The organism is Halosimplex marinum (assembly GCF_051414075.1).
Taxonomy (GTDB): Archaea; Halobacteriota; Halobacteria; order Halobacteriales; family Haloarculaceae; genus Halosimplex; species Halosimplex marinum.
In genome coordinates this window covers 272,289-326,768 of the sequence record NZ_JBLKNY010000005.1, presented here as the reverse complement: position 1 = coordinate 326,768, position 54,480 = coordinate 272,289, and the positions used below count along the sequence as shown (strand labels likewise).

55 protein-coding genes and 1 tRNA gene (2 of these 56 running past the window's edge) are annotated in these 54,480 nt (G+C 70.5%); 33 read left to right on the top strand and 23 right to left on the bottom strand.

From position 1 onward, the window contains the following. The 4 genes from ACMGFI_RS14985 to ACMGFI_RS14970 all read left to right on the top strand — a co-directional run. Positions 1–610, top strand: partial view of a Gfo/Idh/MocA family protein gene (locus tag ACMGFI_RS14985; protein ID WP_436910623.1) — the 3' portion only. It extends 488 nt beyond the left edge of the window; 610 of the gene's 1,098 nt are visible here — the last part of the coding sequence; its start codon lies off the left edge, out of view; its stop codon occupies positions 608–610. A 78-nt stretch (positions 611–688) separates the two neighbouring features. Continuing rightward, positions 689–1,423 (top strand): DUF7547 family protein, encoded by a 735-nt coding sequence (locus ACMGFI_RS14980; RefSeq protein ID WP_436910622.1) that lies wholly within the window; start codon positions 689–691, stop codon positions 1,421–1,423. Between the two features lie 126 nt (positions 1,424–1,549). Next, positions 1,550–2,038, top strand: coding sequence for an HTH domain-containing protein (locus tag ACMGFI_RS14975; RefSeq protein WP_436910621.1), 489 nt, complete (start codon positions 1,550–1,552; stop codon positions 2,036–2,038). Between the two features lie 242 nt (positions 2,039–2,280). Beyond that, the gene (locus tag ACMGFI_RS14970) at positions 2,281–3,807 is read left to right on the top strand and encodes a S41 family peptidase (protein WP_436910620.1); all 1,527 of its coding nucleotides are present in this window, start codon (positions 2,281–2,283) and stop codon (positions 3,805–3,807) included. 32 nt (positions 3,808–3,839) lie between these two features. Here the strand turns inward: ACMGFI_RS14970 and ACMGFI_RS14965 are convergent, their stop codons facing one another. The 5 genes from ACMGFI_RS14965 to fabG all read right to left on the bottom strand — a co-directional run bounded on the left by ACMGFI_RS14965 (position 3,840) and on the right by fabG (position 8,216). Then, positions 3,840–4,217, bottom strand: coding sequence for a Zn-ribbon domain-containing OB-fold protein (locus tag ACMGFI_RS14965; protein WP_436910619.1), 378 nt, complete (start codon positions 4,215–4,217; stop codon positions 3,840–3,842). Further along, the gene (locus ACMGFI_RS14960) at positions 4,217–5,365 is read right to left on the bottom strand and encodes a thiolase family protein (protein WP_436910618.1); all 1,149 of its coding nucleotides are present in this window, start codon (positions 5,363–5,365) and stop codon (positions 4,217–4,219) included. Before ACMGFI_RS14960 ends, ACMGFI_RS14965 begins: the two co-directional genes overlap by 1 nt. A 130-nt stretch (positions 5,366–5,495) precedes the next feature. After that, the gene (locus ACMGFI_RS14955; RefSeq protein ID WP_436910617.1) at positions 5,496–5,852 is read right to left on the bottom strand and encodes a DUF8022 family protein; all 357 of its coding nucleotides are present in this window, start codon (positions 5,850–5,852) and stop codon (positions 5,496–5,498) included. Next, a complete protein-coding gene (locus ACMGFI_RS14950) occupies positions 5,852–7,471 on the bottom strand; it encodes an acyl-CoA carboxylase subunit beta (RefSeq protein WP_436910616.1) in 1,620 nt (539 codons plus the stop codon). The genes ACMGFI_RS14955 and ACMGFI_RS14950 overlap by 1 nt, the downstream gene beginning before the upstream one ends. Before the next feature lies 1 nt (position 7,472). Next, positions 7,473–8,216, bottom strand: a complete 744-nt coding sequence (fabG, locus tag ACMGFI_RS14945; RefSeq protein ID WP_436910614.1) for a 3-oxoacyl-[acyl-carrier-protein] reductase — start codon at positions 8,214–8,216, stop codon at positions 7,473–7,475. A gap of 296 nt (positions 8,217–8,512) precedes the next feature. Between fabG and ACMGFI_RS14940 the strand changes: the two genes are divergently transcribed. From ACMGFI_RS14940 to ACMGFI_RS14915, 6 genes are read left to right on the top strand one after another with little or no spacing between them, the layout of a single operon-like run. Further along, on the top strand, positions 8,513–9,727 hold the full coding sequence (locus ACMGFI_RS14940) for an alpha-1 4-glucan-protein synthase (RefSeq protein ID WP_436910613.1): 1,215 nt from the start codon (positions 8,513–8,515) through the stop codon (positions 9,725–9,727). A 49-nt stretch (positions 9,728–9,776) separates the two neighbouring features. Continuing rightward, a complete protein-coding gene (locus ACMGFI_RS14935) occupies positions 9,777–10,961 on the top strand; it encodes an extracellular solute-binding protein (RefSeq protein WP_436910612.1) in 1,185 nt (394 codons plus the stop codon). After that, positions 10,962–12,560: an ABC transporter permease gene (locus ACMGFI_RS14930; RefSeq protein ID WP_436910611.1), complete on the top strand. Its 1,599-nt coding sequence runs from the start codon at positions 10,962–10,964 to the stop codon at positions 12,558–12,560. Positions 12,561–12,572: 12 nt separating this feature from the next. Then, positions 12,573–13,754, top strand: a complete 1,182-nt coding sequence (locus tag ACMGFI_RS14925; RefSeq protein WP_436910610.1) for an ABC transporter ATP-binding protein — start codon at positions 12,573–12,575, stop codon at positions 13,752–13,754. Further along, positions 13,754–15,808 carry an ArnT family glycosyltransferase gene (locus ACMGFI_RS14920; RefSeq protein ID WP_436910920.1) on the top strand — a complete coding sequence of 685 codons (2,055 nt, stop codon included), beginning with the start codon at positions 13,754–13,756 and terminating at the stop codon, positions 15,806–15,808. The genes ACMGFI_RS14925 and ACMGFI_RS14920 overlap by 1 nt, the downstream gene beginning before the upstream one ends. A 6-nt stretch (positions 15,809–15,814) precedes the next feature. Further along, positions 15,815–16,387: a gluconate 2-dehydrogenase subunit 3 family protein gene (locus ACMGFI_RS14915; RefSeq protein ID WP_436910609.1), complete on the top strand. Its 573-nt coding sequence runs from the start codon at positions 15,815–15,817 to the stop codon at positions 16,385–16,387. 30 nt (positions 16,388–16,417) lie between these two features. Here the strand turns inward: ACMGFI_RS14915 and ACMGFI_RS14910 are convergent, their stop codons facing one another. From ACMGFI_RS14910 to ACMGFI_RS14885, 6 genes are all read right to left on the bottom strand, one after another. Further along, positions 16,418–17,218 (bottom strand): dolichyl-phosphate hexose transferase, encoded by an 801-nt coding sequence (locus ACMGFI_RS14910; protein WP_436910608.1) that lies wholly within the window; start codon positions 17,216–17,218, stop codon positions 16,418–16,420. 57 nt (positions 17,219–17,275) lie between these two features. Then, positions 17,276–18,064: a helix-turn-helix transcriptional regulator gene (locus ACMGFI_RS14905; RefSeq protein ID WP_436910607.1), complete on the bottom strand. Its 789-nt coding sequence runs from the start codon at positions 18,062–18,064 to the stop codon at positions 17,276–17,278. Between the two features lie 329 nt (positions 18,065–18,393). After that, the gene (gene trmB / locus ACMGFI_RS14900; RefSeq protein WP_436910606.1) at positions 18,394–19,452 is read right to left on the bottom strand and encodes an HTH-type sugar sensing transcriptional regulator TrmB; all 1,059 of its coding nucleotides are present in this window, start codon (positions 19,450–19,452) and stop codon (positions 18,394–18,396) included. A 164-nt stretch (positions 19,453–19,616) separates the two neighbouring features. Continuing rightward, positions 19,617–20,714, bottom strand: a complete 1,098-nt coding sequence (locus ACMGFI_RS14895) for a glucose 1-dehydrogenase (protein WP_436910605.1) — start codon at positions 20,712–20,714, stop codon at positions 19,617–19,619. A 161-nt stretch (positions 20,715–20,875) separates the two neighbouring features. After that, positions 20,876–21,940, bottom strand: a complete 1,065-nt coding sequence (locus ACMGFI_RS14890) for a Gfo/Idh/MocA family protein (RefSeq protein WP_436910604.1) — start codon at positions 21,938–21,940, stop codon at positions 20,876–20,878. A gap of 154 nt (positions 21,941–22,094) precedes the next feature. Then, positions 22,095–23,402, bottom strand: coding sequence for an HAD family hydrolase (locus ACMGFI_RS14885; protein WP_436910603.1), 1,308 nt, complete (start codon positions 23,400–23,402; stop codon positions 22,095–22,097). Between the two features lie 168 nt (positions 23,403–23,570). Here ACMGFI_RS14885 and gfcR point away from each other — a divergent pair, with 168 nt between their 5' ends. Further along, positions 23,571–24,206: a transcriptional regulator GfcR gene (gene gfcR, locus ACMGFI_RS14880; protein ID WP_436910602.1), complete on the top strand. Its 636-nt coding sequence runs from the start codon at positions 23,571–23,573 to the stop codon at positions 24,204–24,206. Between the two features lie 105 nt (positions 24,207–24,311). Here the strand turns inward: gfcR and ACMGFI_RS14875 are convergent, their stop codons facing one another. From ACMGFI_RS14875 to ACMGFI_RS14860, 4 genes are all read right to left on the bottom strand, one after another. Beyond that, entirely contained in the window at positions 24,312–24,764 is a 453-nt protein-coding gene (locus ACMGFI_RS14875; protein ID WP_436910601.1) for a hypothetical protein, read from the bottom strand. A gap of 137 nt (positions 24,765–24,901) precedes the next feature. Continuing rightward, positions 24,902–26,194, bottom strand: coding sequence for an MFS transporter (locus ACMGFI_RS14870; RefSeq protein WP_436910600.1), 1,293 nt, complete (start codon positions 26,192–26,194; stop codon positions 24,902–24,904). Between the two features lie 101 nt (positions 26,195–26,295). Beyond that, entirely contained in the window at positions 26,296–27,105 is an 810-nt protein-coding gene (locus tag ACMGFI_RS14865) for an HD domain-containing protein (protein WP_436910599.1), read from the bottom strand. 104 nt (positions 27,106–27,209) lie between these two features. Further along, positions 27,210–27,686: a redoxin domain-containing protein gene (locus tag ACMGFI_RS14860; RefSeq protein WP_436910598.1), complete on the bottom strand. Its 477-nt coding sequence runs from the start codon at positions 27,684–27,686 to the stop codon at positions 27,210–27,212. Positions 27,687–27,837: 151 nt separating this feature from the next. On the opposite strand from ACMGFI_RS14860, the gene ACMGFI_RS14855 reads away from it, so the two are divergent. The 4 genes from ACMGFI_RS14855 (at position 27,838) to ACMGFI_RS14840 (ending at position 29,377) form a co-directional block, all read left to right on the top strand. Further along, positions 27,838–28,173 (top strand): Sec-independent protein translocase subunit TatA/TatB, encoded by a 336-nt coding sequence (locus ACMGFI_RS14855; protein WP_436910597.1) that lies wholly within the window; start codon positions 27,838–27,840, stop codon positions 28,171–28,173. A 76-nt stretch (positions 28,174–28,249) separates the two neighbouring features. After that, positions 28,250–28,322: transfer RNA gene (locus ACMGFI_RS14850), tRNA-Arg, on the top strand. A gap of 523 nt (positions 28,323–28,845) precedes the next feature. Then, positions 28,846–29,121, top strand: a complete 276-nt coding sequence (locus ACMGFI_RS14845; protein ID WP_436910596.1) for a ribbon-helix-helix domain-containing protein — start codon at positions 28,846–28,848, stop codon at positions 29,119–29,121. Further along, a complete protein-coding gene (locus ACMGFI_RS14840) occupies positions 29,114–29,377 on the top strand; it encodes a type II toxin-antitoxin system RelE family toxin (RefSeq protein ID WP_436910595.1) in 264 nt (87 codons plus the stop codon). Before ACMGFI_RS14845 ends, ACMGFI_RS14840 begins: the two co-directional genes overlap by 8 nt. An 841-nt stretch (positions 29,378–30,218) precedes the next feature. Here the strand turns inward: ACMGFI_RS14840 and ACMGFI_RS14835 are convergent. Together ACMGFI_RS14835 and ACMGFI_RS14830 are read right to left on the bottom strand one after the other, a co-directional pair. Then, entirely contained in the window at positions 30,219–30,497 is a 279-nt protein-coding gene (locus tag ACMGFI_RS14835) for a UPF0058 family protein (protein ID WP_436910594.1), read from the bottom strand. A 67-nt stretch (positions 30,498–30,564) separates the two neighbouring features. After that, entirely contained in the window at positions 30,565–30,786 is a 222-nt protein-coding gene (locus ACMGFI_RS14830) for a ribbon-helix-helix domain-containing protein (RefSeq protein ID WP_436910593.1), read from the bottom strand. Positions 30,787–30,994: 208 nt separating this feature from the next. Here ACMGFI_RS14830 and ACMGFI_RS14825 point away from each other — a divergent pair, with 208 nt between their 5' ends. Further along, positions 30,995–32,341: an isochorismate synthase gene (locus tag ACMGFI_RS14825; protein ID WP_436910592.1), complete on the top strand. Its 1,347-nt coding sequence runs from the start codon at positions 30,995–30,997 to the stop codon at positions 32,339–32,341. Further along, entirely contained in the window at positions 32,338–34,167 is a 1,830-nt protein-coding gene (gene menD / locus ACMGFI_RS14820; protein WP_436910591.1) for a 2-succinyl-5-enolpyruvyl-6-hydroxy-3-cyclohexene-1-carboxylic-acid synthase, read from the top strand. The genes ACMGFI_RS14825 and menD overlap by 4 nt, the downstream gene beginning before the upstream one ends. A gap of 15 nt (positions 34,168–34,182) precedes the next feature. On the opposite strand, the gene ACMGFI_RS14815 is transcribed toward menD, so the two are convergent. Next, positions 34,183–35,280 (bottom strand): DnaJ domain-containing protein, encoded by a 1,098-nt coding sequence (locus ACMGFI_RS14815; protein WP_436910590.1) that lies wholly within the window; start codon positions 35,278–35,280, stop codon positions 34,183–34,185. 132 nt (positions 35,281–35,412) lie between these two features. Here ACMGFI_RS14815 and ACMGFI_RS14810 point away from each other — a divergent pair, with 132 nt between their 5' ends. The 10 genes from ACMGFI_RS14810 to ACMGFI_RS14765 all read left to right on the top strand — a co-directional run bounded on the left by ACMGFI_RS14810 (position 35,413) and on the right by ACMGFI_RS14765 (position 46,657). Beyond that, positions 35,413–36,309: a 1,4-dihydroxy-2-naphthoyl-CoA synthase gene (locus ACMGFI_RS14810; protein WP_436910589.1), complete on the top strand. Its 897-nt coding sequence runs from the start codon at positions 35,413–35,415 to the stop codon at positions 36,307–36,309. Between the two features lie 302 nt (positions 36,310–36,611). Then, a complete protein-coding gene (locus ACMGFI_RS14805; RefSeq protein WP_436910588.1) occupies positions 36,612–37,241 on the top strand; it encodes an HAD family hydrolase in 630 nt (209 codons plus the stop codon). A 186-nt stretch (positions 37,242–37,427) separates the two neighbouring features. Continuing rightward, positions 37,428–40,463, top strand: a complete 3,036-nt coding sequence (locus tag ACMGFI_RS14800; protein WP_436910587.1) for a 5'-nucleotidase C-terminal domain-containing protein — start codon at positions 37,428–37,430, stop codon at positions 40,461–40,463. A gap of 105 nt (positions 40,464–40,568) precedes the next feature. After that, the gene (locus ACMGFI_RS14795; RefSeq protein WP_436910586.1) at positions 40,569–41,096 is read left to right on the top strand and encodes a hypothetical protein; all 528 of its coding nucleotides are present in this window, start codon (positions 40,569–40,571) and stop codon (positions 41,094–41,096) included. A 256-nt stretch (positions 41,097–41,352) separates the two neighbouring features. Further along, positions 41,353–42,309, top strand: a complete 957-nt coding sequence (locus ACMGFI_RS14790; RefSeq protein ID WP_436910585.1) for a 1,4-dihydroxy-2-naphthoate polyprenyltransferase — start codon at positions 41,353–41,355, stop codon at positions 42,307–42,309. After that, on the top strand, positions 42,306–43,370 hold the full coding sequence (gene menC, locus ACMGFI_RS14785) for an o-succinylbenzoate synthase (protein WP_436910584.1): 1,065 nt from the start codon (positions 42,306–42,308) through the stop codon (positions 43,368–43,370). Before ACMGFI_RS14790 ends, menC begins: the two co-directional genes overlap by 4 nt. Further along, entirely contained in the window at positions 43,367–44,950 is a 1,584-nt protein-coding gene (locus ACMGFI_RS14780) for a class I adenylate-forming enzyme family protein (protein WP_436910583.1), read from the top strand. The genes menC and ACMGFI_RS14780 overlap by 4 nt, the downstream gene beginning before the upstream one ends. A gap of 57 nt (positions 44,951–45,007) precedes the next feature. Beyond that, complete coding sequence (locus tag ACMGFI_RS14775; protein ID WP_436910582.1) at positions 45,008–45,751, top strand: NRDE family protein; 744 nt, start codon at positions 45,008–45,010, stop codon at positions 45,749–45,751. 26 nt (positions 45,752–45,777) lie between these two features. After that, positions 45,778–46,122, top strand: a complete 345-nt coding sequence (locus ACMGFI_RS14770) for a helix-turn-helix transcriptional regulator (protein WP_436910581.1) — start codon at positions 45,778–45,780, stop codon at positions 46,120–46,122. A 43-nt stretch (positions 46,123–46,165) separates the two neighbouring features. Beyond that, a complete protein-coding gene (locus ACMGFI_RS14765; protein ID WP_436910580.1) occupies positions 46,166–46,657 on the top strand; it encodes a phosphatase in 492 nt (163 codons plus the stop codon). Between the two features lie 46 nt (positions 46,658–46,703). Here ACMGFI_RS14765 and ACMGFI_RS14760 read toward each other — a convergent pair whose 3' ends face one another. The 4 genes from ACMGFI_RS14760 to ACMGFI_RS14745 form a co-directional block, all read right to left on the bottom strand. After that, complete coding sequence (locus ACMGFI_RS14760) at positions 46,704–47,183, bottom strand: hypothetical protein (protein ID WP_436910579.1); 480 nt, start codon at positions 47,181–47,183, stop codon at positions 46,704–46,706. 65 nt (positions 47,184–47,248) lie between these two features. Continuing rightward, positions 47,249–47,695, bottom strand: coding sequence for a DUF8060 family membrane protein (locus tag ACMGFI_RS14755; protein WP_436910578.1), 447 nt, complete (start codon positions 47,693–47,695; stop codon positions 47,249–47,251). Continuing rightward, positions 47,692–48,714: a DUF7490 domain-containing protein gene (locus tag ACMGFI_RS14750; RefSeq protein ID WP_436910577.1), complete on the bottom strand. Its 1,023-nt coding sequence runs from the start codon at positions 48,712–48,714 to the stop codon at positions 47,692–47,694. The genes ACMGFI_RS14755 and ACMGFI_RS14750 overlap by 4 nt, the downstream gene beginning before the upstream one ends. Positions 48,715–48,811: 97 nt before the next feature. Next, the gene (locus ACMGFI_RS14745; RefSeq protein WP_436910576.1) at positions 48,812–49,567 is read right to left on the bottom strand and encodes a DUF2797 domain-containing protein; all 756 of its coding nucleotides are present in this window, start codon (positions 49,565–49,567) and stop codon (positions 48,812–48,814) included. A gap of 192 nt (positions 49,568–49,759) precedes the next feature. Between ACMGFI_RS14745 and ACMGFI_RS14740 the strand changes: the two genes are divergently transcribed. Next, entirely contained in the window at positions 49,760–50,221 is a 462-nt protein-coding gene (locus tag ACMGFI_RS14740; RefSeq protein ID WP_436910575.1) for a YbhB/YbcL family Raf kinase inhibitor-like protein, read from the top strand. A gap of 42 nt (positions 50,222–50,263) precedes the next feature. On the opposite strand, the gene ACMGFI_RS14735 is transcribed toward ACMGFI_RS14740, so the two are convergent. Continuing rightward, on the bottom strand, positions 50,264–51,232 hold the full coding sequence (locus tag ACMGFI_RS14735) for an NAD-dependent epimerase/dehydratase family protein (RefSeq protein WP_436910574.1): 969 nt from the start codon (positions 51,230–51,232) through the stop codon (positions 50,264–50,266). 118 nt (positions 51,233–51,350) lie between these two features. Here ACMGFI_RS14735 and ACMGFI_RS14730 point away from each other — a divergent pair, with 118 nt between their 5' ends. The 5 genes from ACMGFI_RS14730 to ACMGFI_RS14710 form a co-directional block, all read left to right on the top strand. Continuing rightward, positions 51,351–52,022 (top strand): DsbA family protein, encoded by a 672-nt coding sequence (locus ACMGFI_RS14730; protein WP_436910573.1) that lies wholly within the window; start codon positions 51,351–51,353, stop codon positions 52,020–52,022. 86 nt (positions 52,023–52,108) lie between these two features. After that, positions 52,109–52,720, top strand: a complete 612-nt coding sequence (locus ACMGFI_RS14725; protein WP_436910572.1) for a tRNA (cytidine(56)-2'-O)-methyltransferase — start codon at positions 52,109–52,111, stop codon at positions 52,718–52,720. A 94-nt stretch (positions 52,721–52,814) separates the two neighbouring features. Continuing rightward, entirely contained in the window at positions 52,815–53,342 is a 528-nt protein-coding gene (tfe, locus tag ACMGFI_RS14720; protein WP_436910571.1) for a transcription factor E, read from the top strand. Next, positions 53,342–54,028 (top strand): DUF2110 family protein, encoded by a 687-nt coding sequence (locus ACMGFI_RS14715; protein ID WP_436910570.1) that lies wholly within the window; start codon positions 53,342–53,344, stop codon positions 54,026–54,028. The genes tfe and ACMGFI_RS14715 overlap by 1 nt, the downstream gene beginning before the upstream one ends. Then, a protein-coding gene (locus ACMGFI_RS14710; protein WP_436910569.1) for a DUF5803 family protein crosses the window boundary here: on the top strand, positions 54,025–54,480 show its 5' portion. It continues 339 nt past the right edge of the window; the window shows 456 of its 795 coding nt (coding positions 1–456); its start codon is at positions 54,025–54,027; the stop codon falls past the right edge of the window. The genes ACMGFI_RS14715 and ACMGFI_RS14710 overlap by 4 nt, the downstream gene beginning before the upstream one ends.

Genomic DNA, 54,480 nt, shown 5'->3' with positions numbered 1-54,480 from the left:
GGACCTGTACTACCAGGAGGGCGGCGGGCCGCTGTTCGACATGGGGCCGTACTACGTGACCGCGCTCGTCTTCCTCCTGGGGAGCGCCGAGCGCGTCGCCGGGTCGGTCAGCCGACCCCACGCCACCAGAACTATCGAGAGCGACGCGCGGAAGGGCGAGGAGATCGACGTAGAGGTGCCGACCCACGAGGCCGGCATCGTCGACTTCGCCGGCGGCGCGACGGCGAACCTGCTGATGAGCTTCGACGTTGAGGCGTCGACGCTCCCCTTCCCCGCCTTCGAGATCTACGGGACCGAGGGGACGCTGGCGCTGCCCGACCCGAACCACTTCGAGGGCCCCGTCCGCGTCCGGAGCCACGAGGACGACGCCTGGGAGACGGTCCCGCTGACCCACGAGTACACGGCCGGCCGCGGCGCGGGCCTCGCGGACCTGGCCTTCGCCGTCCGCGGCGACTGGGAACACCGCACCAGCGGCGCCCTCGCCGGCCACGTCCTCGACGTGATGTCGGCGGTCCGCACGTCCTCGGAGGAGAGCGCGTTCGCGGCTATCGACTCCGACCCCGGCCGTCCCGCGCCGCTCCCGGCCGACTTCCCGGACGTGGACCCCTAGGGCCCGACCGTTCGGTCCTGTCGATCAGCTGTCGCGCGAGTGGTGACGTTTTTTCCGTCGGCCCGCGAAGGACGGGACATGACCGACGACTCCTCCGACGAGGACCTGGCGCGGCTGGTCGGCGACCTCGTCCGGACCCTGCGGGAACTCGAGGACGAACTGGAGCCGCCGCGGCCCGACGACGGGCCGCGGCTCCCGACGCCGCGGGACCTGCGGCGGTTCACCAGCGAAGTCGCCATCCCGGGGTTCATCCTGATCCTGGAGACGAACATCCGCGCGCTCCGGCTCCTCCAGCGTGCACTGCGGCTCGCCGACGGCGCCGACGAGGCCCGCCGCGAGACCGAACAGCTCCGCGAGCGCGCCAAGTCCGCCAGCGAGTCGACCCTCTCGCGGCTCGACGACGCGCTCGTCGACCTCCAGGACGCCGTCGAGGGGCGACCGAACGACGACGAGGCGGCGGAGCTGCTCGACGACGCCCGCGAACTGCGCGCGGAGATCCAGCGCCGTATCCGCGAGAGTACGCGGCCGGCCGACGGTTCGGCCCAGTCGTCGGACGAGGGATCCGGCGATTCGTCGGGCCAGGACGACCGGGCGGAGTCAGGTGGGGACGACGAGGGCGGCGACGACGCGGTCTCGGTGGATGTGGACGCCGAGCTGGAGTCGATCAAGCGCGACCTCGACGAACTCCCCGACGCCGACGACGTGCCGGCCGACGGTGACGGTGACGACCCCGGGAACGGCCCGCAGGACGGCGACGACGTCGGAGCGGACGGCTCCGGGGACGACGACGCCGGCGGTGCGGACCGCGAGTAGCTCGCCCGCAGTGAACCGCTTTTCTCCCGTCCGGAACCGCTGACCGATATCCCCGAACAACCGCCCAAACAATAATTTAGAAAACATAATGATTTATTATCCACCACGTGCAACCGTCGGGTACCCATGACGCCAACCGAGCGGAGGGGGGACCGCCGCGTCGCGCTGTGTCTCAGGGAGACGCTCCCGGAGCCGGCGGCGCGCCAGCGCGACCGGCTCACAGAGAGACTGCGCGAACTCGAGGCCGCCGGGCGGGTCGACTCGTTCGAGGTGACGACCTGTCCGAAGCGCATCCGCCGCGAGGACACCGAGGCGGTAGCGGCCCGTGACCGCTACCTGGCGTTCTCGCGGTGGGCGCGCGACCGCGGCGCGCGCTTGCGGCCGTTCTTCGCGACGCGCGAGTGTTACGCCGCGGACACCGGCGAACTGTGCGACTGGCTGGTCTTCCCCGCGATCACCCTCGCAGTCTACGACGGGGGCGACCTCGTCGCCGTCTACCCCCACGCGGACGGCGACGACTACCGCTCGGTAGCGGATGGGTTGTCTGCCCTCGCCGAGGACGCTCCTGATTCGGTCGATGACCGCGACCGCCCGCTGGTCGCGCCCGCCGACTGAACCCCTGCTGTCAGCCACCCGCAACCGCCACACCCCTGCCACCCCGGCGAGGGGGACCGGCCTCCCGCCGGTCCGGATTCTCCGCGGGCCGCCGCGAGACTACCGAACACCCGATATCGCGTTCCCGGTCGCCCGTTCCCGTTGCGACCGCTTCACTCGAAAGTGGGAACGGGATACTTATACGTTTGGATATTTCAACGTACCTACCATATTTTATCACTCGGCGGGGCGTCTCCGGTTCCATGAGTTCCGAAGCGGAACTGACCCACGACGAGGCCGTCGCGGACGTGCGGGCGTTCGTCGACGCGATAGAGGCGACGCATCCGGCGCCGTTCGTTCGGGCCGGCGGACGATTCGAGTACTACGAGCGGGTACAGTCGACGCTCGACGCCCTCCCGCCGGAGGGCCCCTCGAAGCGACGACTCCGGGAAGAACTCGCGGCGCTGGCGGCCGCGGTTCGGGACGCCCACACCTTCGTCGTCCACCCGATGGCCGACGGATCGATCCCCCTCCGTCTCGGCGCCGTCGACGGCGACATTCGGGTCAGGGCCGTCCGGTCCGACGAGCGCCGTTCCCTGGTGGGGGCACGTCTGCGGCGCGTCGCGGGCGTCGGCGTCGACGAACTCCTCGACCGACAGCGGCGCCTCCGGGGCAGTGAGACGCCCCACGGCGACCGCACCAACCTCCTGCTCTCGCTCCGCAACTGGCGTTCGATGGCCACGCTCCTCGCCGCCGACGACCGGCCGGCGCGAGCGACCTTCGAGTTCCGGGCGCCCGACGGGTCGGCCGTCCGCGAGACGTTCGAGCCGACGACGGACGGCGGGGAGTGGGTCGCGCCGTCGACGCTCGACCGACCGGCCTCGGAGGAGTGGCCGACCTATCGACTGCTCCCCGAGCGCGACGCGGCGTGGCTGCGGGTCCCGTCGATGGACGGCCACCGGGAGGCGTTCGAGTACCGACGCGACGGCCTCGACGAGCACTCCCGGACACGCGCGCGCTCGCTCTGCCGAGCGGCCACCGGCGAGCCGGCTCCCGAGGACTTCGACGACGCGCTCGGCGGAGTCCCCGCGGCGCTGGACGTGTTCAGGGACCTCGCCGGGGAGATGGCGGCGGCGGAGACGGAGACGCTGGTCGTCGACGTCCGGGACAACACCGGCGGGAATCGGATCCTCGTGGACCTCCTGGCCTACGTCCTGTACGGCTGGGACGCCGTCGTGACGGCCCGCGACCGTCCGGGCGCGCTCCGGTACTCCGACCGGCTGGTCGAGGAACGCGGAACCGACTCGTTCGAGCGCGCCGACGAAAACGGCGCGTGGGACCTCCGGCCCGGCGAGTACGCCGTCGACGACGGCGATCCCTCCGTGGAAGATGTCCGGAGCGACCTCCGCGACTCGCTGCCGACGTTCGAGCGGTCGGAGTCGCCGGACTGGCCCTTTGCCGGCAAATATGCGCCGCCGACCGTCGTCGTCGCGACGGCGGCGACCACCTTCAGCGCGGGGTTCTCGCTGCTCGCCGCGCTCCGGCGACTCGGGGCGAGCGTCGTCGGGACCGCACCGGTTCAGGCCCCGACGTACTTCGGGGACGTCGTCACGTTCGAACTCCCGAACTCGGGGCTCACCGCCATGACAGCCACGTCTCGGATCGAAACGCTCCCCGAGGGTCCCGACGAGGTGCTCGAACCGGACCGGCAACTGACGAGCGAGGACTTCGACCGCTACGACCACGACCGCGATGCGAGCGTACTGCTCGCGCTCGACGAGTACTGCTGAGGATCGAAACCCCCGAGATCGAGGTCGGAAACTCAGACCGGCTCGAACCGGTAGCCGTCCCACTCCTGGCTCTCGGGAACCTTGATGCCCGCCTCGGGGTCGCGCAGTTCCTCGGCGTAGACCGGCTCGACGGCGTCGCCGGTCTCGACCTCCTCCGTCGTGACCTGCCCGACCGCGCGGACGTAGTCGTCGGCCAGGTCCTCCCCGGAGAGGTCGAACTGGACGATGGCGATGGTGTTGGGCGCGCGGACGCCGGGCGGGGTCGCCGTCGACTTCGTCCAGGTGACGACCTCGCCGGTCCGCTCGGCGAGGTCGAGCCGTTCGGTCTGTTTCGCCCCGCACTCGGGGCAGAGCGTGTGCCCGGGGTAGGTGACGTGTCCGTTCTCGCAGACGTGGGCGTCGAACGACATTATCGTGCCTCCATGATCGTGGTGATGACGCAGTTCCCGAACCCGCCGACGTTGCAGGCGAGGCCGGTGTCGGCCTCGACCTGACGGGGGCCCGCCTCGTCGACGAGCTGTTCGTATATCTCGTAGCCCTGTGCGACCCCGCTGGCGCCCAGCGGGTGACCCTTCGACTTCAGGCCGCCCGAGGTGTTGATCGGGAGTTCGCCGTCCTTCTCGGTGCGGCCTTCCTCGACCTGCTTCCAGGCCTCGCCCTGCTCCGCGAAGCCACAGCCCTCCATCTGGAGGAACTCCAGGATGGTGAACATGTCGTGGAGTTCCGCCACGTCGATGTCGTCGGGGCCGATACCGGCCATCTCGTAGGCCATGTCGGACGAATCGACGACACCCCCCATGACGGTGGGGTCGTCGCGCTCGTGGACGACGTGGGTGTCCGTGGCGCCGGCGATGCCCGAGATCACAGCGTAGTCATCTGTGATCTCTTTGGCGCGCTCCTCGGTGGTGAACACGAGCCCCGAACTGCCGTCCGTGATCGGGCAGAAGTCGTACAGCCGGAGCGGGTCCGCGACGATGGGGCTCTCGAGGGCGGTCTCCTCGTCGATCTCCTTCTGGAACTGGGCGTGGGGGTTGTCCACGCCGTTTTTGTGGTTCTTGACGGCGACCTTCGCCAGCGAGTCCCGTGGGGCGTCGAATCGTTCGAGGTAGTGTCGGGCGGTCATGCCCGCGAACGAGGGCAGGGTCAGGCCGTGCTTGTACTCGGCGGGGTGGGTGATCGAGGCGATGATGTCCGTCGACTCGGCGGTCGAGCGGTGGGTCATCTTCTCGCCGCCGACGAGGAGGGTCATGTCGCTCGCCCCGGAGGCGATCGACTGCCAGGCCTCGTAGATGCCCGCACCGCCGGAGGAGGAGGTCTGGTCGACCCGTTCGCTGTAGGCCGGCATCAGCCCGAGGTCGTGGGCGAGGGCGTTCATGATCCCGCCCTGGCCCTCGAACTCGCCGCTGGCCATGTTCGAGACGTAGAGGTGCTCCACGTCCGCCGGCTCGATCCCGGCGTCGTCGAGCGCGGCCTCGCCCGCCTGGGCGATCAGCTCGCGTATCCAGGCGTCGCGCTCGCCGAACTTCGTCATCGACGCGCCGATCACTGCGACTGTCATGTGTGCCACCTCGGAGGGCTGTAATGTGGGTGTTACGGTGGCGACGGTCCGCAGTGCGGCCGCCGCGATGGGTCCAGGGGGCCGGGCGGGCGCCGGCCGGTCAGTAAACCGAACGGGCGCCGGCGGCGGGTCAGTAGAACGAGCGGGCGCTGGCCTTCCACTCCTCGCCCTTCCGCACGTCCTTCGGCCAGCGACTGCGGCCCATGGACTTCATCCGCCCGGCGAGCTTCCAGGCGTCGGCCCGCTCCTCCTCGTCGCTCTCGGCGGCCGCCGCGGCCGCGGCGACCTGCCGGTCGTGGAGGTGGGCGCCGACCGCCGAGGCGATGGCCGCGGCCTCGGTCGCGTCGGCGTCTGCGGGGATCGACAGCGATACTTCCTCGCCGTCGACGGTGAGCGCCACCGTCTCGCCGCTCGACCCGTCGCCGGACCCGTCGGCGGTCGGGTCGGCGTCCGGTGCCTCGCCGTCGGAGAGTGCTGTGTCGGCCATTACAGTGGGATGTTGCCGTGGTCTTTCGGCGGGCTGTCCTCGCGCTTGCGCTCCAGCATCTCAAGGTCCGATATCAGGCGCTTGCGCGTGTCCTTCGGTTCGATCACGTCGTCGAGATAGCCCCGCTTGGCGGGCCCGTAGGGGTGGGCGAACTCCTCGCGGAACTCGTCCATCAGCTCCTGGCGGCGCGCGTCCGTGTCCTCGGCCTCCTGCAGTTCGTCGCGGTAGAGGATGTTGACCGCGCCGCGGGGGCCGAGGACGGCCATCTCCGAGCCCGGCCATGCGTAGTTCACGTCCGAGCCGAGGAACTTCGAGGACATGACGATGTAGGCGCCGCCGTAGGCCTTGCGGACGACCACAGACAGCAGGGGGACGGTCGCCTCGGCGTAGGCGTAGATGAGCTTCGCGCCCCGGCGGATGATCCCGTTGTGCTCCTGGTCGGTGCCGGGCATGAACCCGGGCACGTCCACCAGCGAGACGATGGGGACGTTGAACGAGTCGCAGGTGCGGATGAACCGCGCGGCCTTCTCCGAGGCGTCGATGTCCAGCGTCCCCGCGCTGACGCGGGGCTGGTTGGCGACGACCCCGACGACGCGGCCGTCCATGCGAGCGTAGCCGACGACGACGTTGCGCGCCCAGTTCTCGTGGACCTCGAAGAAGGAGTCCTCGTCGACCACGCGGTCGATGACCCGCGTCATGTCGTAGGGCTTGCGCGGCGCCTCCGGCACGATGTCGGTGATGCCGTCGAGTTCCCGCTCTGGGTCGTCCCAGGAGGCGACCCGCGGCGGGTCCTCCATGTTGTTCTGCGGGAGGTAGGACAGCAGGCGGCGGATGTCGTCCAGCGCCGCCTCCTCGTCCTCGCAGGCGAAGTGGGCGACGCCGGACTTCGTCGAGTGGCTGCCGGCGCCGCCGAGCTCCTCCTTCGAGACCTGCTCGCCGGTGACCGTCTCGATGACGTCCGGCCCGGTGATGAACATGTGGGAGGTGTCCTGCACCATGAACGTGAAGTCCGTCAGCGCCGGCGAGTAGGTCGCGCCGCCCGCGCAGGGCCCCATGATGGCCGAGATCTGGGGGATCATCCCCGAGGCCTTGGTGTTGCGCTGGAAGATCTTGGCGAACCCGACCAGCGAGTCGACGCCCTCCTGGATGCGCGCGCCGCCGGAGTCGTTGAGGCCGATCACGGGGACGCCGGCGTCGACCGCGCGGTCCATCACCTTGCAGATCTTGTCCGCGACGACCTCGCCGACCGACCCCCCGAGGACGGTGAAGTCGTGGGCGAAGACGAACACCTTCCGGCCGTTCACGTCGCCGTAGCCAGTCACCACGGCGTCGCCGGGGAACTCCTTCTCGTCCATTCCGAACGACGTAGCGCGGTGCTCGACGAACGGGTCGATCTCGGTGAACGTGCCGTCGTCGAGCAGGTACTCCACGCGCTCGTGGGCGGTCATCTTGCCCCGCGAGTGCTGGCGCTCGATGCGGTCCTCGCCGCCGCCGACCCGGGACTCCTCGCGGCGCCGCCGGAGCTCCTCAAGTGCGCTCTCTTCGTCTGAGTCTCCTTCCTGGTCTGTACCGTCCGATGCGTCCGAACCTGTCGCGTCCTCGCTCGCTTCCTCGCTCATCTCACCACTCCATGCCGCCGTTGACGCCGATCACCTGGCCGGTCATGTAGCTGGACTCCTCGCTGGCGACGAAGGAGACGATCCCGCAGATGTCCTCGACGGTGGCGAACCGATCGAGGGGGATCTCCCGCAGGATCTTCTCCTGGACGCGCTCGGGCACCTCCTCGAGCATGTCCGTCTCGACGAACCCGGGCGCGATGCAGTTGGCCGTCGACCCCGAGGAGGCCATCTCAAGAGCGATGGTCCGGGTGAACCCGAACAGCCCCGACTTGGTCGTCGCGTAGTTGGCCTGGCCGTAGTTGCCCTGCTGGCCGACGACCGACGAGATGTTGATGAGTCGGCCGTGGCGGCTCTCCTTGATGTCGTCGAAGAACGTCTTCGTGCAGTTGTAGACGCCGCCGAGGTTCACGTCGATGACGGCGTCCCAGTCCTCGCGGGTCATGTTCTCGAACTTCTTGTCGACGGTGATCCCGGCGTTGTTGACGAGCACGTCGACCGGTCCGAAAGCGTCGACGACCTCCTCCCGCATCGCCTGGACCTCGTCGAAGTCGGACACGTCGGCCTGGGCCGCGATCGCCGTCCCCCCGTCCGCCTCGATGGACTCGACGACCGCCTCGGCCTCCGCCGCCGACGAGCGGTAGTTGACCACCACGTCCGCGCCGCGGTCGGCGAGGTCCTCGGCGATCCCCCGTCCGATCCCGCGGGAACTCCCCGTGACGAGGCAGGTCTGCTCCTCCAGATTCACGGCCCCGACCTCCGTTCGCGACGGTCCCGATTCATACATACAGTGGCCCCCGGAGACGGGTTAATAGTTCCCCTTGCGGAGGTTACATAACCCGGCGGTGGTGTCGCCTCTGATACCGGACCAGACGGCACGCACGACCGCTTGACGGCGCCCATACCGGCCGCTCGGCCCTCCGACTATCCGTCGCTGATAGGTTCTCGTGCCTACGTGGGAACCCCCCGTCCCGACGGCTCGTAGCGGCGGTCGACCGACAACGACAGGTATTTTAGGGCGACCTAAAGACATACGGGACAGAGATGACACGCGACATCTGCGTCGTGGTACCGACGATCCGCGAGTACGAGTGTATCCGGGCCTACGCCGACAACGCGCGGGCAAACGGGTTCGACCTCGACCGGCTGCACTTCGTCCTCGTCACGGAGGACTTCTGTGACACCGACGAGATGCGGGCGATGCTCGACGACGAGGGGCTGTCGGGCGAGGTGTTCGACGGTTCCCGGCGCGAGCAGTGGTACCGCGACCACGGCGTCGCCGAGTACGAGCACGTCGTCCCCGCCGCGAGCCACGCCGAGACGAGCTTCGGCCTGCTGTACATGTGGGCCGGCGACTACGACATCGGCTTCTTCATCGACGACGACACCCTCCCCCACGAGGAGTACGACTTCTTCGGTCGCCACCTCGACAACCTCGCCTACGAGGGGGAGATCACCGAAGTCGCCTCGGACGAGCGGTGGGTGAACGTCCTCCACGAGAACGTCGACGACCACGAGCTGTACCCCCGCGGGTACCCCTACAGCGCGATGGACGAGACCGTCGAGACCGGAACGGCCGAGATCGACGACGTGGTCGCCTCCCAGGGGCTGTGGACGAACGTCCCCGACCTGGACGCGGTCCGCATCCTCATGGACGGCGACCTGCAGGGCCAGGCCCAGACCCGGCTGGACGCCGACGACTACGGCGAGGACTTCGTCGCGGCCCGGGACAACTACCTCACCGTCTGCTCGATGAACCTCGCCTTCCGCCGCGAGGTGATCCCCGCGTTCTACCAGCTGCCGATGGACGACAACCCGTGGGACGTGGGCCGGTTCGACGACATCTGGAGCGGCGTCTTCCTGAAGCGGGCCTGCGACGTGCTCGGCAAGCGCATCTACAACGGCGCCCCGCTGTGCGAACACAACAAGGCCCCGCGCTCGACGTTCGGCGACCTCAACAACGAGGTGCCGGGCCTGGAACTCAACGAGCACGTCTGGGAGATCGTCGATAGCGTGGGACCGGAGGTCCCACGGACCGCTCGGACGGCAGAGCCGTCCGAGGACGACGTGGGCGGCGACGCCGACTCCTACGCGGGCGTGTTCGCCGCGATGGCCGACGAACTCGCGGAGGGCGAGTACGACTACGAGAACGGCGAGTTCCTCAACTTCGTCGGCGAACACATGCGCGACTGGCTCGCCTGTCTCGACGCGATCGAGGGGACGGCCCCGACCGCCGAACCCGTCGCCACCGACGACTGAGCGGGACGATACCGGGAAGTTTTTAATGCTTTAGGCAGGCCTAAAACACATGAGCGATAACACAGGATTCGGGCGGCGTCGATTCGTGAAGACACTCGCAGCGGGCTCGGCGGTCGGGCTGGCGGGCTGTTCGCTCGCGCCGGGCTCCGGGACGGCAACCGATTCGGGCGGCGACGGCGGCGACGGCGGGTCGAACGCCGAGATCCCGTCGCTGACGGAGTTCCGGGGGTCGGGCACCCTCGCGTCCGGCCGGCCCGCCCCGGAAGGCACCTCGATCCAGGACCTTCCGGACCTGTCGGGCGACCTCAACCTCTACATCGGCGGAGGCGAGGGCGGGATCTACTACCAGTTCGTCGAGATGCTCCAGGAGATCTACCCGAACTTCACGGTGTTCTCCTCGGACGCCGGCTCGGCGTCGCTGGCCCAGACCATCGTCGAGGAGGTCGAGGCCGACGCGGCCGAGGCCGACGTGTTCTGGTCCATCGACGCGAGTTCGCTGGGGTACGTCGCGGACAACGACGCCTACGAGCCCCTGTCGGACGAGGCGGTCGAGCCGGTCCCGTCGGGCTTCCGCGGCGACGACAACGCGTGGGTCGGCGTCGCCGGCCGCGCGCGGTCCGTCCCGTACAACACCGACGAACTGAGCGAGGGCGACATCCCGAACAAGGTCCAGGAGTTCCCGAACGTCGACGCGTTCCAGGACTCGATGGGGTGGGCGCCGACCTACGGCGCGTTCAAGTCCTTCATCACCGCCATGCGACTGCTCCGCGGCCGCGAGGAGACCGTCCAGTGGCTCGAATCGATGCAGGACGCCGGGATCGTCCAGCGCGGCAACGAGTACGTCGTCTCCCAGCAGGTCGCCGACGGCGCCCTGACGGCCGGCTTCGCGAACCACTACTACGCGATGCGCGTGCTGAACCAGCGGCCCGACGCGCCCATCGACCTGGCGTTCACCCAGGGCGACGCCGGCGCCCTGGTCAACGTCGCCGGCGCGATGGCCGTCCAGGGGACCGAGAAGGCCGACCTCGTGAACAACTTCGTCCGGCACCTCCTGTCGGCGGAGGCCCAGGAGTTCTTCGCCACCGTCAGCTTCGCCTACCCGATGATCCCCGGCGTCCAGCCGGTCGGCGGCCTGCCGACGGTCGACGAGCTCAGCCCCCCTGACATCGACCTCTCGGAGCTGTCGAACCTCGAACCGACGCTGGAACTGATGCGCGACGCCGGTGTCCTGTAGATGAGCGTCCGCGAGCGCGTCGGGCCGGCGAGCGACCTGCTCCCGGAGAGCGGAGTCGACGCCGTCTACGCCGCGCTCGCGACGCTACTGGCGCTCGTGCTGGTCGCGCCGCTGGCCTGGCTCGTCGTCGACGCCAGCACCCTCGGCGGGGAGGCGGTCGATTTCCTGGTCGCCTCGGAGACGGTCGCGGTGCTGGTCCGCAGCGTCGCGCTCGTCGCCGTCGTCACCGCCGGCGGGATCGCGATCGGCGTCCCGCTGGCGGTGCTGACCGTCCAGGCGTCGATCCCCTTCCGCCGGTTCTGGACGGTTCTGGTCGCCCTGCCGCTGGCGGTCCCGAGCTACCTCGGCGCGTTCGCGGCCCTGTCGGCGTTCGGCCCCACGGGCCCGCTCTCGGAGGCGCTCGGCGTCCCGCTCCCGGCCGTCGAGGGGTTCGTCGGCGCCTCGGTCGTCCTCACGCTGTACACCTACCCGTACGTGTTCCTCACCACGCGCGCGTCGCTGCTGTCGCTGGACGCGTCGCTGGTCGAGGCGGCCCGGACGCTCAACTGCGGCCGCCTCGCGGCGTTCCGCCGGGTGACGCTCCCGCAGATCCTCCCGGGGATCGCCGCCGGGGCGCTGCTGGTCGCGCTGTACACGCTCGCGGACTTCGGGACGCCGAACTTCATGAACCTGGAGGTGTACACGCAGTTCATCTACAGCCGCCACAAGGCCCACATGGGCGGGTACGCGGCGCTGCTCTCGCTGCAGTTGATCGCGGTGACGGGAGTCATCCTCGCAGCGGAGTCGGCCATCGGCGCCGACGACTCCGGCGCGTACGCCAGCCGCGGCAACCGCGGCGCGGCCGAACTGGACCTCGGCGCGTGGCGCTACCCCGCGATGGTCCTGCCGGCGCTGGTGGCGCTGGCCGCGCTGGTGCTCCCGGTCGGTATCTTCGCGTTCTGGCTCCTCCGGGGCGGACCCGGCTACGAGTTCGCGCGGCTCACCTTCTCGTGGGCCTACGGCTGGAACTCGGTGAAGGTGTCGCTCATGGCCGCGGTCGCGTCGATCCTCGTCGCCCTGCCCATCGCGCTGCGCTCGGCGACGGCGAACTCGAAGCTCTCCTCGCTGACCGCGCGGATCCCCTACGTCGGCTACGCGACGCCGGGGATCGTGCTGGCTATCGCGCTGGTGAGTTTCAGCCTCGACCTGGCGCCGGAACTGCTGTACAAGTCGGTCCCGCTGCTCGTGTTCGCGTACGTCGTCCGGTTCATGCCCCAGGCCATCGGTTCGATACAGGCGTCGACGATGCAGGTCGACGGCCGGCTCGTCGAGGCCGCGCGGACGCTCGGTCGCTCCCGGTTCGGGGCGTTCCGGGCCGTGACCTTCCCGCTCATCGTCCCCGGCATCGTGACCGGCGCCGCGCTCGTCTTCCTGACCTCGATGAAGGAGCTGCCGGCGACGCTCCTGTTGCGTCCGCTCGGGTTCGACACGCTCGTGACGTTCATCTGGCGGGCGGAGGAGGCGGGGATGTACGGCCAGGCCGCCGTCCCGGCGTTCGTGCTGGTCGTCGTCTCGGGACTCTCGATGGCTGTGCTTTTGGCTCAGGAAGACGACGGGTAGGGTAACCGAACGATGATCGAGCAAACAGTCCCCTCGGCGGCGGACGACCGCGTCCGGATCGACGACGAGCACGGCGGCGAGCCGGTGCTCGATCTCGACGGCGTCACCCGCGAGTTCGGCCCTGAGACCGCCGTCGACGACCTCTCGCTGTCCGTCTACGAGGGCGAACTGCTCACGCTACTCGGTCCGTCGGGCTGTGGCAAGACCACGACGCTGCGGCTGCTGGCGGGCCTGGACCGCCCCGACGCGGGCCGCATCCGCGTCGACGACCGGCCCGTCGCCGGCCCGGACACCTTCGTCGCGCCCGACGAGCGCGACGTGGGCCTGGTCTTCCAGTCCTTCGCCCTGTTCCCGCACCTCTCGGTCGGCGAGAACGTCGCGTTCGGCATCGACGACTGGTCGGCCGACGAGCGGGAAGCCCGCGTCGCGGAACTGCTGGAGCTGGTCGGCCTGACCGACTACCGCGAGGCGTCGCCGGACGACCTCTCCGGGGGCCAGCGCCAGCGGGTCGCGCTCGCGCGGTCGCTGGCGCCCGAGCCGGACGTGCTCCTGCTCGACGAGCCGTTCTCGAACCTCGACGTGAGCCTCCGCGTCGAGATGCGCGAGGAGGTCCGCCGGATCATCAAGGAGACGGGCGTCACCGCCGTCTCCGTCACCCACGACCAGGAGGAGGCCCTCTCTATCTCCGACCGCGTGGCCGTCATCAGCGACGGCCACGTCGAGCAGGTCGGCCGCCCGGAGGTCGTCTTCGAGCAGCCCGAGTCGCGGTTCGTCGCGGAGTTCCTCGGCCAGGCCGGCTTCGTCTCCGGGACGCTCGACGACGGGAGCGTCGAGACGGACCTGGGGACGCTCCCGGCGGACGTGATCGAGGGACTGGGCCCCGAGTACGACGGCGCCCGCGTCGACGTGATGGTCCGCCCGGACGACCTGGTGGCGACGCCCGCCGACGGGGAGTCGTTCGAGGCCGACTCCGGGATCGAGGCCGACTCCGACTCCGGGGCCGAGGCCGACCCCGGTAACGGCCGGATCGTCCACCGCCAGTACACCGGCCCCTCGTTCGTCTACCAGGTCGAACTTGACGGCGGCGACCACGTGTACTGCGAGCACAACCACGCCGACGACCTCGCCCTGGACCAGCGCGTCCGGGTCGACCTCCGGGTCGACCACCCGCTGGCCTGGTTCCCCGCCGAATGATGCGCCGGCGGAGCGCGACCCTCGGGACGGCCGCGCTCGCGCTCGCCGGCGGCCTCTTCGTGTGGTACGTCGCCACGACCCTCTTCCCGTACCACTCGCTGAACCACGACGAGGCCGTCTACCTCCAGCAGGCTGCAATGTTGCTGGAGGGACAGCTGTACATGCACTCGCCGGTCGAGGGCGTGTTCCGGCCGTGGTTCTTCGTCGACGCGCCCGAGGGGATGTACCCCAAGTACGCGCCGGTGCCGGCCGCGATGTTCGCCCTCGGGAAGCTGCTGGGCGGCTACCGCCTGACGCTGGTCGCGGTCGCCGCGGGGAACCTGGCCCTGGCCGCCGGCGTCGTCCGCGAGGCCTTCGACGCGCGGACCGGGCTGGTCGCGGGGGTGCTCGTGCTCGCCTCGCCGCTGTTCGTCATCAACTCCTCCGTGTTCCTGCCGTACGCGCCGACGCACTTCCTGAACCTCGCGTTCGCCTACTGCTACCTGCGGGCCGACCGGACGGGCAGCCGACGCTGGGCCGCCGGCGCGGGCGCGGCCGTGGGGCTGGCCTTCTTCGCGCGGCCGTACACCGCAGTGCTGTTCGCCCTGCCGTTCGTCGGCCACGCCCTGTGGACGCTCCGCGGGGAGTTCGGCGTCGACCGGCTCCGCGACCCGGTCGCGCTCGTCCGCGACTCCGACCCGGTGGGCCGACAGGCGACGACGGCGGCGCTCGGGCTGGTCGGCGTCGCAGTCACACTCGGATACAACGCCGTCGTGACCGGCCACGCGCTGACCTTCCCCTACGCGGCGTTCGCGCCGCTGGACGGCCTCGGCTTCGGCCGGCGGCGGATCCTCACCCACGAGATCGTCTACACGCCGGAGCTCGCGCTGGAGGCCAACGGACGCGTGCTCTGGATATTCTTCGCGAAGTGGCTGGGCGGCGGACTGGTCACCGCGGCGCTGGCCGGTCTCGGCGTCGCCGTCGCGGTCCGGCGCGGGCTGACCGACCGGCAGGCGCCGCTCGCGGGCCTCCTCGTCTCGATCCCGCTCGGGAACGTCTACTTCTGGGGCAACTTCAACGTCCTCGGCGACCTCGAGACCGCCGGCGACGGCCTCGTCGCCGCGCTCGGGCCGTACTACCACTTCGACCTGCTGCTCCCGACGGCCGCGTTCGCCGCGGTCGCGGCGCTCGCGGTCGTCGACCGGGTCCGCGGCGCGGTCGCCGCCCGCCCCGAGTTCGACCGCCGGGCGACGTACGCCGCGACCGCGGTCGTCGTCCTCGTCCTCGCCGGGGCCGTCGGCGCGGTCACCGCCGACATCGCCCGCGAGCCCGTCGAGCGCAACGCGGAGGTGACCGAGAGCTACGAGACGGCCTACGAGCCCTTCGAGGGCGGGCCGCCGCGGAACTCGCTGGTCCTGCTGCCGGACCCGTACGGCAACTGGCTCAACCACCCGTTCCAGGCCGTCCGCAACGACCCCGGCTACGACGGGCGGGCCGTCTACGCCATCGACGACCGGCCGTTCGCGACGGCCGACGCCTTCCCGAACCGGACGCTCTACCGCTACGCCTACCGCGGCGGCTGGGCGCCCTACGACGGGTCGCCCAGCGCCGCCCGCCTCCAGCGCGTCGAGGACGTGGGCGGCGACCGTGTGCATCTGGACGCGACCGTCGGCGTCCCGAGCGGGGCCCGGAGCGTCACCGTCCGCGTCGGCACCGACGACGGGAGCCTCTACCGCGTCGCGAGCGGCGCGAACTCGTCGCTGGACTTCCGGCTGGACGTCACCGACGAGCGCGTCGCCGTCGAGGGGCTCGGCGGCCCGACCGACGAGACGCTGGCGGTCGAGGGCGTCGAGGACGTCCGCGCGAGCGCGTTCGTCGACTACGGCCCCGGCGGGAGCTTCACCTACCGCTTCGACCTGCCGGTCGACGCCACCGACGGCCGGGTCCGCGTGCTCTCCCCCCGGATCGAGCTCTGCCGGGGCGTCCGCTCGTGCGGCGGCGAGGCAGCCTACGTCCCCGAGACCACGCCCGACGGCGTCACCGTCGAGACGAACCTGACCGTGACCGACACCTGACAAGCCATGACCACCGACGACACGGAACTGACGCGCCGAGACGCCATCGCCGCCCTCGCCGCGGCCGGGATCACCGGCAGCGCCGCGCTGGCCGGATGCTCCGCCGACGAGGGCGATCCATCACCCGACGGCGAGGAGACCGGGACGCCGCCCGGCCCGGTCGACGAGCGCCACCTCGACGTGCTGACGGCGGCCGCCGAGGTAGTGTATCCGAGCGACCTCGCCGGCGTTGAGGCGTTCGTCACGGAGTTCGTCCGTGGACGCGCGGCCGAGCGGCCCGACCACGCGGCCGGGATCGCCGACACCGCCGAGTACGTCGTCGAGTGGACCCGCTCGTGGCTCGACGGTGAGTTCCCGGAGTTAGACCCCGAGCGCCGGGAGGAGGCGCTGGACCGGATCGGCGCCCGGGAGGCCGAGCCAGACCCCGCGGGCACGGACGCCGAGCGCGTCCGCTACTACGTGGTCAACGAGCTGCTGTTCGCGCTGTACGCCTCGCCGACCGGCGGCGAGCTGGTCGGCATCGAGAACCCGCAGGGCCACCCCGGCGGGACCGAGAGTTACCGTCGCGGGCCGCAGTAAGCGGTTCCTCGACCGGGCTGTCGTGCTCCCTTACCGCCGACGCTCTTCGAGACAGACCTTGACGATGGACTTCGCGATGGCGGCACCGCCGGCGAACGGGTCGAGCTTCGTCTCGCCCTTTCGCTCGTCGTAGTCGATGGGGACCTCGCGCACGTCGTAGCCGCGCATCAGCGGGCGGATGAGCAGTTCGGCCGAGAGGCCGGTGTTCTCGGTCCAGGTGATGTCCTGGACGACCTCGCGGCGATAAGCCCGCATTCCGGTCGTCGTGTCGCGGACGCGTTCGGCCATCAGCGCGCTGGCCAGCAGGGCGAACGCGCGGTTGCCCTGGCGGTTGAGGAACGGCATCGGATCGGCGCCGCGGGTGATGCGGTCGCCGCTGACCACGTCGGCGCCGTCGTTGACCAACTCGAGGAACTCCGGCAGCGCGTCCATCGGGTACGTGTCGTCGCAGTCGGTCGTGACGACGACGGGCCGGTCGGCCGCGAGCACCGCCGCGCGGACGGCCACGCCGTAGCCCTGGGGCTCCTGTTCGATGACCCGCGCCCCGTGCTCGCGAGCGATCTCCGGGGTCCGGTCGTCCGAGCCGTCGACGCAGACGACGTTCGCCCGACCGTCGGTCACCCGGTCGACGTCCTCGAGGACCGCGCCGATGGCCGCCTCCTCGTTGTAGGTGCCCATCACGACGGTCACGTCGTCGAAGGTGAACTCCCCGTCCGACGCCGCGGACGGTTCCTCTGAGTCGAGTGTCGCGTCGCCCGTCTCCGTCGTTCGGTCGCTCTCAGCCGTCTCCGCGTCAGAGTCCGCACGCCCGTCGTGCTGTAGCTGACTCATTACCCATCCCTCTCGACTCGACCCTCTTGAGTTTTTAGGTTCGCCAAAAACAGCCGGTCACCGCGAGGCGAACTGCTCGGCGACGAACTCCTCGTTCGGGGTGGCCCGGTCCCAGTAGTGTTCGAAGAGGTCCCGGCCCCACTCCATGGCGCGGTCGTCCTCGGCTATCACTTCCGTCCGGGAGTCCCACCGGCCGTCCGCGGTGGGAAGCGAGAGCATGATCTCCGAGTCGGTGACGCCGATGCCCACGTCCACGTCGAGCACGCGGACGGGCGTCTCCGACCACTGCTCGGCCTCCGAGGGCGATTCGATCCGATCGAGGGCGTCGAGGGCGACGCTCCTGTCGACGAGCAGGCGCGCGTCCGGGGCGTCCGGCATGACGGCCTCGTACTCGGCCTGGTAGATGGGCGTCACGATGTCGACGTCCGTGCCGGCCCGCTCGACCCGGTCGCGGACCTCCCGCACGACGGCGTGGGGGTCGGTGTCCGAGGCGCGGACCACTTCGGCGTCGGCGAGTTCGGTCAGCCGGAGGCGGAACCGCCGGGGGAGCGCGGCCACGTCGTGGTCGCGCCAGTAGTCGTCGGCGAGTAGCCGACAGAGGTTCTCCTGCTGTTCGAGCAGGTCCGCGACCAGCTGGCCGCTCCCCGTCGCGGCGAGTTCTGACTCCCCCGACCGGACCAGCCCCTTGCGTTCGAGGTCGCCGACGGCGTTGTAGACGGCCGACTCGCTCGCCTCGACCCCCTCGATCAGCGCCTCCATCGACTGCTGTCCGTCGACGACCGCCAGCAGCACGTCGGTCCGAACCGTCGAACCGAGCACGTAGCCGACGATCGATTCCGAACTCACGGCGCTCCCCCCCGGGACCACCGCACGGCGCTGCGACGCGCTTCCATTATCGGATTCCATACTATTCGGAATTACTTCGGTCTTGCGGAAGGGATCCCGACGAATGGAATTATCTCCCGGTGAAAAGTTCAACATTTATACCGTTGGGGGAGGGAGGACACAATGCGGTTCGATGGGGGATGGAAGGTCCCTGCTGGCCTCTCGACCTGAGGGGGGAGAGATCGGCTCACTGGCGAACGCCCGTTTCATCCCCGGCCGCGTTCTCGCGACGCCGACCCCGGAGCGGCCGCTCGCTCGTGCCCGGATAGCGGTCCGCTCAGCGGCGCCCCTCAGTCGGCGGGTTCCGGCGGCGAGTCCCGACCGATGCGGATCTCGAAGGATTCGATGTCCTCCAGCGCTGCGACCTGGCCGCCGACGGTGACCCGGCCCTCGTCGGTCTCGACGACGAGCGACGCCTCCTCCAGGCTCGACGTGATGCTGGCGTCGACGACCTTCCCCTCGACGACCAGTTCCTCGCCGGTCAGCACGTCTCGCCCCTCGATGGTCGCGTAGAACTCCCCGTCGAGGTCGACCATGTCGGCGATGGCGCGGCGGATCGTCCCGTAGCGGCGCGGGAAGGACACGTCCTCCCCGTCGGTCCGGACCGTCTCGGCGGTGGTCCACAGGACCGTGTTCATGAACATCGAGACCAGGAAGCCCAGCTCAGAGCGGTCGAAGATGACGCCGTAGCGGTCCGTGTCCCCCTTGAGGCTCTCGCGGGTGGCGTAGATGGAGTAGCGGCCGTCGGCGACGGCGATGACCGGCGTCGTGACGCCGCGGCGCGCCTTGACCGTGCTCGCGAGGTCGTCGTAGTCGTACTCGTCGGGGTCGGGCGCGTCGGCCGCGGGCGAGATGAGGATCTCGATGGCGACGCCCTCCTCGTGCTGGCGGCGTAGCTGGCTCTCGAAGCGCTCCAGCAGCTCCGGCGTCAGCGACAGCATCAGCTCGTACTGCGCCGAGTCGATGACCTCCGAGAGATAGCGGAGGATCGTCGGGCGGGACTTGACGAGCGAGACGGCCTCCGTGCCGCGGGCGGGCTGGGTGTACTGCTCCTCCAGGTCGTCGACCAGCGTGTCCAGCGACTCCTGGAGGTCGTCGAACGCCTCCGCCGGGTCGAGCGCCAGCACCTTCATCGGCCGCGACTCCTGGAGTTCGACCAGGCCGATGTCGCTCAGGCTGCGGACCGTGTCGTAGACGCGCGGCTGGGGGATGTCCGTGTAGTCGGCGATCTCCGAGGCCGTGACCTGCCCGTGTTCGAGGATCGTCAGATACGCCTTCGCCTCGTACTCCCCGAAGTTGAACCGCTCCGAGACCGCTTCGAGCGAGGCGAGGAGGTCGTCACCAGCCATGTGGGTTGGGTCTTTCGCCACCGAGTAAATCAGTCTGTCCCTTCGCGCGGTTCTCGCGGGTCACGGACAGCGGGTGTTCGGCGACCGCCAGCGACCGACGACGGACAGCGGGTGTTCGGCGACCGCCAGCGACCGACGACGGACAGCGGGTGTTCGGCGACCGCTCACAGCCGGTCGAACTCGACGACGGCCTTGATCTGGTCGTGGCCGTACTCGAAGGCCGGCGCCGCGTCCTCGGGCGTCGCGACGGTCGTCACGAGGTCGTCGAGCAGCCACGCCGGGAGTTCGGCCAGGGCGTCGACCGCCCCCTCGAAGTGCTTGACGTGGGAGTTGACGGTCCCGACGAGCGCCTTGTTGTGCAGGACGAGTTCGTTGTGGATCCGCCCGCCGTCGACCTCGAACTCCCAGGAGTCGGGGATGCCCAGCAGCGCGCCGACGCCGTTGGGCGCCAGCGCCTCGACCGTCTCGAAGGCGTGGGGCGCGTACCCCGTCGCCTCGTAGACGAAGTCCATCGGCTCGTACGCCTCGGGAACGGTCTCAAGCGGCGTCTCGTTCGAGTTGACGTACGTCGCGCCGATCTCGTCGATGATGTCGACGGTCGGGTCGGGCCGCTCCCGGCGGCCCAGACAGTAGGTCCGCTCGAAGTCGCGGGTCGCGAACGAGCGGTCGCTGTCGACGCCGTACTCCAGCATCGCCAGCGTGAGCAGGCCGAGCGACCGGTTACCCAGCACCAGCGCCGACTCGGGCGTCCACTCGAACGGCGACCGCGAGGCGTAGGCGTGTTCAAGCGCCTTCTCCGTGATGCTGATCGGCTCGACGAGGAAGCCGACCTCCCACAGCTCCCGGGGGACCGGGACCAGGTACTCCGGCGGGCTGGTGAAATACTCGGCCATGTAGCCGTGGGCGCCGACGATGCCCCGCTCGACGTACTCGCCCTCGGGCGCCATGTCCGGCTCGCCGCGCTCGAAGTACTCGTTGGTCCCGTCGGCCGGCGGACGCCGGACGGTGGGGGCGACCACGTCGCCCTCCGCCAGGTCGGTGCCGTTCGGGTCCGCGACGACGGCGACCGCCTCGTGGCCCAGTACCACGTGGTCCTCGCCCTCGGGGAACCCGCCGTGGGAGCCGCCGATGACCTCGTGGTCCGTGCCGTCGACCCCGACCCGGAGCGTCCGGAGCAACGCCTCGCCCTCGTCCGGTTCCGGCCGCGGCTTCTCTATCACTGTGGGTCCCTCGGAGTCCCGCTCGACAGCGATCGCCTTCATTGGCGAAAAGAGTACTCTATTCCGAGTTAAGTCTTTCCTCAGACGGTCAGAGGCCGGCGCCGCCGGCCCGTCGAGACGGACGGCCGACTCGCGGTCGGCGGTGACGAACGGCGCGGGACGGGCGAAGAACGGGCGCGGCGGTCGGTCGTCGAGTGTCGCGGTCAGTCCTCGACGGGGACGGCCTCGCCGGTCTCGCTGGAGCGGTAGATCGCCGAGAGGACGCGCTGGACGGTCAGGCCCTGGTCGACGGTGTTGCGCTCGGGCGTCTCGCCGCGCGCGCAGTGTTCGAGGAAGTACGCCTGTTCTGCAGCGTGGGCGTCGTTGTTGCGGGTCTCGACCTCGGACTCGACCATGTGGCCGGCGCCCTGAACCCCCGACTCGTGGAAGGTGACGCCCTCGCCGGGACGGAAGGTTGCGCCCGACTCCGTGCCGCGGAGGACGTACTCCTGTTTCTTCGGGCGGTTGACGGCCCAGGCGACCTCCAGGGAGATGGTCCGGCCGTCCGCACAGCGGATGAACGCCGTCGCGGAGTCGTCGACGTTGAACCCCTCGGGGCCCTGGTCGTCGCCCCACATCTGGATGTAGGTGTAGTCGTCGCGGCCGCCGAACTGCGAGCGGGTGATGCCGCTGACCTCGTGGACCTCGGGATAGCCCAGCAGGTACAGCGACAGGTCGACGGCGTGGACGCCGATGTCGATGAGCGCGCCGCCGCCGGCGACCTCCTTGCTCGTGAACCACGACCCGCGTCCGGGGACGCCCCGCCGGCGGATGTAGTTGGCCTCGACGTGGCTCAGGTCACCAAACCGGCCCTCCCGGCGGTAGCCGTTGATGACCTCGACGGGGTTCTCGAAGCGGGTGTGAAAGCCGACCATGCAGAACCCGTCGGCGTCGTGTGCGGCCTCTGTGATCCGTTCGGCCGCCTCCAGGGTGTTGGCCAGCGGCTTTTCGACGAGCACGTCGAGCCCCTGCTCCAGCGCGTCGACGACGTACTGTTCGTGGAACTTGTTGGGCGTCGTGACGGCGACGGCGTCGACCTCCTCGTACAGTTCGTTGTGGTCCTGGTAGGTGGGGACCCCGAACTCGTCGCCGAAGGAGGCGCGGGCGCCCTCCGCGATGTCGACGCCGCCGACCAGGTTGGCCCCCTGGTCGACGAACCGCTCCGCGTGGTGGTGTCCGATGTTACCCAGACCGACGATGCCGAGCCTGACAGATGAGATATCGACCATAGTGTTGACTCCGTTCGGTTCTCACGGAAACCTACTCGCGGACTCCCGTAAATCTCCCGCGATCAGTCGCTGAACCCCGGCCCCCGTCGAACGGCGGCTCGGCCCGTTCGGATCATCCGGACGGAACGGACCGCTCGACGGTGAATTCCGCCGATCACTCGACGGCGACCAGCCGGTTGAGCGCGTACACCGTCCGCAGCACGTCGCCGGCGTCGCCGGCGGGGAAGACCAGGTCGTCGCGCTCCCGGACGTGCTCCAGGACGACCGTCGACGCGTGTTCGGGCGCGGCCGCGATCCCGGCGTCGCGCTCCGCGACCCACTCCATCACCCGGAGGTCGCTCTTGCTGTCGCCCAGCACCAGCGCGAACGGGTCCTCGACTCCCAGCACCTCGAAGGCCGCCTCGACCCCGCCGGGCTTGTCGAGTTCGCGGCTCACGACCTCCGCCGCGTCGCCCTCGTAGTAGGCCACGTCCACGCGGTCGAGGAACTCTGTCACCGCCGCCGGAACCTCCACGTCCGCCGGGCCCGATTCGCCCGGCAGTTCGCCCCGGTCGTCGAGGACCGCTTCGATCTCCGGGTCCCGCGCGGCGTAGAACGCCCGGGTCCACTCGCCGGCCCGCGCGCCGAGGACGCCCGCACCGTCGTCGCGCTCGCCGGTGTCGGCACCCCCGGGTTCGGCGCCGTCGATGCGGTCCGCGACGACGACCCCCAGGAGGTCCAGCAGGTAGACGAGCGCGTCGTCGACCACCGCGACGGCGTCGTCGCTCCCGGTCTCGAAGTTGGGCTTCAGGGTGACGTTGAACTCGTTGCCCTGGAGGTGACAGCCCCGTGCGACGCCGTCGGGCGCGTCCGAGAGCACGCGCTGGCGCAGGCGGTCGAACACCGCGCGGACCGACTCGTCGAGCTCGTCGTACAGCAGGCGCTTCGTCTCGGGGCCGTGACCGGGCGTGAACACGCCGGTACCGCTCTCGTAGACGACGCTCACCTCGCCGGAGTTGACGACGGCGTTGCCCAGCCCCTGGCCGAGGAAGCCCTTGACGTTCTCCAGGGTCTGTCCGGTGCAGACGACGATGGGCACGCCGGCCTCGTGGAACTGCGTCAGCAGGTGCAGCGTCTCGCGGGGGATCTCGTTGTCGGTCTGCCCCGCCGAGCGCAGCGTCTCGTCGACGTCGAGCACGAGGGCGTTGACCGGCCGGTCGTACTTCGTCGCCAGGTCGAGGCCGGTAAAGGCCTGGTCGCGGGTGGCGTGGGCGGCCACGTCGGCGTAGGTCTCGCCGGTCCCCGGGAATGCGTCGCGGATCTCCTCGCGCAGTTCGTCGAGTTCGTCGCTGGCCGACTCCCAGTAGGTCAGCGCGACCCGCGAGTCCAGCGGCGGGAACAGGTCGACGAACGCCTGGTGGGCCCGCAGCCGCTCGGCGTCGAACTCCTCGTAGAGCCGGTAGAGCTGGTCGTAGCGCTCCATTACCCGAAGGTACCGTCGCCACACGTTGTGTAGGTTGGGATCGGTGCCCGGGCCGCCGACCCGAGCGCCGCGATCCACAGGGTGGCGACTGGGACCCGGGCCGTGTGAGACTGCGACGGGAACCCACAACGGGTAACACCCCCGCGTGCGAAAGAGCAGGTAACACGCATGAAGAACATCGACGATCTCATCGACAGCGCGGCGGAGCTGGCGGAGGGGGGTCTCTCGAAGGGCGAGATCGCGGACGAGCTCAACGTCTCGAAGGAGACGGCCTCCTGGCTCGTCTCGCGCAGCGGCGCCACGACGACGACGGCGACCGACAGGAAGTCCCAGAGCCCCCACGACATCCACGTCGACTGGAGCGCCATCGGCCGCGACAGCGCCCGGCTGACACACGTCGGCCGCGCGGTCGCGGACCTGCTCTCCAAACAGGGCGAGGAGGTCGACCTGACCATCGGCGTCGAGAAGGCCGGCGCGCCCATCGCGACGACGGTCGCGCGCGAACTCGACACGGACCTGGGCACCTACGCGCCGAGCAAACACCAGTGGGACGACGGCGAGAGCGAGGAGCTGTCGGGCTCCTTTTCCCGCAACTTCGCCCAGATCCGGGACCGGGAGTGCTACGTCGTCGACGACACCATCACCAGCGGGACGACCATGACCGAGACGGTCGAGGCCATCCGCGACCGCGGCGGCGAGCCCGTCGCCTGCGCGGTGCTCACCGACAAGCGCGGCGTCGAAGAGATCGAGGGCGTCCCCGTCTACTCGCTCGTCCAGGTCCTGCGCGTCGGCCAGTCGGAGTAACCCCTCGCGCGACCGGGCCGGCTCATACGGATTATTGCAGGTCATTCCGGGATCGACCGCACGCAGTCGTGCGGTCGACCCGGGAAACGCTTGCAATAATCCGTATCAGGGCTCGACGTCTTCCCAGTAGGTCGAGGTGATGTGGGCGTCCGGTTCGTCCGGCGAGGAGAGCGTGAGTTCGTCGTCGGTCCACCGGACGACCAGCTCCGGCCGGTCCTCGGACGGGCCGTCGCGGTCGGGCGCCTCGGCCGCCTGCGCGCGGACGAGGTCGTCGGTCACCGCGCGGCCGTCGCCCTCCACGACCTCCTCGGTGAGTCCGACGCACTGCACCGAGCGCGCGCGGTCGGCTGTCCCCTCCGGCTCGACGGACTGCGCGCGCTCGAACGACGGACGGTCCTCGTTGCCGGTCAGCGATCCGAGCCGGGCGCGGAGGGACTGACCGACCGAGCGGAGTCTGCCGGCGAGGCGACCGAACAGTGAGTCGGACTCGCTTCCCCGGTCGGGGTCCCCGACGGCCCGACCCTCCCTGTCGGACCCGTCGACGGGGGTCTGGCTCATACCCGCACTTGGTGTGGAACGGTAAAAATCATTGTGCCAACCGATGACACACGCGTGGTACTACCGGGTCCCCGTCAGGTCAGACTCCGGCGGGGAGCGCGGGTCGCGTCGCCGGCGGACCGTGCCGCCTCGTGCGGTCAGTCGCCCGCCGCCGGCACGGCCTCCGGGTCGGGTTCGACGGTGTAGAGCCCGAAGAAGACGACCGCGGCGACGACGATGAACGCGCTGGCGGTGAAGAAGGCGACGAACACCGAGGTGGCGTCCCACAGCGCGCCGACCGAGACGGGGCCGACGACCTGGCCGACCTTCCAGGCGATCGACCGCAGCGACATGCTCCCCGCGACGGCGTCGAAGTGCTCGCCCTCCTCGACGAACAGCGCCATGCTCGCGGGCAGGCGGATGCTGTCCGCGATCCCGCAGACCGCGAAGGCGCCGAACAGCGGGAAGAAGGCGGGCGGCAGCGTCGTCGACAGCCCCGCCACGGCGATCGTCATCGGGGCGAAGTAGCCGACGGCGTACTCGGCGAAGGGGATGATCGCCGCGCCGACCGCGTACAGCAGTGCGCCGACGAAGACGAAGACGTGCTTGTGCCCCAGGCGGTCGGTGTACGAACCGACGAGTCCCTGGGTCAGCGACTTCGTGAGCTTCCCGCCGGCGAGGATGCCGCCGACGAGTATCGGGCTCATCCCGAAGCGGGTCCGCGCGTAGATGGGCAGGAAGAGGATGACCGCCATCTTCCCGAAGCTCAGGCCCAGCCGGAAGACGACCAGCGCGCGGATGGCCGCGCGGCCGAGCAACATTCTGAGCGTCTCGACGCCGGTCGCCTCCTCCGGGTCGGCCTGTCCGCCCGGGTCGTCCCGGAGGAAGAAGTAGACGCCGACGAACGCCAACAGCGTCACGCCGCTGAGCACGCCGTAGGTGAGGGTGAACCCGCTGGTCGCCAGCAGGATCCCCCCGACGAGGTCGCCGGCGAGGCTGGAGAACGCACCGACCTGGTTGTAGGTGCCGAGCCACTGGCCGCGCTCGCCGTCGGGGCTGATCTCCCCGACGACCGTCGAGCCGGTGATCCACAGCAGGCTCGCGCCCAGCCCCTGGAACACGCGCATCAGCACGACGTGGCTCACCGTCTCGACCATCGCGAAGCCGACGAACACGAGGACGTTCAGTGCGAGCCCGACCAGCAGGTACCGCTTGGCGTTGCCGGTGTCGATCTTCCGCCCCATCGGCAGGACGATGACCAGCTGGACCAGCGCGAACGCGGTGCCGAACAGCCCCTCGACGGTGCCCGAGGTGGCGAACATGTCGGCGTACAGCGCCAGCGCGATGGCGATGGTCGAGTACGCCTGCGACCGCGCGAAGGCCGTGCCCGCGAGCGCCACGAACTCCGGGTTTCCGAACAGCGCCAGCGAGCCGCCCGAGTCGTCGCTCACACTTCGGGGGTCCGGCTACGGCCGAAAGGGCGTTTCGCCTCCGGCGGAGCCTTCCGCGTGTCGACGCGTCACGGTCACGCGGGACCGACCCGTCGGCGCGCTCACAGCTCGATCCGCTCGACGATGTTCTCCCCGCCCTCGGAGGAGTTGACGGCGACGATCCGGACGTGCTCTTCGAGGCCGGAGCCGCGGAGCTTCGCCTTCAGGAGTTCGTCGACCTGGTAGACGCCCGCGGCGTTGTGCATCTCGATCTCGACGAGAACTGCCGCGCCGTCGCCCGGTTTCAGCGTCACCGACTCGATGGCCTGGCTGGAGACGGTGTTGATCCCGCGCCCGCCGCGCTCGTAGGGGTAGCGCGACCGGCCGTGCTCCATGTCCAGCCCGTCGGCGATCCGGACGAGCCCCGCTTCCGTCGTCAGCGGCGTCTCCTCCGTGTGGTGACAGAGGATCGCGTGTAGCACCTCGCCTTTCATCCGGACGGCGTCCGCGGTGTCGTACCACTCGTCGAGGATCCGGTCCAGCAGGTCGGCCGCCAGCGGGATCGAGTAGTAGGGGTGTTCGTCCCGGTGGACGACGTGACCGATGTCGTGGAGCGTCGCCGCCAGCGCCACGATCACCGGTTCGTCGGCCGTCTCGAGCCCCTGCTCGGCGGCGCCGTTGAACTCGACTTCGCCCTCGTAGCAGAGTTCGTACAGCGTCAGCGCCCGGTCGCGGACGATGCTGACGTGCTTGGCGCCGTGGTCGTTGTAGCGCATCCGCGCGACCGGGTTGACGTTCTGGGCGTCGAGGTACGTCTGTATCTCCTCGTCGTCCCGGACGAACGCGAGGACCTCGTTGAGCCGCTCGTCCGGGAAGGCGTGCTCGCCGTCGGGGTCGTACGACCGACCGTCGCTCGTGTCGCCGTCACTCATGTCTCCACTGTCCGTCCGGGCGCGCAAAAACCCTCGTACGCACCCCACGGTTCGCGCCGGGGACTCGCAACCGTTCCACCGCCGCAGTCGCGCGACTGTCGGGGTTACTCCAGCGCGGCGACCGCGTCGCGCACCTCGTCGTAGTCGGGTTCGATGCTCGGGTCCCCCGCGACCCACCGATAGCGCACCACCCCGTCGCCGTCGACCACGAGCACCGCGCGTTTGGCCACATCGTCGACGCCGATCGACGCGAAGTCCATAGCGAGGTCGTAGGCGTCGACGATCCGCCGGTTCGTGTCGCTGATCATCCCGAAGGATAGCCCGCTGTCCTCCCTGAAAGCGTTGAGGGCGAACGGCGTGTCGACGCTGACGCCGTACACCGTCGCACCGAGGTCGTCGAACTCGCCGAGCCGCTCCTCAAAGGTCTCCATCTCGTGGGTGCAGGTCCCGGTGAACGCGCCGGGGAAGAAGGCGAGGACCAGCGGCGCCTCGTCGAGCCGCTCCGACAGCGTGAACTCGGTCACGTCGCCGTGGGCTAGCGGTGCGGTGAAGTCGGGCGCGGCGTCTCCCTCGTCGATCATACGGGACGGTCACCCTCGCGCGGCAAGGGCGTTGGGACACCGGCGGGGTCGGCCGGATCCGGTCCCGGCGAAAGGTTGATGAAACGGGGGTGTCGGGGGGTGATAGACAGCAAAAAGGTTATAATTGGCGTCGAGTAAGCGTCGGGTAGAGATGTCGAGCACACTCATCCCCCTGTTCCCCGTCGGGGGTATGCCGGGCGGGACGGAACTGATCGTGATCCTGTTGATCGCCGTGTTGCTGTTCGGAGCCAACAAGATCCCGAAACTCGCGCGGTCGACCGGGCAGGCCATGGGCGAGTTCCAGAAGGGTCGCGAGCAGGTCGAGCAGGAACTCGAGGAGATGAAAGACGGCGCCACCATCGACGACGACGGCAACATCGTCGACGAGGACGGCGAGATCCTCAAGACCGAGGCCGAGCGCGAGACCGAGGCCGCTATCGACTCCTCGGACTCCTCCTCGACCTCGTCGTCGTCGTCCAGCGAATAACGGTTCCGTTCTCCCCGTTCTCTCCGCCGGTGAGCAACAGCAAGGTTCTTTCTCCCGGCGGCCGCTGTCCCCGGTAGGGCGTGTGGCCTAGGGGACAGGGCGAGGGGTTCCTAACCCCTCGATCGCGGGTTCGAATCCCGCCACGCCCGTGGAACTGCAAATCGACGGGTAGCAGCGGTATATGTCATTATCTGTCTCGAAACGGCAGTTTTGATTTCGCTCAGTCGCTGAACGCGGTCTGTGGTGTCCTGTGATTCGCGCGCTTCGATAGCCGAACGACATGCCCGTAATCAATCGGTCGTTGACCGTTTGCTGTACCACTCCACACCCCGCATGACCGAGTCCCTTACCACTGTACTCAAACTGGTTCAGTGTACAGGAACACGGTTCCCGTGGCATGCCAGGCTATCTACCGAAGCGGTCAGTGCAGGGGATGGACTTACCACGCCAGCATCCGCCGAGCGAACGAAGTGAGCGAGGCGGTTCGCCGGACGCAAGCGAGCGAAGCGAGCGCGTCGTCCGGCCTTTTTCCCCAAGTTTTTCCGGCGGAGGATCCCCGCAGCGGCCCGCAGGGCCGCGAGGAGCTCTCCGCCGGAAAAAGTGGGTTCGCATACACACTGATCAGATTTCGGGGTGCGAAGACTTTTGTGTGATACAGCTGTATCACACTACATGAGCACAGACACCGAACCGGGAGACGACCGGATGGAGAAAATCAACGTTCGGGTTCCGGAATCGCTACTGACGCGGATCGACGAAGAGTGGGAGCGGCGCGGGTACTCCAGTAAATCCGAAGCTATCAGGGACGCGCTCCGGGACTGGGTGAATCCGCCGGCGACGCTCTCTGAAGAAACGCTCGAAGACCTGGAAAAGAGCCGTGAACAGGCAGAGGAAGGCGAGACAGTGACCGCCGAAGAGGCACGCGAGCGGCTGGGTCTGGATGACTGAAGTCGAGTACACCGAGAAGGCAATCGACCACCTAGAAAATCTTGATTCGCAGGTCGCCGACCGCGTCATGAACAAGGTAGACGAGGCGACGGACTGGACCGAGCACCGCCTCGAACCGCTCTCGGGCTATCCGTACTACAAACTCCGGGCTGGAGATTATCGCGCCATCATCACGTGGGATCGCAGTGACGACCTCCTCCGCGTCGAAGCGGTCGGCCACCGCCGAAATATCTACGACCGTCATCTTCCGCCGTGACGGCGATGCCAATCGGAACAGCCGCGGCAAGCAACGGCAAAACCGGTATTTAGGCGTCAGAATTCGACCGTCTCACGGCCGAAAGGACGGTCCGTTCAGCCGCTGAGCGAAAGCCCGCCACGCCCGTGCAGTCACCGACGGTGAGCGAAGCGAACCGTCGAACGAACCGGACCGGGATTCGAACCCTGGAAGTCGCACGCAGTGAGCGGAGCGAACGAGTACGTCTTCCTCCGGTTCGAATCCCGCCACGCCCGCTCTGCGACGAACGGACGTGAGGAGCGAGCGGGCCCGGAGTTCGAAGCAGACCGAGGTTCTGCGCCTCCGGCGCAGGTTCTCGGGCGTGGTTCGAATCCCGCCACGCCCGTACCACGTTTTTGCAGCGGAGAGTTCCTCGCGCGCCAGGGACGCTGCGGGAATCCTCCGCTGCAAAAACGTGGGGAAAAAGGCCGGACGACGCGCTCGCTCCGCTCTCTCGCGTCCGGTGAACCGCGCGCACAGCGCGCGGATGCTTGCTCCGCACGTAGGGGATTCGAACTCTGCCAGTCGTGCGCAGCGAGTGCAACGAGCGAGCACGTCTGGATCCGGTTCGAATCCCGCTGCGCCCGTGAACCGAGCGTACCGAGGTGAGCGGGCGCGGCGAACATCGCGAATCCGGACGTTCAGAGACCGTCGACCGGATCCGGGTTCCGCTCGGCTGTTCGGGGGTGCCGGTCAGTCACGATCGGCCAGTCCGGAGGTTCCTCGGGATATCGAGCAGCGACGAGAGGGCGGCCGATGCGGAGAGAGAAAGCGGTGTCGGCGGGTGACGAACTCCGGCGGTCGGTCGAGCGGTCTCGACCGGTTACAGCTTCTTCTCGGCGTCCTCGGCCAGTTCCTTCATGCGCTTGCCGACGCGGCCGGCGTCGGAGAACTCGTCTTCGCTCATGGCGGTCGCGAGGGCGTTACCGAGGACGAACACGGCGTGTTTGTGCTCGCTCTTGGACTTGTGGACATCCTCGGGAGTCACGTCGAGTTCCTCGTAGGCGTCGAACAGCGACTCGTCGACATCCTCGAGGCCGGCGAAGTAGTCCTTGATCGTGAGCATCTGCGCGTGGAGTTCGAGGAGTTCGTCCTTGTGCATGGGTGACCCTATGTGAACCGTCGGTTTAACGATTGTCCGTCAGAAGGTCACACGCGAACGGCCGCGGTCAGAAAACGTACTCGTCGTCGTGGCCCATCATCCCGTCGTCCTCGTAGCCGCCCCCTGCCTCCTCGTCGTCGTCCTTCGGGCCGCTCGTCTTGTACGCCTTGATCCCTGTCGAGAGGAGGTCCTCGATGGCTTCCTCCCGGTTGAGGAACTCACCCTGCTCGACGAGCTGGGCGATGCGCATCTCGAGGTGTTCGGGGATCGTGAGGTCTACCTTGGGCATCGGATCGGTCGATGCTTCGGGAAGGGGGTATTTAACTTTGGCGGGGGTGATAGCCGAACCGATCACGGCACGGCGGCGGAATCCGGCCGGTCCGCCGCGGACGTATCGCGCGTCCGGTGTGACATGGACAGCGGTGGGTAGAGGAGGGGTTCGCCGGGGCGGTCCGAAGTAGTTAGGCTGAAAGGCGTACGGTCCGAAGCGCCTGGAGATGGAAGCTCCTCGTGGTGACGAGTCGTCGGTCGAACCCGACGAGACGAACTTCGCGACGCGCGGACGCGAGGTCGACGGCGTCGCGGTCGGGACCGTGCTGGGCGAACTCCCACGGCCGACGGTCGGCTGGTCCGAGGGCGACCAGCGGGTCGCCGCCGGCGGGTCGGCGGCGACGATCACGGCGGACGGCCCCGACCGATTCGACCGGGTCAGGCGCGCGGGCGAGGCGCTGTTCGCCGGCCGGACCGTCGGTTCGGACCTGCCGCGGGCCGCGCGACCACGACTGTTCGGCGGCTTCGCGTTCCACGAGGGAGACAACGACGGGGGCGGGTCGCCGTGGGACGGGTTCCCCGACGCGCAGTTCGTGCTCCCGGCCGTCCAGGTCGTCCGGACCGACAAGGGGGCGACCTGGGTCGTTGCGACTGCCACCGGCCGGTCGGCTGCGGCCGACGCCGAGGCGCTGCTCGACGAGTGGGTCGAGCGGGTCGAGGCCCTCGACGACACGCCCCCCGAATCCGGCCCCGGTATCGAGCGCCGCACGTTCACGCCCGACGACGCGGGCTGGCGCCGCCAGGTCGAGGCCGCCGTCGAGCGCATCCGCCGGGGGACGCTGCGGAAAGTCGTCCTCGCGGGGGCGCTGACGGTCGACCTGCGCGGGGAGCTGTCGGTCCCGTCGGTGTACGAACGGCTCTCGGAAACCTATCCCGACTGTTTCCGCTTTCTCGTCGCCCCCGAGGGCGGCGGGCAGTTCTTCGGCGCGACGCCCGAGCGGCTGATCAGCAGGGACGGCCGGACCGTCCGGACGGAGGCGCTGGCCGGTTCGACCGGCCGGGGCGACACGCCCGAGGAGGACGAGTGGCTCGCCAGCGAACTCCAGGACAGCGAGAAGGACCGCCACGAGCACGACCTCGTCGTCGAGGCGATCAAGTCCCAGCTGTCGCCGTACGCGACCTCGATCTCGACGGGCGACCGGACGGTGCGCCGGCTCGCGACCGTCCAGCACCTCCAGACGCCGGTGACGGCCGAACTCGCCGAGGACGACCACGTCCTCTCGCTGGTCGAGGCGTTGCACCCCACGCCGGCGGTTGGCGGGCTCCCCCCGGACGAGGCGCTGGAGACGATCAAGGAGACCGAGGCGTTCGATCGGGGCTGGTACGCCTCGCCGGTCGGGTGGTTCGACGCCGAGGGCGACGGCACGTTCGCGGTCGCCATCCGCTCGGCCGTCGCGACCGGCCGGCGGGCGACGCTGTTCGCCGGCAACGGCATCGTCGGCGACAGCGACCCCGACCGCGAGTGGGACGAGGTACAGTTGAAGTACCGTCCGGTACTCGACGCGCTCGAATGACCGCACCGAACCGCGCGACGCTGTGGGGCCGGACGCTCGTCGACGAACTCGCGAAAAGCGGCGTCACCGCGGCCGTCGTCTCGCCGGGGAGCCGCTCGACGCCGCTGACGGTCGCGCTCGCCGAACACGACGACGTCGAGACCTACTCCGTGCTGGACGAGCGGTCGGCGGCCTTCTTCGCGCTCGGTCGCGGCCGCCGCACCGGCGAGCCGACCGCCGTCGTCTGCACCTCCGGGACGGCCGCCGCCAACTACCACCCCGCGATTATCGAGGCCAGCCAGTCGCGGGTCCCGCTGCTCGTGCTCACGGCCGACCGCCCGGCCGAACTGGTCGACAGCGGCGCCAACCAGACCGTCGACCAGGAGCAGCTCTACGGCGACGCCGTCCGGTGGTACAAGACACTCCCCGAACCCGCGCCCGAGCCCCGGCGGCTCCGGTCGCTGCGGGTGGCCGCCGACCGCGCCGTCGCGAAGACGACCGGCGCCGACCCCGGTCCCGTCCACCTCAACGTCCCGGTCGCCAAGCCGCTCGAACCGACCGAGGAGCCCGGCGACGTGCCGGACTCCCTGGCCGGCGAGGCGCCGCTGGCCGTCGAGGGACGGGACGGCCCGTTCGTCCGGACGACGGCGGGGCGGCTCGAACCCGACGACGCCGCAGTGGCCGACATCGCCGCTGACCTCGAATCGACCGACCGCGGCCTGGTCGTCGCCGGGCCGCTGGACCCCGGTGTTCCCGACCCGGATGCGGTCGCCGAGCTGCTCGGCGCGACCGGCTTCCCGCTGCTGGCCGACCCGCTGTCGAGACTCCGCTACGGGTCGCTGGTCGAGGACCACCCCGTCGCCGGCGGCTACGACTCGTATCTCGACGCCGACGGCTGGCCCGACCCGGACGTGGTCCTCCGCTTCGGAGCCTCGCCCACGTCGAAGGTGCTGCGGCGGTTCCTGCGCGACGCCGACGCGCGGCAGGTCGTCGTCGACCCGGCGGGCGACTGGCCCGAGGCGGAGTTCACCGCGACCGACTACGTCGAGGCCGACCCCGGCGCGACCCTCTCGGCGCTGGCCGAGCGCGTCGACGACCGGCCGACCCCCGACGGAGGCAGCGCCGGCGGTGACGGGCAAGGCACCGACGGTGACACCACCGACGAGAACACCGCCAGGGCGTGGCGCCGCCGGTTCGAGCGCGCCGAGGCGACCCACTGGGACCTCGTCGACGAAGCGGCCGACGACGGCCTGTTCGAGGGAGCCGTCCTCTCGGAAGTCGTCGCCGGCGCACCGGACCCGGCGACCGTGTTCGTCTCCAACAGCATGCCGGTCCGGGACTGCGACCGCTTCGGGCGGCCCCGGTCGGCGGATCTGACGGTGCTGGGAAACCGCGGCGCCAGCGGCATCGACGGCATCACCAGCACCGCGCTGGGCGCCGGGAGCGCGACCGACGACCCGCTCGTCGTCGTCACCGGCGACCTGGCGTACTACCACGACACGAACGGCCTGCTCTCGGTCGCCCGCTGCGGCGTCGACGCGACGATCGTCCTGATCAACAACGACGGCGGCGGCATCTTCCACATTCTTCCCATCGAGGAGTTCGACCCGCCCTTCACCGAGCAGTTCGTCACCCCCCACGGCCTCGACTTCGAGCACTCGGCCGACCTCTACGGCCTCGGGTTCCGCCGCGCGACCGACCTCGACGACTTCGCGGCGGCCTACCGGGAGTCGCTCGACAGCGACGGGACGCAGGTCATCGAGGTGCGGACCGACGGCGAGGCGAGCCACCGCCGCCGCGAGCGCCTCCACGAGCGCGTCCGCGAGCGGGTCGAGCGCGACCTGTAACTCCCCGGCGGTCGCTCACGACCGCACGAGCGTGAACGTCAGCACGGACATCCCGAGCGGGACCCACGTCGCGGTCAGGCCGATCACCCCGGCCAGCGAGAAGACGCTGAGGGCCGGGAGCGCGAGCAGGAGTATCGGCACGACCACGCTCCAGAGGCCGAAGACGAGGATCGCGGCCTCCGGGATCGACAGCAGGTAGGCGACGGTCAGTAGCGTACAGACGCCGACGACTACCCGAGCGACCAGCGGGAACGCGGGGTACAGCGTCGCGGCGACGAAGAAGGGGTAACAGACGAACGTCGACACCAGCAGGACGACCGACTGGTCGACCGGGAACAGCCGACTGAGCCGGAGCCCGCGCGTATCGTCGGAGCCGTCCCGGACGGCCCAGGCGCCGGTGGCGTCCCACGCGTTCCACGACCAGTCGGCGTTGGGCCCGTCAGAGGCGCCCGCGGCCGCCTGGCGCTGCGCCGAGGGCGAGTCCCCGCTCGCGCCGGCGCTCCGCCCGGCCGTCCGCCCGCTGGACTGCCACGACGGCCCCGTCGACCCGGTCGTCGACCGGGTCGTCCCACCCGACGGGTCCGCACTCGCCGCGCGGCCGTCACCTCGCCCGCGCTCGCGCCCTCGCGCTCGCTCGCGACGCCGCTGGTCGGCCCCCCTCGCCGAGCCCCCGTCACCCGACCGTCGCCCGCGCTGCTGTGACCCGCGCCACGTGCTCTCGCCGGCCGAATCCCGACCCGACCCGCTCCGACGACCGTTCTCCCCGCTTCGCCCCGCTGCGGTGCCCGGTCCGGGGTCGCCCCGCCGCGATTCGGTCGTGGACGACTCGTCCGACCCGTCGTCGCCGCTCCCGGCGGCCGTCCGCGTCGACCCGGCGTCGGGCGTCCCCTCGCCCGTGAACGCGGCGTGGCCGATCCGGTCGTACCTGGCGCGCTCCTCCTCGTCGGTGAGCACGCGCTTGGCCTCGTTGAGCCGCTTCGTGCGCTCCCCGGCGTTCACGTCGTCGCTCACGTCCGGGTGGACCCGCTTGACGGCCTCCCGGTAGGCGGCCTCGATCTCCTCGGTCGTCGCGTCGTCGTCGACGCCGAGCCGGTCGTAGAAGGTCTCTGTCATGGGGCGCGCCGTAAATCACCCGTAATTCGCGGTCCGACGGTAAAATCCCTGTGCCCCACTATCGGGATCGATAGCGGGCGGCGGTCCGCCCGGACTGCGAATCTTTTTGCGCGGTCCGGCCCGAGGGCCGCCATGGTCTCGGAGATCTTCGACCCCGACCGCTGGGAGCCGGTCGACGCGTTCGACTTCCGCGATATCACCTACCACCGCGGGACCGACACCCCCGCCGTCCGCATCGCCTTCGACCGCCCGGCGGTCCGCAACGCCTTCCGCCCGGGCACCGTCGACGAACTCTCCACTGCCCTCGACCACGCGAAACGGCAGTCCGACATCGGTTGCGTCCTCCTGACCGGCAACGGCCCCTCGCCGAAGGACGGCGGCTGGGCTTTCTGCTCGGGCGGCGACCAGTCGGTCCGGGGCGACGACGGCTACGAGTACCAGGGGGACGACGCCGACCGCGAGGACGCCGCCGAGGCCGGCCGCCTCCACATCCTCGAAGTCCAGCGGCAGATCCGCCACATCCCCAAGCCCGTCGTCGCCGTCGTCCCCGGCTGGGCCGTCGGCGGCGGCCACTCGCTGCACGTCGTCTGCGACCTGACGCTGGCCTCCGACGACCACGCCAAGTTCCTCCAGACCGACCCCGACGTGGCCTCCTTCGACGCCGGCTTCGGTTCGGCGTACCTCGCCCGCCAGGTCGGACAGAAGAAGGCCCGCGAGATCTTCTTTCTCGGCAAGACCTACGACGCCGAAGAAGCGGCCGACATGGGCATGGTCAACGAGGCCGTCCCCCACGACGAGCTGGAGGAGACCGCCATAGAGTGGGCCGACCGCATCACCAGCAAGTCTCCCATGGCCATCCGGATGCTCAAGTACGGGTTCAACATGGCCGACGACGGCATGGTCGGCCAGCAGGTCTTCGCCGGCGAGGCGACCCGCCTGGGCTACATGACCGACGAAGCCGAGGAGGGCCGCGACGCCTTCAACGAGGGCCGCGACCCCGAGTTCGACGACTACGACTGGTTTTACTGAGCCCACTTTTTGCGACGGAGAGTTCCTCGCGCGCCGGGGGCGCGCTGCGGGAATCCTCCGTCGCAAAAACGTGGGGAAAAAGGCCGGACGACTCGGTCGCTCCGCTCCCTCGCGTCCGGTACTCGATCCTCGTCCCGCACCGCCCCGCTCCGCACCGCTACACCGCTTCCGCGACCGCGCACCGCAACTGCTCGCCGCAACCGCCCACCGCCACACCGCTCGCCGCGGCCGCCCGCTTCCGGCGGTTCGTTCGGCCTTCCCGACAGACTCAAGGCCGTGTCGGCTGTCCAACGGGATCCGCTATGCACCTCGTCCTCGACTACGGCGGCGTCATCGTCGAACACGGCGACGAACGCGAGCACGCGGACGTGCTGGGCGTCGACCCCGATACCGACCCGTATCCCGGCTGGATCGCCTACTTCGCGTACCGCGACGGGTTCCTCGACAGCACGGCCGAGTACCTGGACCTCCTCTCGACGCTCTCGGGGGCGTCGCCCGAGGCGTGCCAGGAGTACCTCGAACGGACGTGGCTCGACCCGGAGTTCCCCGACGAACACGCGGAGATTCTCCGCGACCTCGCGGACGACCACACGCTCGTCCTCTTCGGAAATATGGTACAGCCCTGGATCGAGACGGTCCTCTCCGAACACGGCGTCCTGGCGTGTTTCGACGACCTCGTCGTCTCCTCGGCGATCGAACGGCCGAAACCCCACCCGAGGGGCTATTTCGAGTGTCTCCCCGAGGGCGACGAACCGGTCGCGTTCGTCAGCGACGAGTACAACGAGGACCTCATGATGGGCGAGTTCCTGGGGATGCGGTCGGTGTGGGTCGAGAACGACGAGACGCCGTACCGGGAGCCCGACGTTCGGATCGCCTCGCTCGCCGACCTCCCGGACGTCCTCGGTGCGGACGGACTCTCGTCCCCCGAGTGACAGTCTTCCGGTAGTTGCGCCCGCTTGCTCGTCCCGATACCGGACGGATCCGCTCGGGAGCATCACGGACCGCTCCCCAGCACTACGTACGATCATTACCAAGTTTCAAATGGAATTCCTGCTGATAGTAAGACGACCGTGTCCAGGAATCATCCACAGGGGAGTGGCAGAGTTCTCGCAGTAGCGATGGCGGTGATGCTGGTCGCGTCGGGGGTGCCGGCGGTGGTCCCGGCCGCGACGGCGCAGGCCGGCAACGCGGAGGTATCGATCGAGGAGATCCAGCGACCCGACGGTCCGACGGACGCCTCGCCGTACGTCGGGGAGAACGTCACCACCAGGGGGACAGTGACGGCCGTCGTGGCGGAAGGGTACTACATCCAGAACGGCACCGGCGCCTACAGCGGCGTCTACGTCTACACCGGGGGCCAGCCGAGCGTGGCACCCGGCGACGCCGTCGAGGTGACGGCGCCGGTCACCGAGTACTACAACCTGACGGAACTCGACGCCACCGCGGCGAGCGCGTCGACGACAGTGACCGGCACGGCGCCGACGCCCGACCCCGTCGAACTCGACACCGGCGCGGTCGGCGCGGAGCGCTACGAGGGCGTGCTCGTCACCGTGTCGAACGCGACGGTCGCGGCGACGCCCGGCCAGTACGGCGAGTGGGCCGTCGACGACGGCTCCGGGGAGATCGCGGTCGACGACGTGACCGCCGGGGACGCGACGACGCCCAACGAGACCGGGCTGGTCGTCGCGAACCTGACCGGGCCGGTCGCCTACAACTTCGGCGCGTTCAAGATCCAGCCGAAGACGGTCGGCGAGATCGCAGAACCGACCGACGGCGGGTCGCCGGGCGACGGAACCCCGGCGGATCCGCCGGCGAACGCGACGACGCTGACGATCCTCTCGTACAACGACGTGCAGACGGCGGCCTCGAACCCGACGGCGATGGGTCGGCTCGCGGGCGCTATCGAGGAGCGGCGGGCGGCCCACGAGAACCCGACCGTCGTGGTCGGCGGGGGCGACCAGGTGAGCCCGAGCTCCCTGTCGCCGGTCAGCAACTGGACGGTCCCGGTCGCGGCGACCAACGTCGTCGACCCGGCGGCCGACGTGGTCGGCAACCACGACCTCGACTACGGGTTCGACGCGGTGGCGAACTACACGGCCGCCTCGGGGTACCCGTGGTTGCTCGCGAACGTCCGTGCCGAGGACGGCGGCGGCGTTCCCGGGACGGAGAACTACACCATCGTCGAGCGCGACGGCGTCCGCGTCGGCGTCGTCGGCCTCGTCGACGACGCGATCGAGCCCAAGACCGCCGTCGACTTCGACGAGGCCGGTTACGAGGTCGCCGACTACAGCGAGGTCGGCGCCGAGATCGCGACGGAACTCAAGACCGAGAAGGACGTGGACGTGGTCGTCGCCGCCGCCCACATCGGAATCGGTGACTCGCGGGAGCTCGCCCGCGAGACCGACAACATCGACGTGATCGTCGCCGGCGACGACGAGGTGGCCTACGAACCGCAGGTGACCGACGGGACGGTCGTCATGGAGGCGCAGGGACGGGCGGCCTACCTCGGCGAACTCAACCTCACCGTCGGCCCGAACGGCAGCGTCGCGATGGCCGACGGTCGCCTCGTCGAGGTGGCCGGCACCGACGCGGTCCCGGTCAACGAGACGGTCGAGGGGATCGTCTCCTCCGCTCGCGGGCAGTACCTCTCCGAGGCCATCGGGCGGACGACGGTCCCGCTGAACTCGACGTTCTCGGCCAGCTACCACGACGAGACGGCGTGGGGCAACCTCGTCACCGACGCGTTCCGCGCGGAGACGGGTGCCGAGGTCGCGGTCACGAACGCCGGCGGTATCCGCGGCGACTTCGTGATCGAGCCGGGCAACGTCACCTACGACGACGTGTACACCTCGCTGCCGTTCGGCAACACGCTGGTCACCAAACGCCTCTCCGGCGCGGAACTGCGCGCCCTGCTGGCCAGCCAGGTCGTCACGCTCGAGTCGGGCACGGGCCAGCAGTACGGCCAGGAGGCCCAGCTGCAGGTCAGCGGCGTCACCTACGAGATGGTGGCCCACGAGGGGGCCGAGCCGCTCGTCCGCGACGTGTACGTCGGCGGCGAGCCGCTGCGGCCGAACGCGACGTACAACGTGACGGTCAACTCCTACATGGCCGGCTGGGACGACCTCGCCGACGACCCCACGGTCAGCACCGACCTCACGCTGTACGGCACTGCGGTCGCCGACTACATCGAGCGCCGGGGGACCGTCTCGCCGCGGGACACCAACCGGATCCGCCGCGTCGACCGCGAGGTCGGCACCGAGTGGGTCTTCGCCGCCAACGGGTCGACCGTCCCGGTCCACTACGAGGTGCCCCAGGAGGTCCTGTCGGTCGAAAACTCCTCCGTGCGCGTCGAGAACGCCACCGGCGCGGCCCTGTCCGCCGAGCGGGTCCGGCTGACCGGCGACGACCTCCTCGTCTACTTCGACCGCGGCGAGTTCGGGTCGCTCGCGGCCGCGAGCGACCACCTCCAGTTGTACGCCCGCTACACCGACGCCGAGTACGACGGCCGACGGAGCTACTTCGAGCGGTCGGTCCTGAACGGCCACCTCGACGGCTGGGAGAGCCTCGCTGCGAACGGCTCGTCGGACGACGGTGACGAGAGCCGCGAGGACCCGCGGGCGCTGAAAGCCGACGCCGTCGAGGCGACCGACGCGATAGACGCCGACGCCGGCCGCTACGAGTCGGCCCGCGACCGCGCGAGCGAGCGGTTCGACGACTCGCGCCAGTACTACCGCGGCCCCGTCCGGACGGAGTCGGCGAAACTGTTCACCGACGACGCCGTCGGCGTGCAGGCGCTGACCGCGTTCGCCGGGACCGACGCGGAGGCCAACGCCACCGCGGCCGCGGACCTGGTCCTGCGCGCCGACAACCGGACCGCCGCCCGCGAACTCGCCGACGCTCGGCGGCTCCTGAACGACTCGCGCGAGGACATCGACAATCGGGGTATCCGCCGGAGCATGGAGGCCCACCTCGACAACGCCGAGCGGGCCTACGCCCGGGCCGAGCGGACGATGGAGCGCGCCCGGGCGGCCGAGGGCCGGCGCGCAATCCGCCTGCGGGCGAGCGCGATCCGCCAGCTCCGCCAGTCCTGGCGCCAGTCCCACTGGGTCGTCGAGGAGGCCGTCGAGCGCACGGACGCGACGACGCCCGAGTGAGCGGCCGCCGACGCTGGCGCGTCCGAGCCGGCCGGTCGGGACGGGCCGCGTTCCGTTCCCGCTCGCCGGCGTAACGTTCACCCCGTCGCCGGCCCAAGCCGGGGTATGTTCGACGACGCCCAGCGACGGGCGGGCTACCGGCTCAGACGGGCGGTCGGCCCGCACCTCGACCGGGCGGTCCGGACGGTCGTCGACGAGACGGTCCGGGTGTACCCCGACGGCTACGCCGGGACGGTGAACGGACGGATCGAGGCCGTCGAGTCGGCCCTCTCGGACGCCGGGTTCAGCTGGAACCCGGTGAGTATGTACCACTACACGCCGCTGGGTAACCGGACGAACGGGAGCTGGGTCCTCCGCGAGTCGCCGCTCGCCGACCGGCAACTCCACCTCGTTCTCGTCGAGCGGGGACGGGAGCGGGTCGACGTGTACGCCCACGAGGAGTACAACTGGCGGCGCCACCCGCTGAGACACGTCCGCGACGCCGGGATCGACCGCGAGCGCGGCGCCGAGCGGGCGCGGTCGATTCTCGAAAGCCTCGACCTCGAACACGCACACGAGACGTACCTCCGGCGGAAGCTGGGGCACCTCGGCCGCCGCTGTCGCCGCTGGCTCGGCGAGCGGTCGCTTGGATGAGCCGGGGACGGACGTACCCGCGTCGAGGCGCACGGATCGACCGGACGGCTCGACCACCATGCCCGACCTACCCGACTTCCCCACGCCGGACGACGAGGAACAGGCCCCCGACCGGCGGGACATCATCGACCGGATCCTCGGCGGCGACCCGGACCAGAACTGAGCGCGCTGGAGCGGCCGGTGTCGAGCACACCGGCCGCGCGTCGCCCGCGACGGGATGCCAACTTTGACACTCGACGGGTTCCGACTCCCGGGTATGTCGACCGCAGACGCACAGGTCTCGAAGCGCCGGGCCTGGCTGATGGCCGCGCGGCCCCAGACGCTACCGGCGGGGTCGGCGCCCGTCGTCGTCGGCGCCGGGCTGGCCGTCCACGCCGGGGTCTTCGCGCCGCTGCCCTGGCTCGCGGCGCTCGTCGGCGCCCTCCTCATCCAGGTGGGCACCAACTTCGCCAACGACTACTACGACGCCGTCAAGGGGGCCGACACCGACGACCGCGAGGGGTTCACCCGCGTCACCGCCGGCGGGCTCATCCCGCCCGCGCAGGTCAGGCGGGCGATGATCGCCACCTACGCGCTGGCCGTCGTCGTCGGCGCCTACCTCGTCGCCGTCGGCGGCGTTCCCATCCTCGTCGTCGGCCTCTCCTCCATCGCCGCCGGCGTCCTCTACACCGGCGGCCCCTACCCCTACGGCTACCGCGGACTGGGGGACCTGTTCGTGTTCGTCTACTTCGGCGTCGTCGCCGTGACCGGCACCTACTACGTCCAGGCGGTCACCGAAGCGGGCGTGGGACTGTTCCCGACGGGGATCCCCACGGGTACTCTTCCGCTCGCAGCCGTCGTCGCCAGCCTCCCGGCCGCCGGCCTCTCGACGGCCATCCTCGTCGTCAACAACATCCGGGACAGAGAAACCGACGCCGAGGCGGGCAAGCGGACCCTCGCGGTGTTGCTCGGCTACCGCTGGAGCCGCGTCGAGTTCCTCGCGCTGGTCGGGATGGCCTACGTCGTCCCCGTGGTCTTCGCGCTCGACCCCGCCTACGACCTCCCGGCGCTCGCGCCGCTGCTCTCGCTCCCGCTCGCGGCGAGCGTCACGAAGACCGTCCTCGAACGCACCGACGGCGAGGCGCTCAACCCGGCGCTCGAACGGGTCGGACAGACGCTGTTCGTCCACTCCCTGCTGTTCGCCGCCGGCCTCGCCGCGCCCGCACTGCTATGAGCCGCGACCGCTCGACCCCCGACGGCGTCACTCCCTTCTCGCTCCCGCTGGCGTCGCCGCTGGCGACCGCCGCCGGGGAGATCAGCGAGCGGTCCGGCTTCGTGGTCCGCTACCGCCATCGCGGTGAGACGGGAATCGGCGAGGCGACGCCGCTGCCCGGCTGGACGGAGTCGCTCGACGCCTGCGAGGCCGGGCTGGAGCGGGCTCTCGAGGCGGGTGCCGGCGGCGAGCACAGTACCGGCCTGCTCGAACTCGACGCCGACGAGGCGCCGGCGGCCCGCCACGGGTTCGCCACGGCCCTCCTCGACGCCGACGCCCGGGCCGACGGCCTCCCGCTCTACCGGTGGTTCGACGACTCGCGGACCGTCGAGTCGGTGCCCGTCAACGCCACCGTCGGCGACGCCGACCGCGAGACGACGGTCGGGCGCGCCGAGGCGGCCGTCGACCGCGGGTTCGACTGTCTCAAGCTCAAGGTCGGCGCCCGCCCGGTCGAGGAAGATATCGAGCGTGGCCGAGCCGTCCGCGAGGCGGTCGGCGACGGCGTGACCCTCCGGCTGGACGCCAACGGCGCTTGGTCCCGCGAGGAAGCCGAACGAGCCGTCGAACGGCTCGAACCGCTCGACGTGGCCTACGTCGAACAGCCGGTCGCGGCCGACGACCTCGCCGGGCTCGCGGACCTCCGCGGAGCGGGCGTCGGGATCGCTATCGACGAGGGGCTGACCGAACACTCGATGGCCGAGGTGTTCGACGCCGACGCCGCGGACGTGGTGGTCCTCAAGCCGATGGTCCTCGGGGGCCCGGGCAACGCCCACACGCTCGCGATGCGCGCCAGGGATCAGGGAATCGAGCCCGTGGTGACCACCACCGTCGACGCGGTCGTCGCCCGGACCGCCGCGGTCCACGTCGCCGCCGCCGTCCCCGACGTGGCGCCGTGCGGCCTCGCGACCGCCGATATGCTCGCCGAGGACCTCGCCGCAGACCCCGCACCGGTGTCCGACGGTTCGATTGCGGTCCCGCAGGAGGCCGGGATCGGCGTCGACCCCGACGAGGTGCGACAGTGACGCTTCCACCGCCGACCGAGTGGCCCGTCGACGACCCCGTCGCGGACCCGTCAGTCGACATCCTCGCACAGCGGGCGGCCGCGACGCCCGACGCGACTGCCGTCGTCGACGCCAGCGACGGCTCGGCGTTGAGCTACGGTGACCTCGACGACCGGGCATCGACCCGCGCTGCGGCCAGCGAGTCGGTCGCACAGAGCGACCTCGCCGGCGGTCGAGTCGCGCTCCTGCTCGGAACCCGGCCGGCCGTCGCCGACCTGTACTTCGCCGTCGGCCGACTCGGAGCGAGCGCCGTCGCGCTGAACGTCGAACTCCCGGCCGAGCGGCTCCGCTCCCAGGCCGCCCGTGCCGAGGTCGACCTGCTGGTCTGCGAGCGCGCGACCGAGGAACTCGCGACGGCGGTCGCACCCCGGGGGACGCCGGTCGCGTCGGTCGACGACCCCGGGTCGGACGCCGTCGCTCCGCTGTCGCTCGACGGGGACGAGTCCGCCGAGCGCGTCGATCCGTCGGAGCGGCCGCTGGACAGCGAGCGGGTCGTCATGTTCACCTCCGGCACGTCGGGGGAACCCAAGGGCGTCCGACTCACTCACCGGAATCTGGTCGCGAGCGCGGTCGGCTCGGCTCACCGCCTCGGCGTCGAACCGGGCGACCGCTGGCTGGTCTGTCTCCCGACCTACCACATGGGCGGGCTCGCGCCGCTCGTCCGCTCGACGCTGTACGGCACGACGACGGTGATCCAGCGGGAGTTCGACGCCGAGGCGACCGCGCGCGTCCTCGACGAGTTCGGCGCGACCGCGGTCTCGCTCGTCCCGACGATGCTGACCCGCCTGCTCGACGCCGGGTGGGACCCCGCCGAGTCGCTCCGGTTCGTCCTCCTGGGTGGGGCGCCCGCCTCGCGCGAGCTGATCGAGCGCTGCGCGGACCGCGGCGCCCCCGCCTGTCCGACCTACGGCCTGACCGAGACCGCCTCGCAGGTCGCCACGGCCACCCCGACGGAGGCCCGCGAGCACCCAGACACCGTCGGACGGCCGCTCCGCGGGACGACCGTGGCCGTCGTCGCCGACGACGGGACTCCCGTCGACGCCGGCGAGTCGGGCGAACTCGTCGTCTCGGGGCCGACCGTCACGCCGGGCTACCTGGACGACGAGCAGACCGCGGCCGCCTTCGACGACCTGGGGTTCCACACGGGCGACCTGGGGTACGCCGACGGGGCGGGTCGACTGTGGGTCGTCGGGCGCGTCGACGACGCCGTCGTCACCGGCGGCGAGAACGTCCACCCCGCGCGAGTCGCCGACGCGCTCCGCGACGTTGAGGGCGTGGCCGACGCCGCCGTCGTCGGCCTCCCCGACGAGGAGTGGGGCGAGCGCGTCGCCGCGCTGGTCGCGCCGGCCGACGAGAGCCGCGGCCGTGAGACCGGGGACCTCTCCGCCGACGGCGTCCGCGAGGCCGTCCGCGACCGCCTCCCGTCCTTCGCCGTCCCGAAGACGGTCGGGTTCGCCGATTCCCTCCCGCGCACCCACTCCGGGACGGTCGACCGCGAGGCCGTCCAGGAGCGACTCGAATCGGTCCGCGACGGGACGTAACCGGCCCGACCCGCGCCCGCCACCGGGTTTAATCCCGTCCGCCGCCTACCGGGGGTCGTGTGTACGCTCGTCTTCGCCTGGCAGGTGTTCCCGGACGCGCCCGTCGTCGCCGCAGCCAACCGCGACGAGGCGCTCGACAGGCCATCGACGCCGCCCGAACTGATCGAGGAGTCGCCCCGCGTCGTCGCGCCCCGCGACGAGGGGGCCGGCGGCACCTGGATCGGCTACAACGAACACGGTCTGTTCGTCGCGATCACCAACCGCTGGGACGGCCGGGAGCCCGCCGGCGAGCGCTCGCGCGGCCTGCTCGTCCGCGACGCGCTCCAGCAGTCCTCGGCTGAGGAGGCCGCCCGCCTCGTCGAGCGGGAACTCGACGACCGCGCCTACGACGGGTTCAACCTCGTCCTCGCGGATGCCGGTGCCGCCCTGCTCGTCGAGTGGGACGGCGAGACCCGCCGCGTGCGCAACTTCGATCCCGGCGTCCACGTCGTCGTCAACGTCGGCGCCGACGGCGACTACGCGATCCCCGAGTCCCGCGCCGAGGCCGGGACGGCCCAGGCCGACAACGCCGGGAAGGTCGCCACCGCGCTGCAGGTCGAGCCCGGCGAGACCAGTACCGCGTGGCTCGACCGCGCGGCGGACGTGATCAGCGACCACGAGTACGGCGTCTGTGTCCACCGCGACCGCTTCGGGACGCGCTCGTCGTCGCTGGTCGAGATCGGCCGGGAGGGGTCGCGCTATCGCTATGCCGACGGGCCGCCCTGCGAGACGGACTACCGGGACGTGGAGAGCCAAATTTAAACGGCGGAGACACGGACCGTACTGATATGGCCGCTGCCGAGGAAGACCTCAACGAGGACGAGCGCGCGGGACTGGAACTCATCCGGGAGACGGGGGGCATCCACCAGAGCGACTTCTGGAAGGAACTGGACGTGAGCTCCCGCAAGGGGAGCCGCATCGCCGACGCGCTGGCCGACCAGGACCTCATCCAGCGCGAGGAGACCGTTTACAATGGCCACAACACCTACTATCTGACCCCCGCCGCCCGCGACCTGGACTTCTCGCTGCTGATGGCCGGCGACCAGCTCTCCCCGTTCGTCGGCGACGACGAGGTCAACGCCCACAGCGACACCTTCTCGCAGTTCGTGATGAACCTCGCCTACGAGGAGTAAGCGAGTCCCCGTCCGTTCTCGGTGCTCTCGGGCCGTGATAGCCATGCCTGGCACCGACTCGCGGCCCGGCGGACCGGACTGGTGGCGACACGGGGACGCCGTCGTCCGCCCGTTCGGCCACCGCCACGACGCGCCGATTGCCCGTCGGATCGCGGGGACCGAACTGTCCGTCGGCAACGTCCACGCGGCCGACCCCGAGCGGTGCGACCGCTCGTTCGATCGCGTCCTCTCGCTGACCGCCGAGGGCCGGCCCGCGACGACCCACCACCGGCCGCTGGTCGACGGTCCCGACAACGACTGGGCCGCGTTCGAGGCCGCCGCGGACACGGCGTGTCGACTCGTCGGGGAGCGGTCGCTGCTGGTCCACTGTTCGCACGGCGTCTCCCGGAGCGCCGTCGTCGCCGCGGTCGCGCTGGCCGCCTCGGAGGAGCGGGCGCTGCGGGACGCGCTCGCGCTCGTGCGGTCGGCGCGACCGCCCGCGACGGTTCACCCGTCGCTACGCGAACAGGCCGTCTGGTACCTGGCGGAAAAGTGACGGCGCCGGTCCGTCGGCGCGGGACGGGCCGGTCAGTCCTCGACCGTCAGTCTTCGAGCGCGTCGGCGATGCGGCCGAGTTCGCGGCGGGCGTCGTGGACCTCGTCGCGGAGCTTGCGGACCTCGCGGACGAGTTCCTCGTCGGCCTTCGAGGACGACTCCTCCTCGCCGCGGCCGCCGGGACCGCCCGGACCGCCGCCCATGCCGGGCGGGCCGCCACCGCCGCCGCCCATCATGCCGCCCATCATCTGCGCGAAGGGGTTGCCGCCGCCACCGCCGCCGCCCATGCCGGGCGGGCCACCGCCGCCGCCCATCATCTCTTCCATGCGCTCCTCGCGGCTCATGCCCTCGCCGTCGCCCTCGCCTTCCTCGGCGCGCTGCTGGCGGATCTCCTCGACCCGCTCGCGGAAGGACTTGGACTCCCCGTCGCTCTCGCCGTCGGCGTCGCCGCCCTCGGCTCCGTCGGCTGACTCCTCGGCGGCTTCTTCGGGGGCTGTATCGTTCTCTTCGGAAGGATCGTCTGCCATGGTCGCGCTTGGCCGCGGCGTCCCAAAAGGGTTGTCGTACCGGGCTCTCTCCGGACCGGAAACGGTCAGGCGATCCGGCGCACGAGCACCGAGATACCGATCGCCGACGCCGCGAGGACGACCAGGTTGAACACGGCCTGGAACACCGGCACGAAGTCGGGGCTGAACCACACCCGGATCGCCTCGCTCGCCGCGAAGTAGAACCGGAACGTCGCCACGAGCGCGAGCAGACAGAGGATCGCGAACGCCGTCCACTGGACGTAGCCGACGATGTCCCGTCCGTCGGCGGAACCGCCGGGACCGCCGGCGCCGGCGTCGCGGTTCGACTCCTGCCCGACGGCGGCGCCCCCGTCGGCGCTCCGGGCGTCGCTCGCTCGCGAGAGCCCCGCCTGGCCGTCGCCCTGGGTCCCGTCCGCACCGTCCGTATCGTCCCCGCCGGCCTCCCGGCCGGCGTCGTCGGTCAGCTGGTCGTCCCCCTGTGCGGTCACGTCATCGCTGTCGCTGTCTTTCATTGGTGCCTCCGTGCCGCGAGCGCGGCGAGCGCGAGCAGTGCGGCGAGCGCGCCGACCATGCCGAAGCCGGGACCGGACGCGCCTCCGGCGTCGGTCGGCATCGGCGTCGCGCCGGCGTCGCCGCCGTCCCCTGCGTCCCGCTCGAAGTCGCCCGCCTGGAAGTCGACCTCCTCGCGGGTCGTGTTCTCCGGGACGGGCCGGGTGGGGTCGAGCTTCGCCGGCGCGGTCGCCGACTCGACGACGACGCCGTCCCTGAACAGGATCCCGTCGAGGTAGTAGTTGTAGTTCGACGGGACGGTCAACTCGGCCGCCTCCGTCACCGTCTGCCCGGGACCGATCTCGTCGATCTCGACGGTCGCCCGGTCGGCGACGACGTTCGACTCGACCTGCCGCGCCGTGACGACCAGCCGCAGGCCGCCCGCGGGCTCGTCGCCGCGGTTCGTGAGGTAGGTGCCGGTCCGTAGCGTCGTCCGGTTGTCCGCCGCCTCGGCGACCTCGTAGGAGATCACCGGGATCGAGGCCGGGCCGTCGCCGAAGCGGTGGAAGCCGACGGTAGTCTCAGCGTAGTCGGGGGTCAGCGAGTCGACGCCGCTGACCGTCGTGGACCCGGTCTCGACGCGGCGGCCGTCCTCGTAGACGCGGACGTACAGGCGGTAGCCGCCCTGGCGGTCGACCGTGACGTTGACGCGCGACCGGACCTCGCGGTTCCCCTCGATCCGGCCGAGCTCCTTCCTGACCGTGGCGGCCACGAGGCCGGTGTCGGTGTCGACGGCCTGGAGTTCGACGGTGACGTTGTCGGCGGGGCCGCCGCGGTGTTCCATCCGCACGTCGAGCGAGAGCTCCGCGCGCTCGCCGCCGACCTCGCCGGCCGCGACGCGGGGGTCCTGCAGGGAGAGGACGCTCGGCCGGACGGTCTCGTCGGTCCGCTCGGCGAGGGCGTTCGGGGCCGCGAGCGCCAGTCCCGCCGCGCCGACCACGAGCGCGAGCGCGAGGGCGGCGAGCCACGCTTCTCGGTTCACGTTCCCCACCGCCACGGCCGCTCGGTAAATGTCTTGTGTCCAACACCAGCGCCCGGCGGTGACGGTAGGCCCCGCCCACGGGACCGACTGGCCGCCCTTACCCGAACGCGCCGAGGCTGGACTGGAGGTTCCTGTCGGTCTCGCCGTCGCGCACGTCGTATCCGACGAGGTCGCGCATATCGACGGCGTAGGTGCTCCCGCCGTTGTCGAGTACGAGCACCCTACCCTGGACGCCCTTGACCGTCCCAGAGGCGAGCGTCTCCGCGACCGGCCGGTCGGGCAGGTCGAACCCGTAGTCGAACTCGTAGGTCTCGACCGGGTCGAACTCGGCCAGCAGGTCCCGCCAGGCGGCGTCGTCGACCGACTCGTGGAGCCCCCGGACCTTCGTCGGGACGCGCACGCGGTCGCCCACTTCGGTCGCGATCTCGGCCTCGATCTGCCGGGCGACGCGGCCGTCTGCGACGGTCCGGAGGTGGGCGGCGCGGTCGGCGCCCTGCTCACGGAGGCGGGTGTCCAGCCGCCAGGAGCGCGTGACGCCGACCTTGAACGTCTCGGGCGCGAACGCGGCGAGGTAGACGGCGTGCTCCTCGCGGCAGGACTCCAGCGGGAGCGAGCACTCGCCGGTACAGCGCGCGCAGGGCCACCGATAGGTGTGTTCGTCGCAGTAGGGCGCGCCCTCGCGGGGACAGGGCGTGTGCGCGCCGTCGTCGAGGACGCCGGCGCAGTGTCGGTCGCCGAGCGCGTAGGACAGTCCGGTGCCGGGGTCGAGCGCCACAGTCGAGACGGTCCCGTCGTCGGCGACCAGCAGAGCTGGCGGTCCGTCGGTCCCCGTCTCGTACCCCACGATCTGCACGCCCGCGGGTTGGCGACCCCCGGATATAGTCGTGGCGCTCCGGCGGAGCGGCCGGGCGGTCCGCGGTAGTCCCGGGGGTCCGTCCGGTCCGCGACGGTCCCTAACGCGCTCCCCGCCGCGGTCGGGGACCTGTGGAGCGAGCGAACGGTGGGCCGGGTTTAACTGTCGGGCCGCCGTCGGTTCGCCGAGACCATGGCCGACCTGCAACTCACCAGCCCGGCGTTCGCGGACGGCGCGGCGATCCCCGAACGGTACGGCTACACCGAGGACAACGTCAACCCGCCCCTGGAGATCTCCGGCGCCCCTTCCAGCACGGAGACGTTCCTGATCGTCGTCGACGACCCCGACGCGCGCGAACCGGCGGGGAAGATCTGGGACCACTGGGTCGTCTGGAACATCGACGGGGACACCGAGTCCGTCCCCGAGGGCTGGGACCCCGAGGACGCGGGCGCCGTCGCCGGCGAGAACGATTACGGCGAGACGGGCTGGGGCGGCCCGAACCCGCCGGACCGCGAGCACACCTACCGGTTCCTCCTCTACGCGCTCGACGACCGCCTCGACCTGTCGGCCGCCGCCACGAAAGACGACGTCTACGACGCCGCCGAGGGGTGCGTCGTCGGCAAGGCGCAGCTCGAAGGCACCTATGCGCCCTGACGACAGACAGACCGCACGACGGGGGTGGGCGACGGGGCGGGCTCAGTCGGCGAGCAGTTCCCGCGTGGCGCGTCGGACGGCGTCGTCGCTGGAGTCGTCGGGCTCCCAGCCCAGCGCCGAGAGCTTCTCGATGGAGAGGCGCATCCGCGGCACGTCGCCCACCCACCCGCGGTCGCCGCCGGTGTACTCGTAGTCGGGGTCGAGGCCCATCTCGTCGCTGACGATGTCGGCGATGGTCGTGACGGAGGTGGTCGTCCGGGTCCCGAGGTTGTAGACGTTGAAGTCACCGTCAGACGAGGTCTGACGAGCCTCCGAGGTGCCCTCGGAGACGTCGCCGGCGTGTTCGACGACGTGGCACATCGCGTCGACGCACTCGTCGACGTGCATGTAGGACTTCTCCTGGCGGCCGTCCCCGAGGATAGTGAGCGAGTCGGGATCCTCGTCCAGCTTGTCGATGAAGTCGGGGATGACGGCGCCGAGTTGCAGGCGCGGGCCGACGATGTTGGCGAAGCGGTAGACCCACGCCGTGAAGTCGTGGCTGTTGGCGTAGACGGAGAGGAGGCTCTCCTCGCCGAGTTTCGAGGCGCCGTAGATGCTGATCGGCTCCAGCGGCGCGTAGTCCTCGGGGGTGGGCCGCGGGGCCTCGCCGTACACCGTCGAGGAGGAGGTGAAGGCGATCTTGTCGACGCCGACCTCGTCCATCCGGTCGAGGACCGTCTCGGTGAGTTCGTTGTTGAAGCGGTACTGCTCGATGTCGTCGGCGGCGGCGTTCTTGTTCGCGGCGAAGTGGAAGACGCCGTCGGCGTCCTCGGTGATGGCCGCGGCGGCCACCTCGGGGTCGGTCAGGTCGCCCTCGACCACCTCGACGCCGTCGGGGAGCCAGTCGCGCTCGCCGTTCGAGAAGTCGTCGACGGCGACCACCTCGTTGTCGTCGACCAGCCGCGCACAGAGGTGCGAGCCGACGAAGCCCGCCCCGCCCGTCACGACCAGTCGCTTCCCGGAGAGTTCCATGGGCGCGCTTCGCCGGGGGGCGACGTGTGTGTTGCGGTCGACGGCGGGGGTCTCGTTCGCGGTCGGGGCCGAACGTGTCACCGACAACGGTAAACCGGCCAGGTGCCACAGTCGACGTATGAACGACGGGGCGCGGAGGTCGAGCCGACGAGCGTTTCTCGCGGCGGCGGGTGCGGTGGCCGGGACCGCGCTCGCGGGCTGTGGCGGACTCGTCTCCAGGCCGGGGAGCGGTGGCACGGCGACGCCGCGGGACGTGTCGCTGCCGACGCCGTACAGGGGACCCGAGGACGCGCCGGTGACGGTCGCCGTCTACAAGGACTTCGCCTGTCCGGCGTGCCGGCAGTTCAACGAGCAGGTCAAGCCGAACGTCGTGCGCGAGTACGTCGACCCGGGCGTCGTCCGGTTCGAACACTACGATTTCCCGCTGGATATGCACGAACCCGACTCGTACACGGCGGCCAACGCCGCGCGGGCCGTCCAGCACGCGGCCGACGACGCGGCCTTCTTCGCGTTCGCCGACGCGCTGTTCGCGAACCAGGGCGACCTTAGTCCCGGGACCTACGAGACGCTGGCGACCGACCTGGAGGCGGATGTCGACGGCGAGCGCGTGCGCTCGGCCGCGGAGGGCCGGACCTACCGCGAGGTCGTGCGGGCGGACAAACAGCAGGGGATCGACGCGGGCGTTCGCGGCACGCCGTGGGTGTTCGTGGACGGCTCGGTCGTCGACGGGTTCGGCTGGGAGCGGGTCCGTGCCGCGATAGAGAACGCGCGCCCCGACGACAGCGGCTGAGGCGTGCGGACGGGGCCACGGGCGAGGGGGCGGCCGAACGGACGGGTTCGGAAGCCTCCTAAACGGGGCTCGCGTAGCTGTCGCGCATGCACGACGAACCCGAGGTCGCCGTCCTGCGGCTGGGCCACCGGCCGGGTCGCGACGACCGGATGACCACCCACGTGGGACTGACGGCGCGGGCGCTGGGCGCCGACCGCGTCGTCTTCGGCCCGGAGGCGTCCGGCTCGGCAGACACGGTCCGCGACATCACCGACCGCTTCGGCGGCCCCTTCGACGTGGAGGTCACCGACGCGCCCAAGGCCACCATCTCCGACTGGACCGGCCCGGTCGTCCACCTCACGATGTACGGCCTGCCGGTCCAGGACGTGCAGGACGACCTGCGCGGGTCGCTGGCGGGCGGCGACCCGGTCCTGTTCGTCGTCGGCGCCGAGAAGGTCGACTTCGACGTGTACGAGCGGGCCGACTACAACGTCGCCGTGACGAACCAGCCCCACTCGGAGGTGGCGTCGCTCGCCGTGGCGCTCGACCGGCTGTTCGACGGGCGGGAACTCGACCGCGAGTGGACCGACGCCGACCGCGAGGTGGTCCCGATGGAGACCGGCAAGCGCGTCGTCGAACCCGACGACGCCGGCCGGCCGTCCGACGCCGAAGCGGCCGACCGACCGTCCGACGCCGAAGTGGCCGACCGGCCGGAGTGAGCGCCGCGAGCGGCAGATTCGGGGGCGAACGGCCCGACGCGGCGATTCCGGCGGTCCGGTGCTTTTAAACGCCTCACGCTCTGAGATTGCCGTAATGGCTTTTGACGAACTTCTGGAGGACCCCGTTATACAGAAGTACTTACACGAGCTGGTCGGCCCGAAAGGGATGCCGGTGGCGGCGGCGCCGCCGGACGGCGAGGTGACCGACGAGGAGCTCGCCGAGGAGCTCGGCCTGGAGCTCAACGACGTGCGCCGGGCGCTGTTCATCCTCTACGAGAACGACCTGGCGAGCTACCGCCGGCTGCGCGACGAGGACTCGGGGTGGCTCACCTACCTCTGGACCTTCGAGTACGAGAAGATTCCCGAACAGCTGGAGTCGGAGATGTACCGCCTGCTCGAGGCCCTGGAGGAGCGCGAGGAGTACGAGAAGGACAACGAGTTCTACCTCTGCGAGAACTGCGGGATCCGCTTCGAGTTCGGCGAGGCGATGGAGTTCGGCTTCGAGTGCCCCGACTGCGGTAACCACGTCGAGGCGATGGAGAACACCCGCCTGATCGACGCCATGGAGGACCGGATCGAGGCACTGCGCGACGAACTCAACGTCGAGCACAGCGAGGCCTGATGGTCGTACTCGCAACCAAGGTCTACGTGGAGGGCGAGGCCCGGCGGCGGGCGACGGACTCGCTTCGCTCGCAGGTCGACAACGTCGTCGGCGACCTGGACGTGTCGGTCGACGTCGAGATCCGCGACGACGAGTTCCCCGAGGTTCTCGTCGAGGGCGCGGACGCGACGGTCGCGGCCAACGCCCTCACCGAGGAGTGGGGCGAGGTCACGCCGGAGTTCGAACCCGGCGAGGAGTACGTCGGCACGCTGGAGTCGTGGGACGACGAGGGGTTCGTCCTCGACGCCGGCTTCGGACGAGACGTACGGATCCCGGCCGGCGAGATCGGGCTCGGCCAGGGGACGCCCGAGCAGATCCGGACGCGGTTCGGGCTCGTCCAGCACCTGCCGATGCGGTTCGTGGCGGGTGACCCCGACGAGGACGAGCCCGCGCGGCTGGCCGACGCGGAGCGCGACCGGCTGTACGACTGGACGCGCGGCGCCGGCCGGGTCAACGTCAACTCGGCGACGCGGGCGGAGGCGCGGGCGACGGTCAACCGCGCGGGCCACGCCCGGGACATCGTGACCGTCGAGCGACTGGGGCTGCTCGAACAGAGCATCGTCTGCGAGGAGGACACCGACCCGCCGGGGCTGCTGGCGAGCATCGGCCAGTACATGCCGGCGGAGCTGCTCTGCGTCGTGCCATGAGGCGGCGGCTGGTCCTCGCTCTCGGCCTGTTCGCGGTGCTGGTCGCGCTGGCCGGCTGCGCGTCGCCGTTCGGCGGCGGCGGACCCGACGAGACACAGCTCAACCAGAACGCGACCTACGACTGGGACACCAACGCGACGACGACCTACGACGTGGCCCGCGGGAACTTCACGGGGATACTCGGCGTCGAGAACCGGTCGTACGTCCAGCTCTACCAGCGGAGCGAACTCGGCACGGACCAGCCGCTGGACATCGCCTCGTTGCGGTTCCGTTACCCCGACAACGGGACGGTCGTCTCGCCGGCCGACCGGTCGAACTTCTACGTCAACTCGACGAACTCCCGGCTGAACGTGACGCTCCCGCAGGCGGGCGGCCAGGTGGCGTTCACGGCGAACCGCCCGAACGCCAAGCGGTTCGCGGTCCCGATGTTCGTCGAGTCCGCTCACTCGGTC

Bases quoted from the DNA above. Each gene is read 5' to 3' on its own strand.
- ACMGFI_RS14980 (WP_436910622.1), top strand. From the start codon at position 689: ATGACCGACGACTCCTCCGACGAGGACCTGGCGCGGCTGGTCGGCGAC.
- ACMGFI_RS14975 (WP_436910621.1), top strand. From the start codon at position 1,550: ATGACGCCAACCGAGCGGAGGGGGGACCGCCGCGTCGCGCTGTGTCTC.
- ACMGFI_RS14970 (WP_436910620.1), top strand. From the start codon at position 2,281: ATGAGTTCCGAAGCGGAACTGACCCACGACGAGGCCGTCGCGGACGTG.
- ACMGFI_RS14965 (WP_436910619.1), bottom strand. From the start codon at position 4,217: ATGTCGTTCGACGCCCACGTCTGCGAGAACGGACACGTCACCTACCCC.
- ACMGFI_RS14960 (WP_436910618.1), bottom strand. From the start codon at position 5,365: ATGACAGTCGCAGTGATCGGCGCGTCGATGACGAAGTTCGGCGAGCGC.
- ACMGFI_RS14955 (WP_436910617.1), bottom strand. From the start codon at position 5,852: ATGGCCGACACAGCACTCTCCGACGGCGAGGCACCGGACGCCGACCCG.
- ACMGFI_RS14950 (WP_436910616.1), bottom strand. From the start codon at position 7,471: ATGAGCGAGGAAGCGAGCGAGGACGCGACAGGTTCGGACGCATCGGAC.
- ACMGFI_RS14940 (WP_436910613.1), top strand. From the start codon at position 8,513: ATGACACGCGACATCTGCGTCGTGGTACCGACGATCCGCGAGTACGAG.
- ACMGFI_RS14935 (WP_436910612.1), top strand. From the start codon at position 9,777: ATGAGCGATAACACAGGATTCGGGCGGCGTCGATTCGTGAAGACACTC.
- ACMGFI_RS14930 (WP_436910611.1), top strand. From the start codon at position 10,962: ATGAGCGTCCGCGAGCGCGTCGGGCCGGCGAGCGACCTGCTCCCGGAG.
- ACMGFI_RS14925 (WP_436910610.1), top strand. From the start codon at position 12,573: ATGATCGAGCAAACAGTCCCCTCGGCGGCGGACGACCGCGTCCGGATC.
- ACMGFI_RS14920 (WP_436910920.1), top strand. From the start codon at position 13,754: ATGCGCCGGCGGAGCGCGACCCTCGGGACGGCCGCGCTCGCGCTCGCC.
- ACMGFI_RS14915 (WP_436910609.1), top strand. From the start codon at position 15,815: ATGACCACCGACGACACGGAACTGACGCGCCGAGACGCCATCGCCGCC.
- ACMGFI_RS14910 (WP_436910608.1), bottom strand. From the start codon at position 17,218: ATGAGTCAGCTACAGCACGACGGGCGTGCGGACTCTGACGCGGAGACG.
- trmB (WP_436910606.1), bottom strand. From the start codon at position 19,452: ATGGCTGGTGACGACCTCCTCGCCTCGCTCGAAGCGGTCTCGGAGCGG.
- ACMGFI_RS14895 (WP_436910605.1), bottom strand. From the start codon at position 20,714: ATGAAGGCGATCGCTGTCGAGCGGGACTCCGAGGGACCCACAGTGATA.
- ACMGFI_RS14890 (WP_436910604.1), bottom strand. From the start codon at position 21,940: ATGGTCGATATCTCATCTGTCAGGCTCGGCATCGTCGGTCTGGGTAAC.
- ACMGFI_RS14885 (WP_436910603.1), bottom strand. From the start codon at position 23,402: ATGGAGCGCTACGACCAGCTCTACCGGCTCTACGAGGAGTTCGACGCC.
- gfcR (WP_436910602.1), top strand. From the start codon at position 23,571: ATGAAGAACATCGACGATCTCATCGACAGCGCGGCGGAGCTGGCGGAG.
- ACMGFI_RS14875 (WP_436910601.1), bottom strand. From the start codon at position 24,764: ATGAGCCAGACCCCCGTCGACGGGTCCGACAGGGAGGGTCGGGCCGTC.
- ACMGFI_RS14865 (WP_436910599.1), bottom strand. From the start codon at position 27,105: ATGAGTGACGGCGACACGAGCGACGGTCGGTCGTACGACCCCGACGGC.
- ACMGFI_RS14860 (WP_436910598.1), bottom strand. From the start codon at position 27,686: ATGATCGACGAGGGAGACGCCGCGCCCGACTTCACCGCACCGCTAGCC.
- ACMGFI_RS14855 (WP_436910597.1), top strand. From the start codon at position 27,838: ATGTCGAGCACACTCATCCCCCTGTTCCCCGTCGGGGGTATGCCGGGC.
- ACMGFI_RS14845 (WP_436910596.1), top strand. From the start codon at position 28,846: ATGAGCACAGACACCGAACCGGGAGACGACCGGATGGAGAAAATCAAC.
- ACMGFI_RS14840 (WP_436910595.1), top strand. From the start codon at position 29,114: ATGACTGAAGTCGAGTACACCGAGAAGGCAATCGACCACCTAGAAAAT.
- ACMGFI_RS14835 (WP_436910594.1), bottom strand. From the start codon at position 30,497: ATGCACAAGGACGAACTCCTCGAACTCCACGCGCAGATGCTCACGATC.
- ACMGFI_RS14830 (WP_436910593.1), bottom strand. From the start codon at position 30,786: ATGCCCAAGGTAGACCTCACGATCCCCGAACACCTCGAGATGCGCATC.
- ACMGFI_RS14825 (WP_436910592.1), top strand. From the start codon at position 30,995: ATGGAAGCTCCTCGTGGTGACGAGTCGTCGGTCGAACCCGACGAGACG.
- menD (WP_436910591.1), top strand. From the start codon at position 32,338: ATGACCGCACCGAACCGCGCGACGCTGTGGGGCCGGACGCTCGTCGAC.
- ACMGFI_RS14815 (WP_436910590.1), bottom strand. From the start codon at position 35,280: ATGACAGAGACCTTCTACGACCGGCTCGGCGTCGACGACGACGCGACG.
- ACMGFI_RS14810 (WP_436910589.1), top strand. From the start codon at position 35,413: ATGGTCTCGGAGATCTTCGACCCCGACCGCTGGGAGCCGGTCGACGCG.
- ACMGFI_RS14805 (WP_436910588.1), top strand. From the start codon at position 36,612: ATGCACCTCGTCCTCGACTACGGCGGCGTCATCGTCGAACACGGCGAC.
- ACMGFI_RS14800 (WP_436910587.1), top strand. From the start codon at position 37,428: ATGGCGGTGATGCTGGTCGCGTCGGGGGTGCCGGCGGTGGTCCCGGCC.
- ACMGFI_RS14795 (WP_436910586.1), top strand. From the start codon at position 40,569: ATGTTCGACGACGCCCAGCGACGGGCGGGCTACCGGCTCAGACGGGCG.
- ACMGFI_RS14790 (WP_436910585.1), top strand. From the start codon at position 41,353: ATGTCGACCGCAGACGCACAGGTCTCGAAGCGCCGGGCCTGGCTGATG.
- menC (WP_436910584.1), top strand. From the start codon at position 42,306: ATGAGCCGCGACCGCTCGACCCCCGACGGCGTCACTCCCTTCTCGCTC.
- ACMGFI_RS14770 (WP_436910581.1), top strand. From the start codon at position 45,778: ATGGCCGCTGCCGAGGAAGACCTCAACGAGGACGAGCGCGCGGGACTG.
- ACMGFI_RS14765 (WP_436910580.1), top strand. From the start codon at position 46,166: ATGCCTGGCACCGACTCGCGGCCCGGCGGACCGGACTGGTGGCGACAC.
- ACMGFI_RS14760 (WP_436910579.1), bottom strand. From the start codon at position 47,183: ATGGCAGACGATCCTTCCGAAGAGAACGATACAGCCCCCGAAGAAGCC.
- ACMGFI_RS14755 (WP_436910578.1), bottom strand. From the start codon at position 47,695: ATGAAAGACAGCGACAGCGATGACGTGACCGCACAGGGGGACGACCAG.
- ACMGFI_RS14740 (WP_436910575.1), top strand. From the start codon at position 49,760: ATGGCCGACCTGCAACTCACCAGCCCGGCGTTCGCGGACGGCGCGGCG.
- ACMGFI_RS14735 (WP_436910574.1), bottom strand. From the start codon at position 51,232: ATGGAACTCTCCGGGAAGCGACTGGTCGTGACGGGCGGGGCGGGCTTC.
- ACMGFI_RS14730 (WP_436910573.1), top strand. From the start codon at position 51,351: ATGAACGACGGGGCGCGGAGGTCGAGCCGACGAGCGTTTCTCGCGGCG.
- ACMGFI_RS14725 (WP_436910572.1), top strand. From the start codon at position 52,109: ATGCACGACGAACCCGAGGTCGCCGTCCTGCGGCTGGGCCACCGGCCG.
- tfe (WP_436910571.1), top strand. From the start codon at position 52,815: ATGGCTTTTGACGAACTTCTGGAGGACCCCGTTATACAGAAGTACTTA.
- ACMGFI_RS14715 (WP_436910570.1), top strand. From the start codon at position 53,342: ATGGTCGTACTCGCAACCAAGGTCTACGTGGAGGGCGAGGCCCGGCGG.